The sequence below is a fragment of the Clostridium sp. KLE 1755 genome (genome assembly GCF_000466465.2).
In the GTDB taxonomy this organism is placed as follows: Bacteria; Bacillota; Clostridia; order Lachnospirales; family Lachnospiraceae; genus Eisenbergiella; species Eisenbergiella porci.
The window spans coordinates 77,415-135,085 of sequence record NZ_KE992782.1 but is presented as its reverse complement, the minus strand read 5'-3'; the positions used below and the strand labels follow the sequence as shown (position 1 = coordinate 135,085).

Sequence of the window (57,671 nt, the reverse complement as noted above, 5' to 3'; positions counted from 1 at the left end):
ACAGAGTTCTCACCTGCACATCCATGAGTTCCTTTACGCCGAACAGCTCCACAAAATAATCCCTGTTATAGCGATATTCCTTATCGGAGAGTCCATAAATTTGCCGGAACAGGTGCAGAGTATCCTCCGCAGTCAGTTCAAAAAACAGCTGGCTCTTCTGTCCCATAACCACCGCATACTGCCTTTTGAAGTCGTTTTCCAGTTTATTGGGATAATAGCCTAAAACACTGATTTCACCGGAGGTGGGCGCAATGATTCCGGTAAGCATTTTGACAAGCGTGGTTTTCCCCGCACCGTTTGGACCTATCAGGCCGACGAATTCTCCTCCGCGTACGGAAAGATCCATCTGGCTGACCGCCTGTTTTTCTTCATAATCCCTATGAAACAGCCCCTTGACACTACCCAGAATGCCCTCCTGCTTCCTGAATCGCCTATATGTTTTTGTTAACTGATTTGTTTCAATTACATTCATTCTGATTTAACTCCTTTGTAACTGTCCAGTGTTCCTATAATCACATGACTGCTTCCTTTTCACTGACAGATGCAGCAAATACGTCTCCCGGCTGAACAGTTATGCTCCTTTCTTTTTTTCTCAATACCTGACTGAAACTAAAATAAGCCCCCGAAACATCTGCCCTGATACGGACATACTGCTTCGGGGGCCTGACAGGCAATCCCTGGACTCTGAAATGGAAAAACTGCGGAATTATTCCAGGCAGGCAGAGCCATACAGCAGGACGGACAAATGCGTCCATCCGGGCCGCAGCCTGAGGAAATAAAAAAACATGACCTGCTACGTCATGCTTCTTAAACCGTCTGTTTCCAATAACCAGACTTCTATTAGAAGTGTATGAAGTATTTAGTAAGGCAGATACCGGGTAAATGACCGGTAAAAGGGTACAAAAAGAGCCGGAAAACCAGCCTGCTGTCCCTTTTTCAACTATGCAGTTGCAATCTCCTTACTTAACACACGCATGCACTTACCTCACTTTTTTAATATTAAGCCATCCGGCTATGTACTGTATCTGTGTTCTGATACAACAACTAAATTATAGACAGACAAAAGCGGACTGTCAATGCTTTCTTTAGTTTCCTGTTATGCTCTGTCATCCGAACTGTTACCGCAATCCGATTTTGATTCAGCTTATCCTGTCCCCAGACCATGTACTGCCACTATCCAATGGAATCTGTAGTGAATAAAATCCGGATATTTCCGGAATACTATACAAAAAATACCATAACTTGACTGGAGGAATCATATGAGTAAGGATCCTGTTTTTTTAACCGATAAAAATCATACCGTTATTCTGGAGGCAGTGACCGGCGTTCCCAATGCAGCCGTTCCGGATACCTGCAAGCCTTTTGAACTACTGACCCCTAACACCTCTGAGGGCGCTGCAGAAAAGCATCTGCCTGTGGTGGAAATCGACGGCCGGCACGTTACGGTGAAGGTGGGAAGTATTTTTCATCCCATGACTGAGGAACACAGCATCGGCTGGGTGTGCCTTGTAACAAAAGCCGGATGCACCATGCGGATCTGTCTGACTCCCGATTGCGAACCGGTAGCCCATTTTACACTGGAGGACGGGGACTCGGTGAAGGCGGCTTATGCTTATTGTAATCTGCATGGGTTCTGGAAGACGGAAATCTAAAAATCAAAAGGTCTAATAAACACAGGTATACTTTTCATACACACATGGACAAGTATACCTGTGTTATTATATCTTTTTCGGCCGCCTCAACAGCATTTTCACCAGTTCCCGGATGGTTCCCTTCTTCTCCACATACCGACGGCCGTCCTTCACCAGATATTCCGCGTAAAACTCCCCGATTTCCTCCGGCTCCGCCCGGCAGAAATCCTTTCCTGTGACAAAGAAATCCGCCTTCTTTCCCACCTCCAGCGTTCCGCTTTCCATCTCTTCGCCCAACATTCTCGCCGGCTCCGCCGTATAGGTTCGAAGAGCCTGAAAGGGAGTCAGGGACTGCCCCGGCAGATAAAATTCCACCATCCCCAGCATCTGTTCATAAGGATTCATGGACTGTACCGGAGAATCGCTGGATCCGCAGATACACACGCCGGCTTCTATCAGCTCTCTTAACGGAATCTGCTGCCTCACCTTTTCCTTTGGCAGAAACTGCTCATAGCTCTTCAGATAGCGCTTGTCCATCCAGGAAAATCCCGGCTGAACCGTCAGCGCCACCGGCAGATGCTTGATTTTTTCCACTGCCGAGGAGGAAGGAAATTCAAAATGATCAATACGGGGCATAGGTTTGCTTTTCCTTTTTTCCCCTTCTTCCTCTCCGCCATCCCGGCCGTCACCCAGTCCTAACACCTTCTCATAGCAATCCACAATCTGATCAATGGCCGCCTCCCCAATGGCATGGCTGGACAACTGAATCCCCTTTTCATGCGCCCCCCGCACCTTTCCCAGAATAAAATCATCCTTATAGTAGCAGTGTCCCTTTTCCCCATTATCAATAAACGGCACATAGAAAGCCGCGCTGTGGGAGCCTACGGAACCATCCAGCTCCCAGCTTCCGCAGCCGCCTGCCCGGGGAAACTTTTGCAGCCTGTGATATTTTTCCGCCCTCTCCAGCTCCATATACTGAGGGAATAGTCGCACGTCAATATCCATCCGGGATGCCACAAACGCCAGCAGCCTGGTGAGAAAGTCATGCTTCACATCCCCATTTCCGTCCATGGCGCATACCCGGCTGATTCCGTAATGCGCGCACAGGTTGGAAAAATTGGCAATGCCAGCGGCCAGCACAGAGGGTGTCACCGATGCCGCTATCAGGTTCGTCACCTTCCCCTGCATAAACTCATGGGCTTCGCCGAAAAAACGGCCGTCCGAACCCTGCTCAGGAAGCTTCAGCTTCTTCATCAAGGCCGTGGAAATACTGCTGCTGTGCCCGTCAATATTATAAATAATCATGCACCTTCCGCCGGTCCATTCATCCAGCTCCTGCCGGCTGGGCAGTCTTTTTTCCTTCATTGCGGAAAGGATATACTGATTTGCCACAATTATTTTCTGCTTCGGATGTGCGCTACAGTAGGCGCGTATTTTCTGTTCCACCCCTGCCATGCAGTCCGGCGCAATCCCTTCCGAGGTTATCTCACAGATATTAAAACTGGAGGCCGCCAGGATCATTGTATAAAGCAGATGGACATGGGAATCCGTCAGCGCCGGAAACACATGCATTCCCTCAAGGCTGATATATTGGTCATAGCCCTCTTCCGTTTCCGGGCCGCCGTTTCCCAGATAGCATATCCTGTCCCCGTCCGTTCCCATGGACGTAAAGGTTTCTTCCACATGCAGACGCATGGTATGCACCGTACCGCCGTAATAAAATATCTTCATTCTAAATCGTCACCACATTTCCCACAGCCATTAAAAAATAGGCCAGCATAATCATTATCTGCATCCCGGCGCCGCCCCATTTCCCCAAAAGGGAATTCCCCGGCTCCCGGGACGCCTTTCGGTAGGCCGGAACCACAAGCAGCGCTATCAAAATCGCAATCAGCCCCCCGGCCAGACGCATAAACTCCATAAAACCGCCCAGACCTGCAAAGGTCATCAAAAGCGATGGCAGCGTCGCAATAACCCAGCAGATTCTGCGTGAAAGCTTCAACTGTTCCTCCACAATGTCCGATAGCGCCAGCGAAATGGACCAGTAGGTCGTCAGCATAGCCAGGATGGTAAAAAGAGAACCAACAATCTCTGCCCAGCTGCCAATTCCCTGGCTCCACCCAATCATGGCAACCTCCGTCACCTGCACAGAGGAAAGCAGGGCGCACACGGAAATGACAACAATCAATACAAAGTTATTCATCAACCCTAAAAATACGGCCTTTTTCACCTTTTTCCCATCTCCGCCCAGTCCGGCTACCGCCTGTGGGACCGAAAAAAATGCGGAAAAGGCAAACATCGCCATTCCAAAATAGGCAAGCCCCTCCGTCACCCTTCCCGCTCTTACCGGAAGCGGATTGTTTATATGCGCAAGGGAAAAGAAAGCAAGTACGCCCACCAGCAAAAAAATCACCGTCACTGCAAGCTTTTCGCTGATTCCCACCGCCTTCAGCCCAAAAAGCACCACACTTGCCGCGGCAGCATAAAACAGAAGCCGTGAAAGCCACAGGGAAATCCCCAGAAGCTCGCTGATAATTTCCGCCGCCCCTGAAATATAAGCCGCCAGATTGGTAAACAGCACCAACGCCATAATGACAAAAAAACCTGCAGTCAACACCTTCTGGTATTTTCCCTGAAACAGATACCGGGAAAACACCTCAATAATCTGGGAACCTCCACCGCTTTTTACCGCAAGCTCGGCTATCATCACATGAAGGACAAAGCTGGCTCCGAAGGCCGCCGCCAATATGAGCAGGCTCACCACAACTCCGTTTTTTTGCGCCAGATAAGGCATGGCCATCACGCCTCCGCCGATTCCGTACCCGGTAATGATACAGGCACTCTCTGCTACCGTCAGTTGTTTTTTATTCATCCGTATATCCTTTCCTTACAGCTCCCGGCTGTGTCCGCCCCTGTTTCCAGCATTTCCTGCCGCTGCCCATATCTGTAAATTCGGTTCCGCCCCGCATGCTTGGCACAATACAAAGCTTGATCCGCATAGGATATGATAGTTTCCACCTTGTCAATCTGAGAAAGGTTCCCCTTCCATACACCCAGGCTGACCGTCACCTGTGTCTGTCCATTATCGGATCTGAGAATATTGGCTTCTCTGATTTCTTTTAACAATCTTTCCGCCATATCATCGGAGGCCATATCATTGAAAGCCATGTTATCAGAAGTCCCCGTTTTATTTATTTCTAATGGCTGAGCCTCCATGACATCCTCCACACGCACCAGCAGAAATTCCTCCCCGCCGAACCGGACAGCCTCAGCGCCTTCTGCCCCGGCAAACCGCTCCAGAATATCCGCAATCTTTTTAAGGCAGTCATCCCCCTGCAGGTGTCCGTAAGAATCGTTATACTGTTTGAAGTAGTCAATATCAACCATTACAACTTCCGCCCGACGTTTCTCTCTGTGGTATTTCTCAAAGCTCCCAAATATCCGCTCCATCAGGCTGCGCCTGTTCTGAAGGCCTGTCAGCCGATCTGTAAAAGCCATTTGCTGCAGAAGCTCATTTGCCTTCTGAATTTTTTCATACTGCATGGCAATAATCTCACGATCACGGAACCCTGTTTTCATGCTCAGGTTATAACGAATTGAAATAAAAATTGAAAGCAGCGTTACGAAGCTGCCGTTAATCAGATTGGAAAACAGATTCTCCGCATTCAGCCCGGTAAAAACCAGAAGCAGCACAATAATAAGCCAGCTTACGCCAAACAGAGTTATACTTTCTACCGGGCTCATAAGCATAATTGCCGCTATCGTGGGAATCAGATAACAATACACGCCGATTGTGTTGCCTCCCATCTGATCCAACACCGTAATACCAATACACCATAAGCACAATATCACGACATATAGCATTCTCAGTCCTGCAATGGCTCCGTACTTTTTCTTTTTAACCCATCTGACAAAAATCGCCAGAAACACAAGCGTCACCGCAAGCAGGGCCGTGTACAGGCTGAAATACCCGCTCCTTCTGGGAAAAGCAAAGGGACCTCCCTCCCGAAATAAAAATACCACCATCATACACGCCTGCATCACGGCAATAAATACCGCCACGGCTATTTCCACACGATAAGTTCTGTTAGTGTAATATTCTGCAAAACGCTCCTTCTGTTCCGTTGAAAGTATCGGTTTTAAGGTCTGTTTCAGTCTGTCTATCATCATGGAAGTTCTCCTCATTCTCCTGCTTTACTATAACCTTTACCCACCTGCATTATTTGAATAGTATAACAAATCCCCACTGCCATCACAATAAAAAATGGTGTGTACCTCTTAATTCCCCTAAATTATCGCAGCCCTTCCGGTACAATAGCATTATACACCTTCTGATGGGCTGAGTTTCTGTTAAACTGAGTTTCTGTTAAACTGAGTTACTTCCAAATTAAGCTTCTGTTATTTACTTTCATGACAACGTCTCTGCAATTTGTGATATAATGTGGCCATGAAAAATAAAAACATTACCTTCCGAAAAATAACACTTATATTTTTGCTTGCCTGTATTATCCTGACAGTCTCCTGTTTTTCCCTGGGCTGGCTGGCACACAGCACAGGCCTCTCCCTGCGCGGCTGGCTCAGCACTTCATCTTGGATATTGGCGGCGGCAGGCCTTCCCCTTTCGCTGGAACTGTTCTGCCTCTGCAGGCTGTTTGGCATCCTGGAGTGTGAAACTGTAAACACCCGGAAAATCCTGGCGCGGGCAGGCATAGCCGTATTGCTTCTGGCAGGCGTTATTTATACACTGGCTGCCATGCTCTTTTTTATCCTTTTGAATCCTGAGGGCAGAGAAAAAGAAGTCAGGCTTTCCAGTGATGTAATTCAGGTTACCAGATATTCCTCCGGTTATAATTCTGAAAAAATTATCAGCTATTATAAGCCTATAGGACCGATTTTCAGAAAAGAATATGCCTTTGACGATGAACCTGTGGTTCGTTCTGTTCTGAACACCCGCTATGATACAACATTTATCCTCTCAGAAAAAGCCATTACAAATAAAATAGATTCCACCCGGCCCGTCACGCTGTATCAGGCCGTTCCTGCCGACAATCCTGAGCTTGTATTTCATGCGGCGGCGGAATGGGATGCTCCGCATTCCTACTACGACGATTATACGGAAGTCAGAACATACCTGAAGGCACAAAAATATGCCCTGCAGTATTTCCCACAGCGCACTCTTTTCTCACAGACCGGCCCTGTCATCGGCATGACAGGAGCTCTTACCCTGTCCTGTCGCGGCGATTGGGACATTTCATCATGTGCTATGGATGCTGCCGGAATAATATCAAATCTGCTGGAGGATCCTTTCTATGTACTGCATGAATTCTCCCTTTTTATAGAATATGGGAAATATGGAAGCAGCCTGGAAAACAGCGGCAGCATTGAGCTGACCTTCGGCGGCCCTGACTCTCCTCCTCTCATTCACCAGCAGCAAAGAGCGGAGCTTCCGGAAATCATCGAACACATGCTGAAGGATGCCATGAGACAGTATGACCAGACAGCGCAAGAGAAATGGGAAGATCAGACAGTGCAGGAAACGCAGGAAGAACTTCTAACCCAGAACGGGCAGGAAGAATCGATAACTCAGGACACGCAGGAAGAATCAATGGACCGTAGTGACACCTCTCAGAAACACGTATCAGCTGAAACAGCTTCCACCGAATGGACTGCTTCTTCTGTTGACAGTGACGGTCTGCTCACTCCCGAAGGTGCTTTTGATAAACTCTACGCAGCAGTCTTTGCTCCGGAAGGCTATGCCTACGAATGTACCTATAATGCAAAAGGAAATTTTTATGCAATTCTCAGTGAATGGGAAACGGAAAACGGCGAGCAGAAGCTGCATGTCAGAAAAACTGCGGTTTATGATCGGATTTCGACCAATGGCAAATGTCAGTTATTCGTTTGTTATAATGAATACACCACATTGGACGGCGGTGAATGGAATACGGAAATTGACAACTTTTATGCGGTTGACCGGAAAACCGGTAAAGTAACCGCCGGCAACAAAACCTCCTGGTCACAACCGGCATCAAAGGCCTATCAGGAAGCTACCGGAGACAAGTAGGGCTGGCCGCAAGGCCAGACCTTATTTTTCCAGGAATTCTGTACCATTTTTTCTTTTCCCTACAATTAAATAGAACTATAAACTGACTGCTTGAAATAATCTTATGCTCCATGTATAATCATTCATATATTTATTCAAAAAACGATGAGGTACGCATCTTCTGTTAAAATACTTACCTCATTCGTTCTTCATCCGTCTGCATCGACTTAATATCCACTGAAGCACTGCAGCCATTCCCTTGATAATTTACATCCCTTTTGTTCTGTCTTTGTACGCAGCCATACAGTCTTATCCTTCTTCTCTTATTAACATAATTTCCGAAAGCCCTATACTCATTTCGCCTTCCCTCAAGCTGAACAATACTTCTATTCTCTTCGCCGAATGTGCCGGGAAATCCAAAATAAGCGGTACTGTATCTTCATCGCAGATTACATACTCTTTCGATGATAACTCATTGTCAAGGACAATCTTTAAAGATGAAATGGCTCCGAATCCGGCCTGGCCTGGGAATACTGCAATCCTGTTCAACTCCACCGGTTCCGATGCGGTTAATATGACGGTTACACTTCCTTCTGCCGCCGGTATTTCCTGTTCCATCCCCTCATCATTCCCATATACCGAAATACATCCGTCCACCAGAAACCCGGCATCCCTTCCTGCCGTCTCCGCGCTGAACTTCCCTGTGACATTCACCGTTCCGGCTCCTGAAGGCATCGGCTGGAAAGCTGTCAACGGCCCATTTATGTAAAGCCTTCCCTTTTCTGTAAAACCGGCACGGTCGATATTAACCTTCCTGTTGCCATCAGGCCTGTCGGGAAAGGTATGGGAATGATAGGCTGCCCATAGCTCCGTACCATCCGGCGACCAGGTAAAGCTATGATGACCGGTTCCTGATACATCTTTTCTGTCTTGGGAAGTTAAAACCGGATTTTCCTCCGCTTTTACAAAAGGGCCAAGCGGTTCAGAGGCCACTGCATATCCCACTGAATAGGCAGAACCGGCAAAACAGTTGCCGGAATACGTCAGATAGTAACGGCCACCATGCTTTATCATTTCCGGGCCTTCATTCCAAAGCGGATTCCCTGATTCCAGCTCCCATGCCTGCTCCGGCGTCAAAAGCCGTACCGCTTCACCGTCTGTAGCAAGCATATCCTCCCGCAGCCTGATCCCATATATCTCGCTTCTGCGAATGCCATCCTCGCCCGTATTTTCGGAGCAGTCTCTGGAATAATACAAATATTTGGAACCATCTTCATCTATCAGGACATTGGCGTCAATCGCTGCATAGCCGAAGTCAAAGAAGGGTTCATTCCGTTTATCCAGAAACGGACCATCCGGCCTGTCCGAAATTGCCAGCCCGATTCTAAGGCTTCCCGCCGCATTCCTCGCGGTATAATACATATAATATCTTCCGCCAAAGTATACCACCTCCGGCGCCCAGAAGCTGTCAACACCCCAGCTGCCGCTGCTACGTGTATAACACATTTTCCTGTCTGTCCAATGTACCAGATCCTCTGACCTCCAGCAATAAAATCCGTCCGGTGCTGAGGTACAGTATAAATAATAGCTTCCATCCTGCGTTTTCAGAACAAAGGGGTCTCCGATTCCATGAATCCCCAAATCATTGGAGAAACAGCCTCTGACAGCCTTTCTGAGTGCAAATCCTTCTCCGGCACATCCTTTCATTCCAAATCTCCTCCCCCGTTTCCGCCAGCCTGCTGTTTGTCCTTGGATTCAAGCAGCCTCTCCTGGGTCTTCAGCAGTTCTTTTGCCATAAGAAGAAGATACTGCTGGGTCTCCGGGGCAAGACGGCTGAAAATATCTATAAATTCCTTCTCATACGGTGACGAGAGAAACATCTCGCCCTCACCGGTAATAAACCAGTTTTCATTTACATTAAAGGCTGAACATATTACTTTAACATACTTATCTGCTAAAGGGCGGTTGCCGTTTTCTATCATAGAATAGGCTGTCTGAGTTATTCCCAGATGTTTTGCAAAATCCGTCTGATTGAAGCCCAATTCCTTCCGCACCTCTTTTAAACGGTGAATCATAAAATACCCCCTGTACGCTGACGTAATATTAATTTATCACAAACATCATAAAAAGGCAAGCTATAAAATTCAGGCTGCATTCCGGCTCACCCGCTTGTCTTTATATAATCGCCCCGCAGCGGATTCATATTCCTGTCATTTCCATAATATCCGTTAAGTCATTCTTCTCACTGCCATAAATACGCTCCACTTCTCCAAGAGAATGTATAAAAGCCAGAACCGCCCTTGCTTCCTCCTCGCTCATCTTTTCAATCTGCATAATAACCTTCTGCTTTACTTCTGATCCGCCGCACTTGAGAGTATCATCATTCGCCCAGAAATCAAGAGGAACTCCGAAAAAACCTGACAGCTTCTTCAAAGAAGTCAGCTTCAGCCCCTCATAGCCTTTTTTGTACCAACCGTCGATAGTTGTATACGGAATATTACAGGCTTTCGATAATGTATTTTTATTCAAATGATTCTCTTCCATCAAATAATCCAGTTTTTCCAGGAAATCCAACCCAGGTCACCTCCGTCCACGATGGCATTCTATCATGTCCTGGAGGAAAACGCAAGCAGATAATTACCCTTAATCGTAAATTATAGCTTGCTTAATTACGTTTAAGGGTATATAATAGTATAAAATCTTACCCTTAAGGGTAGAAAGGAGCAGTTCCCATGTTTACAAACCTGAAGACAGTTCTGTATCAAAAAGGAATCTCCCTGAGACAGTACGCACAGTTTCTCGGAGTCAGTGAAAAAACTATTCAGAATAAGCTGAATGGTATCACAGATTTTACATATCCCGAATTCAGAAAAACCTGTATTCTCCTGCTGCCTGAATACAATGCGGATTTTCTGTTTTCGGAAGCATTAAGTCCGCCTCCGGCCTGCTTACCGCAAGACAGAGTAAGCATGAAACGGAAGAGCGGAATCTCTCCCGGAAGTAAAATATCCATCAGACATGTTTCCAGCTCAAATATCACAAAATTAATAAATTAACTTGACTTTATATAAATTTAGTGTTATTCTTTCATCACAAATTTAATAGAGAGGTGATACATATGAACGCAACGATTGTGAAAGAGGCCACAGACATTCTCAAACGCCTGTCACCCGAAAATCAGGCTTACTTCATGACTTTGGTGAGAGTGGCGGAAGCTGCGGAAAAAGGTGCGCGATCCGCTGCTGAAAAACACCTCTGCGAACCGTCCGGCTCCAACGTCGAACCATGATGGAAAGAGGGATAGTTCCCTTATTACTCCATACAACAAAAGTTCCATACATTAAAGGAGGAAACACTATGAAAAAGAAACTTGTAAGCCTGCTTCTTGCCTGTGCTCTCGTTGTTTCAGCGCTGCCCGGATGCGGCAATGCAGACACAACCGCATCTGCAGAAGCAGAAACAGCCGGCACCGACAGCGGAGCGTCCGGCACAGAATCCGCAGACAATTCTGCCGGAACCGAAGGGCAGGAAGATCTCACTTCCCTGCGCGGCAACAAAACACCCACCGAGGACGAAATCCAAAAGGTCAATACCACACTGAATGATACCTATCTCGGAGATGTTTTTGAAGAGGTAATCCCGAATGACTACTCCGCTTATCCCTATAAGGAAGATGTCACTCTGGATATCTGGATGCCCAGCAATTCTATTCTAGCTTCCGTGTGTCCCGACCTGAATGACCAGCGGGTCTTCAAACAGGTAGAAGAACTGACCGGAATCAAGCTCAATTTTATTGTCCCGACTCTGGGAGAAGAAACCACAGATTTTAATCTCATGATTGCCAGCGGTGATTTACCGGACATCATTGTAGATGCCAGCCGTTATACAGGCGGCGTTATGGCCGGAGTAAATGACGGCGCATACCTTGATCTGACAGACCTGATCGACGAATATATGCCCAATTACTCAGCCTGGAGGAATTCAGACGAAGAACGCCGGAAAACCACCGTCTCTGATGAAGGTACCATCGGTGCTGTATATGGTATTGCCCCATATAATGAATGGTGCTGGTTCGGTCTTCTGATTAAGCAGGAAGCCCTTGATAAAACCGGCCTCCCCATTCCTGAAACTGTAGATGAACTGCATGATTTCCTTGTAGCCTGTAAAGATGCCGGTTATTCCCAGCCGCTCAATTACGGTTCCTCTTATGGCCAGATTTTCACCGGAATTATTAACGGTGCCTATGGCGTCTGGGACTGGAATTTTGTAGATGAAAATGGAAAAGTTGGCTGGGGGCCTGCGCAGGAAGGAGCCAAAGAATACCTTACTACCATGCAGAACTGGTATAAAGAAGGTCTGCTCAATACCGACTGGGCCACCGCCGATTTTAATCAGAGGATGGCAGAAGCAATTTCCGACGACTGTGCAGTTATGATGGATTCCCCGGATACCATGTGGGGCTATTGGAAAGAGGACAATGATATTGATTTTGTGGCAGCTCTGAATCCTGTACTGAACAAAGGGGATAAATCTCAGCAGACCTACCGCAACTTTAAGCGTTCCGGCTCCAATGCGGCAATCACAACGCAGTGTAAAAACGTGGAGGCCGCTATGGCCTTTCTGGATTTTGCTTATACAAAAAAAGGCTGGGAAGTTTACAATTTTGGTACCTATGGGGATATACATCTGATTGATGAAAATGGCATGCCCTATTACAATCCTGACGGCCTCATGTATAACGATCCGGATAAACAGCCTCTCAGCAACCTGATTTGGAAATACCGTGTTCATGACTTTGCAGATATTCGTGATGAACATCATTCCAACCCTCTTATGGCTTCTGAGGGAAGCTATTCAGGCGACATCCGCCAGTATTGGACGGAAAATATGGATTCCTCTGTCACTATGCCTCCCGTTACTCTGACCCCGGAGGAAAGTTCACGTGAAGGGGAACTCGGTACCGTCCTTTCCACTATGCGGAACGAATATTTCTCTAAAATTATTATGGGTCAGCTCCCTGTAGACGCTTACGATGAATTTTTGGAAAAGGCCAGGCAGCAGGGTATGGATGAGTTTATCAACATATGGCAGGCAGCGCTGGATCGGTATAATGCAAGATAATAATACTTACCATTAAGCTTCTGCCGCTTTAAGCAGAGAGCACCGCGCTATATAAACCATGCACCTTCGGGTGCATGGCGGCGCTGTTAAACTGAATTTTGATGTGCCGAATATCCGCCGGTCAAAGGCTGTAACTGCTATCAGCCATACTATTTCCGGCTGCTGTTCTGCCAAGCCACAAATGAATTGGAGTCATTTATGAAAACAGTCAAAAACAACCTCTCCGGTTCCACGCGCCCCCGTTTAACCGGAGCTGTATGGAAAAGGGACTTCAGGAAAAACTATTTTGCCTATCTTCTGATCCTTCCTGTCCTTGTCTGGTATCTCGTATTCTGTTACGCTCCCATGTGGGGCATACTGATTTCCTTCAAGGACTATAAGCCGCTTCTGGGCTTTGCCGGCAGCAAATGGGTAGGACTGAAGCATTTCCGGGAATTCCTGACCGGCCCTTACTTCTTCCGTACCGTAAAAAACACTTTTATGCTGAACATATGGGGACTGGGCTTCGGTTTCACAGCTCCTATTCTTCTTTCTCTGCTGCTAAACGAAGTAAAATCCATGAAGTTCAAAAAAGTCGTCCAGACCATAACATATATGCCCCACTTTATTTCCCTTATCGTTATCTGCGGCCTGATACACATTTTTACACAGTCAGGCGGCATCCTGACCCAGCTTGTCAACTGGATTACCGGTACAGAGCATTCATCCCTTCTCGGCTATGCCCAGATGTTCCGGCCGATTTATACTTTTTCCGGCATCTGGCAGAATATTGGCTGGGACAGCATTATATACCTGTCCGCCATGAGTTCCATTGATCCCGGGCTCTATGAAGCTGCAGAAATAGACGGTGCCGGACGTCTTCGGAAAATGTGGCATATCACCCTGCCTCAAATCAGCCCGACCATCATTATATTGTTTATATTTGCTGTTGGAGGCTTGATGGCATCCGGTCATGAGAAAATAATTCTGCTGTACAATTCACTGACGTATGAAACCTCCGACGTCATAGCATCCTATATTTACAGAAGAGGACTCCAGGAAGCCAGCTACAGCTTTGCAACAGCAGTAGGCTTAATCAGTTCTGTCGTTAACTTTATCCTTCTGTGGATGACCAATAAAATTGCCGCTAAATACTCGGAAATCAGCATCTTTTAGGAGGTTTGCAAAGTGAAAACAAAAGAACAAAAGCGTTCGGTGGGTAAATGGACACCATCGAACATCCTGTTTAATATTCTGAATTATGCCTTTCTTACCTTCCTGACCATTATCTGCCTTTATCCTATGCTGCATGTTCTTTTTGCATCAGTAAGCAATCCTACGGAACTGATTGCACATCAGGGGCTGCTTCTGAAGCCAATCGGCTTTACATTAAGCGGATATCAGCTTGTGTTTAAGGATAACAGCATATTAATTGGTTTTCGGAATACTTTTGTATACGTCGGGCTGGGTACTTTGCTGAATATGGCTTTTACTATTATGGGAGCATATACTCTGTCCAGAAAGGGATTACTGTTGAAGCGTCCCATTATGATTTTTATTACCATCACTATGTTTTTCGGCGGAGGACTGATTCCCTGGTTTCTTATGATGAAAAACCTGGGGCTTTACAACAATGTCCTTGCTATGGTCCTGCCTACCGCCCTTAATACATGGAACATGATTATATTAAGGACCGGCTTCCAGTCACTTCCCTATGATTTGGAAGAGGCTGCTGTTATCGATGGAGCATCTCAGGCCAAGATACTGACTAATGTCATTCTGCCGCTGTCCAAACCGGTTCTTGCAGTTATATTCCTATATTATATGGTAGGCAACTGGAATTCCTGGTTCAATGCGATGGTGCTTCTCAAGGACAGGGATCTGTACCCTCTCCAGCTGCTATTGAAGGAAATCCTGGTAATGAACGATTCCACCATGTCTTCCGTAGGCAGTGCCGGAGGCGTTTCCATCAACAGTGTCCAGGGTGCTACCGCTTATCGTGAACTGGTAAAATATTGTGTTACGGTTATCGTAACCGCACCCATTTTATGTATCTATCCGTTCCTCCAGAAATACTTTGTCAAAGGTGTATTTGTCGGTTCAATCAAAGGTTAAAGACATACAAAAAGCCCCTGTAATAAAACAGGAAAAGTAACTGTTGCATAATTATCTGCACAGCTACCGGGAAGCATTCCAATCTTCCTCCTGTTTCTATTACAAGGGCATTATCTCAGAAATCGCCGGCCACTTTTTATCTGAACACTTTCTTACATTTTAATTATTCACATCTTCTCTTTAACTTTTCGCCATATTCTCTGACACATTCACAGGTCTGCTCAATCATTCCTTCCGTATGTGCAGCAGAGACAAACATCGCCTCAAACTGAGACGGCGCTACATATATTCCATGCTCCAGCATCCAGCTGAAATATTCAGCAAAGGCCGCCGTATCAGCAGTAAGCACACTCTTATAGTCCCGTACTTTTTCTTCTGTAAAAAAAGGAGACAGCAGAGAACCAACACGGTTTACCATAAGCCCAATGTCTCGGTATGCCTTTTCCAGCCGGGCCGCAGCTCTGTCGATCTCATTGTAAATTTCAGGATGCGCCATTAATATCTTCAAAGTTTCGATTCCGGCAGTTACCGCAATCGGATTCCCTGATAATGTGCCCGCCTGATATACACTGCCGCAGGGTGCAACGCAGGACATAACATCCCTGCGCCCGCCATAGGCAGCCAGCGGCATGCCTCCGCCTACTATTTTCCCAAAGGTAGAAAGATCCGGACGCACTCCATAATATCCCTGCGCACCATCCAGCCCCAAACGGAACCCGGTAATCACCTCGTCAAAAATAAGAAGCGAACCATTCTCATCAGCGATATCTCTCAAAAATTCCAGGAATCCATCCTCCGGAGGAACTACCCCCATATTGGCCGCAACCGGCTCCACCACTATGCAGGCAACCTCTCCACTATTCTCTTCCATCAGTCTTCGCACGGATTCCCTGTCATTATAATCCGCCAATAACGTAGCCGCTGCATAACCCGCAGGAACTCCTGCGCTATCCGGTATGGATCCGGTCATCAGTCCTGAGCCGGCTTTGACAAGCAGCCCATCCGAATGTCCATGATAGCAGCCGATAAATTTTATTATTTTTTCACGTCCGGTGAATCCCCTGGCCACACGGACAGCGCTCATAACCGCTTCCGTTCCGGAATTGACAAGTCTCATCATTTCCATGGATGGGACACACTTCTGAACCAGTTCGGCAAGCAGTACTTCTTTTTCCGTAGGTGCTCCAAATGTAAGTCCGTTTTCACACGCCTTCTGTACTGCTTCAATAACAGACGGATAAGCATGTCCCAGAATTCCCGGCCCCCAGGAACATACATAGTCCAGATAACGGTTTCCATCTGCATCGTACAAGTAGGCGCCCTTGGCTTTCTCTACAAAAAAGGGCGTCCTCCCAACACTGCGGAAAGCCCGCACCGGGCTGTTAACACCTCCAGGCATCAGCTTTGATGCACGCTCAAACAATTCCTGTGATCTTGTCACTTTTATTTCCGCCTTTCCTCTTCCAGCCATCCTGCCATATCCAAAGCATGGTAGGTGATAATAACTTTAGCCCCGGCCCGTTTCATTGCCGTAAGGTTCTCAGTCACAATGCGTCTTTCGTCAATCCAGCCGTTTGCCGCAGCCGCCTTTACCATAGAATATTCCCCGCTTACATTGTATACCGCCAGGGGCATGTCAAAGGTCAGCGCCGCTTCCTTCAATACATCCAGATAGGCCAGACCAGGTTTGACCATTACTATGTCGGCACCTTCCTCAATGTCGGAAGCGATTTCCCTGACAGCCTCCTGACCATTGGCAAAATCCATCTGGTAGCTCTTCCTGTCCCCAAAGCCTGGCGCTGAATGAGCCGCATCCCTGAACGGACCATAATAAGCAGATGCAAACTTGGCGCTGTATGCCATAATCGGAATCCCTTCAAAACCATTCAGATCCAAAGCATCCCTGATTGCTTCAACACGACCGTCCATCATATCCGAAGGCGCTATCATATCCGCTCCGGCTTCTGCAAGGCTCACAGACATCCGACATAACAACGGAAGTGTTTCGTCATTGATTATCTGCCCATCCCTGACCACGCCGCAATGGCCATGGGAGGTATATTCACACAGACATACATCAACGATGCAATAGATTTCAGGATAATTTTTCTTGATATAGGAAACAGCACGCTGGGTAATACCATCCTTTGCATAAGCCTGTGTCCCCATCTCGTCTTTACAGGCCGGTATTCCAAACAAAAGGACGCCGGAAATTCCGCTCTCCTTCACTTTGTCCATAATTTCATTCAGCCGATCTATAGAGTACTGATAAACACCCGGCATAGAGTCTACCGGATTTTTAATGTTTTCTCCCTCAATTACAAATATCGGATAAATTAAGTCCGCCGGATGCAGCCTTGTTTCCCGCATCATGGAACGTATTGTCTCATTTTTACGAAGTCTTCTGAATCTTTGCATACCCTGCTCCATTCCGCCGCCCTGATCGGCGGCAATCTTTCCTTTCTATTGTCAGGCTGACTGGCTAAACCTGACCTTTATCTAACAGAAGCTTTTACGGATTTCGACCGCCCGCTGCAGATTTCAATACACAGCGAACCAGTCCCTCTATTGTAAACTCCTCTGCAACGAGTGTATCACCTGTAGTCCGATTCTGCAATTCCATTTCTTTGAGCCTGGCTGCGCATCTTTCCCCAATACAGGCAAGCTTTACACGTTCAGGGAGCAAAACCCCCTCTTCACGCAGCCCTTCAAAAAATGTTTCAACACCGGATGCGCTGCCAAACAGCAGATAATCCGTTTCCGCCGCCATCCTGACCGCATTTTTCCGTTTCTCCGGATCAATCCTTAGGGAATATAAAGCGAAATCAGTAAATTCCCGCCCCGCTTGTAACAACCGCTCAGTCAGGGCAGGACTTCCTTTTTCCGCCCGGCACAAAAGTATACGTTCAGAGGGAGCTGTTTTCTCCGCAAGCGCAATTCCCAGGTGTTCCGCATCAAAAATCTCCGGACAAATATCCGGATAAAAACCATATTCCTCCAGCTTCTTTCCCGTCCCGGGCCCGATAACGGCAATCCTCATTCCCATAAGCGTACGCAAATCCCTTTGTTCCTGCCGCAGCTTATCAAAAAAATGCATCACACCGTTCGGACTTGTAAAACAAAGCCAGTCAAATTCAGCAAAATCCGGCAATTCCTTTTCCGTTGACACCGCCTTCAGAAAACCGCAGTCTGTTACACAGGCGCCTTTCTCCCGCAGGGCAGCCGCCAATCGGCCGGAAAAGCCTTCCGTACCCGTAACACCGATATGCAGTCCCTGCAATTCTCCTGATGAGAATGAGGGTTCTTGCGGCATAAGATCCAGCGCTGCCACTTCTCCTATCACAATAACTGCGGGAGGTTTCAGTCCGGCCTCTGCGGCTGTCTTTGCTATCGTACCCAAAGTGGCTCTGACGCTCCTCTGCCTTATGGTAGCCCCTTCCATAATTACGGCAGCCGGAGTCTCCGGACTTTTTCCTGCTTCCATCAGCTTTAATGCCAGTTCCTCCAGATGGTGCATCCCCATCAGAACCACCAGCGTTCCCTGAAGCTGTGCCAGCGCTTTGTAATCCACCTGTGTCAGCGCTTCTTTTTTTCCTTCACTGTTTATGGCTGATGCGGTAAGAATGGTCACCATTCTGCTGCACTGCCTGTGCGTAACAGGAATTCCCGCTGCTGCAGGAGCAGCAATCGCGGATGTAATACCTGGTATCTCCTCACATGGGATCCCCTCATCCTTGAGAACCAGCATTTCCTCTCCGCCTCTTCCAAATACATAAGGATCGCCGCCCTTGAGCCGCACCACATATTTTCCTTCCCTGGCCTTTTCCACAAGAAGTTCATTTATATCCTCCTGCGGCATGGCTTTTCCGCCGTAACGCTTTCCTACATTTATCTTTTCACAGCCGACAGGAGTCAGCTCCAGAAGCTCCTGTGCGGCAAGACTGTCATAAAGAACCGCGTCACACTGCCGCAGACAATTCAGACCTTTTAAGGTAAGCAGCTCCGGATCGCCGCATCCGGCGCCCACCAGGCTTACCTTCCCTGTTTTTCTATCCGCCGGCACATTATCTGCCAATTCCTTATCCTTTGTTTTTTTTTCTATTGATTTTTTTTCTATTGATTTCTTTTCTATTGTTTTTTTCCCCATTGGTTTCTTTTCCATCAGACATTCCCCCGCGCCTGGGCAGAAAGAACATCGGCCAGGGCATACCGCTCTTCCACTCCCCATTCTCCCCGGCTTTCTTTCCCTCCGTACATTACAGTGAGAAGAATCTTTTCTTTTTCTATCCCGGCCGGTTCAATTACGCTGTATGCCGCCGCAGGCTGGCTGCAGTCCGCCTGCAGCACTTCCAGTACCTTCCTTTCCGTTTCAAAGGACAGGAGTGTTTTCCTGTGGCTGAGCTTCTCCACCATTTCCCGATACTCCCAGTCCGCCCTGCCTTCTACGGCAATAATTCCCTGACACGCCGCAGGAAGAAATACTTCCGGATCAAGAGGCTGAAAAACAAAATGTTCTTTTTCCCGTTCTATAATTCCTAACCGGTCCAAACCGGCTTTAGCCAGTATAATTCCGTCATACTCTCCCTTCGCCAGTTTGGCAAGCCTCGTTTCCACGTTTCCTCGGATCAGCTTCACCTGTGCACCCGGCCACAGTTTTTCCACATACAGTCTGCGTCTGAGACTTCCAGTTCCAATGACAGGCGCCTTCGGAAGCTTATTTTTAACCTGCACCAGGACATCTCTGGCATCCGCCCGTTCCGGCACAGCCAGAATTTCAAGTCCCTCTGCCAGGCGCTGAGGCAAATCTTTAGCGCTATGTACTGCCAGATCTATCCGTTTTTCCAACAGAGCGGTTTCGAATTCAGAAACAAATAATCCCTTATCACCAATTTCACCCAGCGGTTTGTCAAGAATCTTATCTCCCCTGGTTTTTATAATTACCGTTTCCGTCTCCACTCCCGGCCAGCAGGCGCGCAGGGCCTCTGCCACAAGCGTGGTCTGCACCAGAGCAAGCTTACTTCCCCGCGTACCGATTCTTATTTTTGTCATTCCTTTTCCTCCGCCCAATATCCGCGCCGCTCCGCCAGAAGCTGATCCATATATGCTTCTACTTGTTCTTCCTTCACCTGAAATGCCTTTTCCCTGCAGAAAACAAACAGCTTTTCCAGACACGCCGCACGTTCCTTTTGATCCACAACCTCCGAAAGTACCCGTTCCCTCAGGCCTCCCAGTATTTCTATGGTATTCCCCAGTCCCTCCGGTAATTCCTTCTCCACTTTTTTTCTTATAAAAGAAGCGGCGGCTGGACATTTCCCGTCTGAAGAAATACCTACGGTAAGCGCTCCTTCCTGAACAAGCGCAGGAAAAAAGAAGGTACATTTTTCCCTGTCATCCACCACATTTACAGGTATCTGCCTTTCCCTGCACCACTGCGCCGCCCAGGCATTTACGTCTTCCCGGTCTGTTGCCGCAATAACAAAGCATGCCCCTTCCATATCCTCCCTGCAAGCTTCCCTGTATATGAGCGTAAGCTGATCCGACCCCTGCGCCAGACTCTCAATACGCCCACAGATCACCGGAGCGATGCAGATCAGGCGTGGGCCAAAGGGAAGCAGCTTTTCCACTTTCCTTGCTGCCACCTGTCCGCCTCCAAGTACAACGCCTTTTTTATCTTCAATCTCCATAAAAAACGGAAAATACCCCATCGCTCCCTCCTTCTGCCGTCAGTACCGACATCAATTCCGCCCTTCCTGCGCTTTTCCAAAGGCCTCCAGCACTGCCTGAAAGGAATCGGAATCAAGATTATCTCTCAGGAAAAAAAGTATTTTGTCCAGACCGCAGCCTGCAAAGCTTTCCTTCCATTTATTCAGCTGCCCTGCCGCTTCATGGAACGCCAGTGTCTTGTATAGCGTTTCCAGTTCTTCACTCATAAGTTCTCCGGCATCCGCAATCGCCTGCTGCTTGCGCAGGTTATTCCGGCCTGCCAGTTCCCTGAAATCATCAATAGCAATCAAACGGCAGCCCGGAAGCGCACTTATTTCCCGGTCAATGTCCGCAGGCACCGCAATATCTATAAAAAGCCGTTCACGGCCATCCTTCAGTAATTCTGCGGCCTTTCCTGCGGTAATCGTGTAATGCGGGCTTTCCGTAGAGGATATAACCACATCCGCCTGCTCCAGAAAACGGTACCTATCCCCATAATCCACCACAGTAAGATTGCTGCGTTCCCTGTCCGTTACACTGTGATTCCTTTTTGTGGCATAAACATGGATACTCCCTCTGTCAAGCAGATTTTTGAGGATGATACTTCCCATTTTCCCGCTACCGCCTATTAACAGAACCCGAAGCCCTTCTTCCCGGCCGCTCTGTGCGCCTTCTTCCCTCATTATTGCATTTTCCGTCCGAAATACTTCATTGGAAACCAAAGTTGCAATGGATACAGAGGATTTGGAGATGTCCGTTTCTGTTTTTATTTTTTTTGCACAGGCCAAAGCCCCCTGAAAAGCCGTATTCAGCTCATATCCTGTCCTGTGTTCCTCACAGGAAAAAAGATAGGCCTGCCTGACCTGACCTAAAATTTCATCCTCCCCCAGCACCATGGAATCCATACCGCAGGTAACTCTGTACAGATGCTCCAACGCCTTCTTCCCCTGAAAACGTTTTGCTATCCGGCGAAGCTCTGTCTCCTCCATACCGCTTTTCTCCGCCAGCAGCCTTTCCAATACCGGAAAAAGCGATTCTTTTCCGGTGGCATAAATCTCCGTCCGATTACAGGTTGCAAGCAGTACCGCCTGCTCAGCCTGCTCCAGAAGCTGTTTCTTTTCCTCCTGGGTAAATACGAAAATCCGGCGTATCTCCTCCGGCGCAGATTTAAAGCTGATACTGATACATTCCATTTCCTTCTCCGTTTCGCCGAATATACGGCCAAGTATTTTTTCTCAAAAAGGAGCGGAATATTCCGCCCCTTCCCAGTTTTTTCTTCAGCTCCTGTTTTAGCAGGTAGCTCCGCCCTTTAAATGCAGCTGAGCTCCGATTATTTCATCCTTCCTGGAAAGGATTTCATCTCCCAGCAGCTGGGCCTCTACTTCAGCAAAGCCGATTCTGTTTACCGTATCCGCAAAGCGTTCCCCGGTCTTTCCCTGCTCCCTGAAAAGCAGGATTGCCTTTTCCAGTACGGCCAAAACCTCTTCCTCACCTGTGAATACCTTCGACAATGCCTTGCCATGCGCAGTTTTCTTTCCCCAGCGTCCGCCGATATATACCTTATAACCATAGATACCATCGTCCACTGCCTTGAATGGACATTTTCCAACACAGCGTCCGCAGTTGTTACATTTTTCTTTGTCTATAATCAGCTTGCCGTCCACAACTCTGGCCGCTTCCATAGGACAAATATCCTCCACCTGGCATTTCCCGCATCCGCGGCAGATATCTACATTATAAGAGGGAATCCGCTGTCCTACAATACCAAAATCGTTCAAATCAGGTTTTACACAATTATTCGGGCATCCTCCGACAGCAATTTTAAATTTATGGGGCAGCTTTACCTCATGATAGCCATGGTAAAAGCGCTCATGTATTTTCTCTGACAATGAATAGGAATCCAGCTGTCCATACTGGCAGGTGGTGCCTTTGCAGGATACAACGGGACGTACCTTTGAGCCTGTTCCGCCCGTTTCCAGACCGCCTTCCGCCAGGAAATCCCGAAGCTCATCCAGCTTATCATAAGGCACTCCGACAATTTCCATGGTAAGTCTGGTAGTCATAACTACATCTCCGCTGCCGTACCTGGCTGCCGCATCCGCAATTCTTCGGTTTTCCTCTGCGGTAACTTTACCATTTCTGGTAATCACACGCACATTGAAATTATCGGTTCCTTTGTTATGCAGACACCCCAGGGCTTTCACGCGGGTGATTTCTTCCGGAGAAACCGTTACCTGTCCCGCCGCATTTCCTGTCCTGATTACATTAAAGAAGGATGAGCCTTCCAGCACCCTGGTATTGGTATAGCCATAGTGCTTCATCCTGTTCTGAAGCAGGTAGGCACGTTTGCCCTTTGCACATACAAGCAGAAGCTTTTCATCTTTTCCTAATCCCGGGATTTCTCCCCGAGGGTTGGCAAGCACCTGAGCATCAACAGCAGTCAGGTCCACATAGGTCACTCCGGGTATGGTGGGACCGGCGGGATTTACATCTATGATCCTGTAATCATCCGCCGCACCGGCCATATATTCAGCAGGCGTAAAGCTGTCCATAACACCATTCATTTTATTCAGCAGGATCTGTACCGCCGCCGTAAAGGGATGGATAGCTGTGGAGAACGGAGGTGCGTAGGCCAAATCCAGAGAGGTCATCTGCTCCAGCGTTCCTCCAAAGGTGATCGCCATGACAGCGATATCCGTCATCTTATCCACCGCTCCCGGCCCCAATACCTGAAGTCCCAGCAGTCTGCGGCTCTTCCTGTCCGCAATCAGCTTAACTGCAAAAAATGAGGAATCCGGATAATAGTGAGCCTTATCATCTGTCACTGACAGCACGGTCTCCACATCATAACCGGCCGCCTTAGCCGCTTCCTCCGTCAGGCCGGTACGTCCACCGTTCAGCCCGGGAAGCTTGACTACGCCTGTTCCCAAAACCCCGGGATAGCTTACCTCTTCACCATTTAACGCAAGCGCCAGCGTACGCCCCTCCATATTGGCGGAGGAACCCATAGGAGACCACTGCCTTGCGCCGGTCAGCCGGTTTGTCACCATAGCACAGTCCCCTGCCGCATATACATCCGGGACATTAGTGCGCAGCTTTTCGTCTACCAGAATCGTTCCCTTGAACATTTCAATTCCGGTATCCTGCAAAAATCCGGTATTAGGCCGGATGCCAATGGAAAGTATCACCATATCGGCAGGCAGATGCCCTTTATCGGTCTGAACGCCTTCTGCTTTCAGCGTTCCGGTGATTCCTTCCAGTTTAGTGGAGGTAAGCACCCTGATTCCTTTTTTGGCAAGGTGGCGCACCGCATAATCCGCCATTTCAGGATCAAAACCCGGCATAATCTGGGGCGCCATATCCATTACCGTCACGCTTACTCCCTGCGCGAGAAGGTTTTCCGCAACCTCCAGACCGATAAATCCGCCGCCTACAACCACTGCCTTTTTTACCTGATTGGCCTTCATATATTCTCTGGATTCAATTGCATCATCCGGTGTACGCATGGTAAATACTCCCGGAAGATTTACTCCTATGAACGGAGGTACTATGGAAGAAGCGCCTGAAGCAATAACGCATGCATCATATGTATAAATTTCCTCGCCGCCTGTACGTAGATTCCGGACCACCGCCTTCTTTTCTTTTACATCCAGCCTTGTTACTTCCCGCTCTGTCTGTACAAGCGCGCCTGTGAGTGCTGAAAATTTTGCCGGTGTATTAACAATAAGCTGATCCTTTCCTTCAATCAGCTCTCCGACATAATAAGGCAGACCACAGCCTGCATAAGAAATATCCTTTCCTTTGGTAACAATCGTAACTTTCGCATCCGGCATTACTCTTTTTGCCTTTGCCGCCACTTTGGTTCCGGCAGCAACTCCGCCGATAACTAGTAAATTCATGCTGATTTTCTCCCCGTTGTATCTTTTTTATGTATTCTCAGTTATGAGTTTATGCGGCGAATTATGCCATCGGTTTTCGGCCGCACTATTTTAATAATAAAGGATTGACTGGATAATGTAAAATAATATATTTATTGGTATTCATAATAATTTTTTATCAATTATCCCTGCTGTTCACTCTTTCTGCATCTTATTTAAATTGGATGTTGAATAAGGCTGTCCGGAATAGTAAACTAACGTTAGGAGTTTTAAATTACAAAATTGTACGACAGGAGAAAAAGAAAATGAAATACGATTTTACTTCAATTATTGACAGGCAGGGGAAGGATTCCATCGCCGTAGACATTATTCCGTTCCCGGATGCCAAAGTACAGGAGGGCTTTTCCAAAATCCCCATGTGGGTGGCCGATATGAATTATGCCACAGTCCCCACCATCCAGGATGCAATTATTGAGCGTACAAAGCACCCTGCCTTCGGTTATTTTGATCCAAGAGAAGAATATTATGAAAGAATTATAGAATGGCAAAACAAAAGAAATGGCGTGGAAGGCCTTACAAAAGACGCTATTGGCTATGAAAACGGCGTCCTTGGCTGCGTTTGTGCAGCCGCACAGGCATTTACGGCTCCCGGTGAAGCAGTGCTGCTCCATGCGCCCACATATGTCGGCTTTACCGGCGCCCTGGAAAGCAACGGCCGCAAAATCATCCACAGTGACCTCGTCCGTGACGAAGAAGGCATCTGGCGTATGGATTATGAAGACATGGATAAAAAGCTGAAGCAGTATCATATTCATTTTGCCGTATTCTGCTCTCCCCATAATCCCTGCGGACGTGTATGGACCCGTGAGGAAATTGAAAAAGCAATGGACGTTTATGCAAGAAATAACTGCGTTGTTGTCTCCGATGAAATATGGTCTGATTTGACCCTGGAGGGATATCAGCATATTCCAACACAATCTGTATCCGAGGATGCAAGAAACAGAACCATTGCTGTATATGCTCCTTCCAAAACCTTCAACCTTGCCGGGCTGATCGGCTCCTACCATATTATTTATAATCCATACCTGCGCGATCGGGTCAAAAAGCAATCGGAGCTGTCCCACTACAACAGCATGAATGTTCTCTCCATGCACGCCCTAATCGGCGCTTACCAGCCGGAAGGGTATGAATGGGTGGACGAACTGCGTCAGGTACTCACTGAAAATGTGGATTATGCTTACCATTATATATGTGAACATTTTAAAGGTGTCGAACTCGCCAGGCCGCAGGGAACCTATATGTTATATCTGGATTGTGAAAAATGGTGTGAAGAGCATCATAAATCCATGGATGAGCTTATCAGAGCGGGTATCAGCGTCGGCGTTATCTGGCAGGACGGACGGCCCTTTCACAGGCCTTATGCAATCCGTATAAATCTTGCAGTCCCGCATTCTCTTGTTGTGGAAGCTATGGATCGGCTGGATAAGTATGTATTTAACAAAGGCTGAGTCCCTAAAAGGCACAGGCCGGCGCATTTCTGCTGCCGGCCTGTACTGACAATCCATTTATTCTTCAATCCAAATCACATTTACGGAATGCGCTTTCAAGGCAATCTCCATTCCCATTCTGAACGCTCCGGCCTCTGATTCTTCAATCCGTACCTCTTCGTGCCCCATATCATTGTAGGATTCCGTACTGTTTCCGCTGATGGTAAACAGCTTCACGTTTCCTTTGGCAGAATGAAAATTCAAAGATAACGTAAGCGATTCTTCCGGTTCCTTATTCACAGCCGCAATCGCAAGCCCTGGCCTGTCGGACCATTTTGTTGCCACAATATCCAGAGCATCAACCGAAAGCTCACGGCCATCCTTGGCTTTTACTTTCATGGACGGCGTTTCCTTCGACCAGGTATCCAGGACAATATCTCCCAGATAGTTCACATACAAATCAAACACATGATAAGTTGAACGAAGGACAATACCCTCAGGACAGGTATATATACAGCCTCTGGTATTTACCACCGGAGCAAAATTAGCCATTCCCACAATATCGCAGTTCCGGTTCAGTTCATTTAAGAAACAGGCTGTAAATACGGCATCCGCCATGGTATATTTCGTATTATCATCGTTTTTATCCCTGGGATACAGATATTCTTCCCTGGTTACCCCCTGTTTGATGGTATGGACATTTGGGTGATACCAGCCTCTTAAGTTCCACTCATCAAAAGCGATCTTAATCTTCTTATCCAGCTTCATCGCCGTCAACAGGCCGCGGACCTCATCAATGGAATGTCCGAGCCGGTCCGTGTAAGCCATTACCTGTTCATAATTGGCATAATCGTTCGTCTGATGGATACCGTCCCAGTATTCATGAATGGAAATCCAATCCAGAAATTCACCGCAGTTTTCAAGAAGCTCAATATTCCAGTGAATATCAGTCAAAGCCGCTGCCGTCAGTTCGGTAGTGGGATCTACATGCTTGATCATTTTTGCAGCTTCTTTTACAAGCCTTCCCCATTCGGAAGCTGTTTTCGCACCGATTTCCCAGAAACCGTAATTCTCGTTGCCGATACTCCAGTATTTAACCTTATGAGGCTGCTCATAGCCGTTTTCAATACGCCATTTCGCATATTTCCCCTCATTTTCCAGATTGCAGTACTCCACCCAGTCGCTCATTTCCTCTGCGGTGCCCGTGCCTGCATTTGTACAAATGTAAGGTTCACAGCCTGTTTTCCGGCACAGCTTTATGTATTCATCCGTACCGAAGGAGTTCGGATCCTCCACACGCCAGGCTTTGTCAAAAAAAGGCTGCCTTTCTTTTCCCACCGCGTCCTTCCAGTGGTAGGAGGATACAAAACAGCCTCCCGGCCAGCGCAGAATGGGCATTTTAATCCGCCGCATTGCCTCCAGCACATCTGTCCTGAAGCCATCTTCATCCGCGAACGGAGACTGGGGATCATAGACACCGCCGTAAATCTGGCGATGGAAATGTTCAATAAACTGTCCGTAAAGCATGGGGCTTCGCCGGCCTATTTCACGGTCGGGATTCAGAAATACCTTCATAAAATTCTCTCCTTCCTGCTGTGTGCGTCAGCCCGGCATCCGATTTTCCAGTGAGGACGAAATGTCTCTCCGCAACAGTTCCAGCGCCTTATCCAGGTCTTTATCCTGCAGCGCCCTGTAAATTCCCACATGCGGCTCTTCATCAAAGCAGTCATCCATACTCTGCTTTTTATTCCAGGAAAACTGGGCATAAATCCTTTTCTGGATGCCAAGGCTTTCCTTCAGGAATTTCATCAGAAGCTGATTGTCCGCATAGGATGCCAGAAGCAAATGGAATTGTTCATTATCCTCCCAAACCCTCCATACATCCACAGGCTCCAGCTGCATCCGCGCCGTATTATCTATATGGGCCTTGATATCAGGCAGATGATACTGGATAATATTGTCGAAACCGGCCTTCAGGGCTTCCGTTTCCAAAATACAGCGTAGCTTCGTAATATCTCTGGCGTCCTTTTCCTTCATTTTTACTACCACGTAGCCGTAGCGGGGAACATTGCGCAGCACTCCTTCGCTGCACAATTTAATCAGCGCCTCCCTTACCGGCGCCTTGCTGACGCCAAACAGCTCAACGAGCCTCTTTTCATTCAGCACCTGCTCCTCTTCCGACGCATTTTTAATAATGAGTTCAAGAATTTCATCATGGATTTTTTCGGATAAAAGTTCTTTCTTCTCCGTTGTAAAATTTATGTCTTCTGCCAGCTGCATAGTCATCTTCCTTTCCTTATATTAATCATATCAGTAATATTTCTAACATTATCATATCTGCTTTTTCATAATTTTTCAAGTTCTTTCAACAATTTTTCTGCGGAATTAAGCATATATGATGGCCGCAGCTAACCAACCGGAGAAGAAGCAGCGGCAGAAGCCCTGGTTGGAAATGCCTGTAGCTTATATGCTGCACCAGCATAAAAATTGCCGGCTCTCCTGAAATGGAATGCCGGCAGCTGTAATAAGATATATTTTTTCAGCTGTGATAGAACCGAACAGCTACATAGTACCAGTGTAATGGATTTCGATGGGAGAATTTCGATGAGCAATCTTCCATGAGGGATTATCCATGAACGGTTTTCTGCTGGAATCACTGGCTGGATATTATGTGCCTCAAATGGCGCCGTCTGCTCCTGGGGTTGCGTCAGTTTTCTCCAAACGCCTCCTGCTGATTTCCAGGTACTCCTCCCTCATCTCCAGCCCGATGAATTTTCTGCCCAGCCTTTTGGCTGCCACTCCTGTGGTTCCGGAGCCGCAGAAGGGATCCATAACAAGCATTCCTTCCGCCGTGGATGCGAGCACAATTCTTTCAAGCAGGTATTCAGGCTTCTGGGTGGGATGCTTTCCTTCTTTTTTTTCCGTGGATTTGGTCAGGCTCCCGGTCCAGACATCCTTCATCTGCTTGCCGCCGTTTACCTCCTTCATCAGCTCATAATTGAAAAGGTGATGGGATTTCCGATCCGCCTTCTGCGCCCAGAGAATGGTTTCCGTGGAATGAGTGAAGCAGCGGCAGGCCAGATTCGGCGGCGGATTGGTTTTCTGCCAGGTGATGTTGTTGATGATTTTATAACCCTCCTGCTCCAGGGCCATGCCGATGGAATAAATATTATGGAGCGTTCCTGAAATCCAGATGGTACCGTCCGGCTTCAGCACCTTTTTGCACAGGCGCAGCCACCTGCGGTTAAAGGCATGCTTGGAGCCGCAGTCCATTCCCTGATCCCATTCCCCCTTATTCACCGAAACCATTTTCCCGCCCTGACAGGTAACACCGTCGTTGCTTAAAAAATACGGGGGATCAGCAAAAATCATATCCACGCTTTCCGGTTCCATTTTCAGCAGCAGCCGGAAGCTGTCTCCCAGATAGAGCTGTTCATTTTCTGTTTCATAATATGGCTTTTGCCTGGTATGCAGTAATTTTTCCATGTACCTGTCCTAATAGTTTGTTATAATAATCTCTTCTCCCACACGTTTGCTTGCATCGGAGTTGATGTTGCGTTTCACCTGTACCACTTCCTTTGTAAATCCCTCGTACAATTCATTGATAAAAACCGTGTTGTGATTCGTCAGCATGCAGCTGCAGCCTCTTTCCGTAAGTTCACGGAACAGCCGGGCCAGCCTTTCATGGCTCTCCACGTCAAAACCTTCCTTGGTATAGGATTCAAAGGAGGATGGATTCAGCGGCGCATAGGGACTGTCAAAGAACACAAAATCCCCCTGCTCTGCATCCCTGCAGGACTCCTCAAAATCTCCCTGTAAAATCGTGACATTCTGCAGGTATTCTGAAACCTCCCGTATATTTTCCGGGCTGCAGGATTTCGCCTTGCTGTTATTGAAGGGGACGTTGAACAGGCCTTTTTCATTGACACGGTAAAGGCCGTTAAAGCAGTGTTTGTTTATATAGAGAAACAGGGCGGCAAGCTCCACATCATATTCACCCTTCATCATTTTTTCATTATATGCGGCCCTCTTTGCGTAATAAAAAACCTTCCGGTCCGTCTCCGCTTCCCCGTCCAGCTGTTCCACCGCATCAATTATGGCTTCAGGGCTTAGCTTAATCTGTCTGTATAAATTCACAAGAGAACCGTTGATATCATTAATGACAGCACATTCAGGGCAAAGAGCGAACAAAACCGCTCCTCCCCCTACAAAAGGCTCATAATAGGTATGATAATTTTCTGGCAGCCTTGCGCTGATCTGCGGCAGCAGCTGCCGTTTACCGCCCGCCCATTTGATGAACGGCGCGATGGGTGATATATTCATGCTGTATTCCTTCGCTTCTCCTGCGTACCTTCTGTTTTCCGGCGCGTTCCGGGCAGATGCCGTTTGCGCGCCTTTTTATTATAGAAGAAAGCCGGAAAAATAACAACCCAAATCATAACGTTTGCTTCATCGTTTGCTTCCGCTCCCAAGTCATAGCATATGCTACATCGTTTGCTTGGATGTTTGCTTCCTGTAACGGTTCGCTGTAATGGTTCACTGTAACGGTTCAGGCAATGGAACGGTTACCGCCTCTTCCTTATGTGTATTCTTTGGGTTTCTTCCATATCGCTTCACAGCCTGCGCAGCCGTTCCATCCAGTAAAAATAGCTGCATGCCAGAATTAAATCAGCTCCTATCCAGGCACAGACCTCTCCATAAAAAACTCCCGACTGCCCGATCAGCGGCGGCAGCAGCAGGGCGCAGCCGGTACGCATCACCAGCTGGGCAATGCTGGATACCATAGGCAGCACCGAATTTCCCAGCCCCTGGATACAGGAACGGATTATATATAAAATGTAAAGTAGAGGGAAAAACAGGGCCAGCACCTGAAGAAAGTGATATCCGATTTCCATCGCCGCCGCTGCCGCCGCACCGTCCCCGGTCAGGAAACAGCCAAGAACCGGCCTGCCGAAAAGGATCATAACTGCCGACATAATAAGCGCTGTCGCCGTCCCGATGAGGCCGGCTGCCTTAAGACCCCTGCCGATTCTGTCAAATCTGGCGGCTCCCAGATTCTGTCCCGCATAAGTGGACATGGCATATCCGTAGGAGGAGGCCGCAATCTCCAGCAGCCCGTACAGCTTATTGGCAGCCGTATAGCCTGCGATGAAAACAACACCAAAGCCATTGATAACTGACTGGACAATTAATCCGCCCAATGCCGTTATCATATTCTGAAGCCCCATGGGAAGTCCCAGTTTCAGCTGTTCCTTCAGCATAGTGCGGTCAGGCCGGCATGTTTCCTGTTTCAGGGAAAGCAGGCTTTGCTCTCCGGAGAGCAGACCGCTTCCCTGCAGCTTTATAAAGCAAAAGAGGGCCGCAAGGACCTGAGACAGCACCGTTGCAAAGGCTGCACCGGGGATTCCCAGATGAAATCCAAATACGAAAAGAATGTCCAGCACTATATTGCAGAAGGAGGAAACGGTCATCGCCTGCAGTGGTGTTTTGCTGTTTCCCACCGCACGTAGTATGGCAGCGAGAAGATTATAGGCAAAGGCTACCGGCAGGCTTCCATAAAGAATCCTCAGGTAGCCAAGAGACAGTCCCATGATTTCCTCAGGCGTATGCAGCAGCACCAGAACAGGCCTGAGCATCAGCTGCCCCAGTACAGTAAACGCAGCCGCCATCCCCAATGACAGAAACATGGCACCTGACACCGCTTTTTTCATGCCCTCTTCATCATTTGCCCCAAAACGTTGGGCTATTACAACAGAAAAGCCCTGTACCACTCCCTGTACAAGCCCGAACATAAGGAAGGTCAGCCATTCCGAAGCTCCCAGTGCGGCAAGGGCGCCGACTCCCAGCGCCTGTCCCACCACCATGGTGTCTACAAAGGTATAAAACTGTTGAAATACGTTTCCCAGCATCAAAGGAAGGGCGAACTGAAGTATCAGCCGGGCCGGCGGGCCGGAAGTCATATCTCTGGTCTGCATTGTTTTTCTCCATGTGATTCTGATTATTCATTGTCTTCTGACAGTTTATCATATCCAGGGGGGATTGCCCAGACTATTTTCTTGTACCAGGTAACTAAGAGCGTAATCCAAAGCTAATTCCAATAATATGTAAAAAGGGCGTACGGTGATGATCCGTACGCCCGGGGGCAGGATAAGCTTAAGTATTTGCTTTATCCGATTTTCTTTTCTGTGTGGCCTATATGTTCCGGCTCAAGCATTGTATCTTTCTCAATTGCTTTAATGGCATTTACCTTCGGTGTCGAACTTCCATCTACAAATTCCAGGCTCAGCCATTTTCCCACCATTTTTTTAGCCAGTTCCTTTCCAATTACACGCTCTCCCATACACATGACTGAGCAATTATTACTGAGAACCGATCTTTCCGTGGAAAAGATGTCATGACATACGGCTGCTCTGATTCCGGGAAACTTGTTTGCGGATATTGCCATTCCGATACCTGTGCCGCAGATCAGGATACCCCTGTCCTGATAACCACTGTCCATTATCTTTTCGCATACCCGCCTGGCAATCTCCGGATAAACCGTAGGATCCTCCTGCGAATCACACCCCATATCTTCATAGGGAACCCTGTTTTTATCAAGAAATTCCTTCACAACTTCCTTTAATTCAACCGCTGCATTATCACAGCCGATAATGACTTTAAAGCTTTTCATTTCAGCAACCGCCTTTCTTATGGATTTCAGAACCACCAGTTATTGCAGACCAATGTCATTGTATTCGCGCAGGCAATGACTGCAAACATAATGGTGTTAATCAGTGCACCTATGTACACCTTTCCTGTCTTTTTGTAGAAGATTCTGCTTACGATCGTGCAGATACACAGGTTGATAAAAAGAGGCCAGCTCAGCATAACTCTCGTACCATTCAGTTTCAGTACACCTGTGCTGATAAATACGGAGTACTGGATAATCCAGATAACTGCAAGACCAATAATATTTGCCACACAGCAGATAAGGATGTTCAGCCATTCCTTACGTCCGGCTACCATATTGCTCAGATTCTGGCACAGCGCATTTGCGAAGAAGAAAATAGCAAACAGCGGCATAAATCTCAGCGCAACCAGGAAATCATCACTGGTAGGCACTTTTATGACATAGCTCATCAGCCGGAAATCCACCTGGAAAAAGTATTTTGCAAGCAGTGTGATAGCATAGCCCATTCCTACCGCTGCAGCTGCAAGAAGTACAGTCTTTCCAACCCCTGCAAGGCTGATCTTCAGGTTCCATTGTTCCGGTTTCACCCCGTTTTTCTTTCCGATAAGCCAATATCCAAGGAAGAACAATGCCAGCCCAACCAGGCCAGCACTGGCCGTCCACATCCCCTGTTCCAAGGTCAGGCCCTGAGGCCATATTTTTGTTCCGAACAGACATCTGGAAATTCCCATTTCCCCAAGATGACCACCAATCCAGGATTCCAGCTTCAACATAAATGACGCCGGTATTGCTGCCCCTGCTATCAGAAGTATCCAGTAAAGAGTCACATTTCCTGCCCCCTTCGGAGCTGCCGGAATATATATTTCATCCTCCTTTTTCACTGTAAGCGTGCTGAAATAATCAGTAGTCAGCAGAATACAGCCAAAGGAAACCACTGCCATAAAAAATCCTATTACGCCAAGTGTATTAAACATCCATTTAAACTGAATTGTTAAATTTGAGTTATTAATCGGATTAGGTGCTGTAAAAGCATTCTGGAAAAAGTCAACAAGATTCGCCGTGGTTGCCAGGGAATAATGATTCAGAATATGTGTCTCAGAAGGCGTATATAATACACGGATATATTCCTCATCACTGTTCTGAACGGTTCCTTTATAAATCTTTCCTACCTCTACTGATTCTCCGTCTCCCAGATTATAATTATCAAGTTCATTTATCAAAGTTCTAGCATTAGCAGATCTGTAAAAATTTTTAGGTGCACCGGCATCCGGCGTAGAGTAATTATTTTCGTCGTATTTACCGGCATTTACCCCATAATCAACATCATAATACAACGGGATTTCATCTCCGCTGTCCGGCGTATCATCCGGATCGTAATTCAGATGATCAAGCCACACTCCATCTACGGCTAACTGCTGGTTCCCCATCAGAAATACTGCTGCTACCTGATTGACTCCGCCCTGATATTCCTGAATTTTATTGTATGCCAGGCAGGCATTGGCCATTTTAGCCCCCAGTGAGTGTCCGGTAATTCCAATCTGTGAATTATCAACAAATGACAGACTGTTATATACATAATTTACCACATCACACATGCCAGACCCCGGACTTGTTGTAATATCTTCAAAATTGCTGCCAGGATTTGCTGTTACCATAAAAAATGCATCCATCGGATTAGTCTTATAATTGGCTGAATCACCATGCCCATCGCAGTCCATAGTAATTGCCACAATCCCTCTTCTCGCCAGCTCAAGGCACGTATAATCCTGAGTTTCCTTGCTGTCATAGCTTCCGTGAAGCGTAACAACGCAGGGCGCCGGATTTTCTGAAGTCGCTGTTTTAGGACGGTATATTGTGCAGGCAATGTTATTTCCGTTGCTGTCGTCAATATTTAAATCAGTAACTTCAATAGAACCAAAATTTGTATTTACAACGTGAGCTCCTACCATACTGATAAGGCAGATAAGAACCGCTACCGCAAATACGCGTACATAAAGCTTTCTGTTTAATTTCGCCATTCCTGAACCCTCTCTTTTTGATGAAAAATGTTTTTGCCGCATAGTTAATGTTAAAATCAATTTCTGTCTTTAATTCACTGTAATGTTACCTTTCTGTCATCTATCCTTTTCCCATGATGTTCCCCCTCAGCCCTCCTTCACTTTTGATCTCACTTTTGCCTGATTTTCCCAAAACATATGCATGAACACAGCTATACATTAACTCGGCATGTTATTTTGGGGATAAAAATGTTTTTTCTCAAATGTTACATCTAACATTTCTATCATTTTTATACATCACGGCTTTGTCTTAACTGTAAATTACCACAAATATGTTTTCCGCGCAACTTGGTGAAATTCTATTTTTGTTAATAAAGTTAACATTTTTGATATTTTTTGTTACTTCATCATTATTGTTTGTTGTTTTTCCAAATTCAATTTACTTATTAATTTTGACCAAAAATATTATATATTTTCTTCATATTTGCATTTTTATCACCATATTTTTATACAAAGCATACAGAATGTTACTTTTTCTAACAAAATAGTGCTCACATTTTACATTTTATGTTTCTTGTTATTATCAACAATTTTGTTTATTATTTTTGTTAGTTTGTAACAAAAAATAACATTTTTATAGACATTTTGTGATAGCGTAGTATAATAAAATCAAACGACAGAGGCTTCATTCGTTTTATTTTTTCTTACCAACTGCAGAATTAAGTTGTTACTGTGCACATTTTAGAAATTACTTATAATAATCAATGACCTGCCGGATGAACTGCAGCGTCTGGCAAAGGGGTGTCTGCGGAAAGCAGAAACAGGAGGTTACCATATGAAAAAAATTATGAATGCTGATTCGGATGTCGTGGAGGAAATGCTCTCAGGCTACCTTTCCGCGTATTCCAGGTACTATGAAAGCCTGCCGGATAACCGGCATGGAATTCTGCTTAAAAACAGAAGAAAGGATAAGGTTTCCTTGTTAATCGGAGGCGGCAGCGGCCATGAACCTCTCTTTGCCGGATTTGTTGGGGAAGGACTTGCTGATGCAGCCGCCTGCGGAAATATCTTTGCTTCACCGAATCCTCAGCTGATATATGAAACAGCACAGGCAGTAAACCAGGGTAAGGGCGTCCTTTTCATTTATGGATGCTATGCCGGAGACAATATGAATTTCGATATGGCAGAAGAATTGTGTGAATTCGATGATATCCCCACAGCGCATATCAGGGTATGGGATGACTGTGCTTCTGCGCCTAAAGAAAGAATTGAAGATCGCCGTGGCATTGCCGGTGACGTCTATGTCATAAAAATAGCCGGTGCCGCCTGTGACGCAGGGCTTTCATTAGAGGAAGTAACACGGATCACCGAAAAGGCAAGAGATAATATTAACACAATAGGGCTTGCGCTCTCGCCAGGTTCCATTCCAGGCCTTGACAAACCTACCTTTGAATTGGGGGAAACAGAAATTGAATTTGGCATGGGCCTCCATGGCGAACCGGGGATTGAACGGACACAAATGCAGACCGCAAGCCAGCTTGTCCAAAGATTATATTCTGAAATCAAAGCTGAAATGGCTCTTCAAAGCGGCGATGAAGTGGCTGTGCTTGTAAATGGCCTTGGCTCCACTACACTGCTGGAATTGAACATTGCCTATTACGAATTGGCACAGTTGATGGCAAAGGATGGCCTACAGGTTTATGATTCAGAGATAAAGTCATGGTGCACCTGCCAGGAAATGGGTGGCTTTTCCATCACTTTGCTTCGTCTGGATGATGAGCTGAAAAAATATTACAGCGCACCTTGTTTTTCACCTTATTATGCGAGAGGAGAAATTAAATAAATGAAGGAAATCACAACAGAGCAGACAACAGATATGATTCTTGCAGCCTGCCGGGCAATTATAGAAAGCAAGCCATATCTCACGGAAGTAGACAGTAAAATTGGTGACGGCGACCATGGTATCGGTATGGCTGGAGGCATGGAAAAAGCGGCCGCCGCACTGCGCGAAAAACGCCCCTTCCCGGATGTTAACACGGTTTTCAAAACTACAGGAATGTCAATGCTCAATTCCATGGGCGGGGCCTCCGGCGTGATTTTTGGTTCCATGTTTCTTGGTGGAGTAAAAGGGCTTTCTCCCATATATACACTGGATTGCAGCAACTTTACCAGAATCTTCCGCGGGTCGCTTGAAGCAATTAAGACTCGAGGGAAGGCCGCCGTAGGTGATAAGACCATGGTAGATGCCCTTGAGCCTGCCGTAATAGCCATGGAAAACGCACAGCAGGAGGATTTGATCTCCCTGCTTAATATTGCTGCAAATGCTGCCGCCGAAGGGGTAGAAAACACCAAAAAGTATATGGCTAAATTCGGACGCGCCAAGTCTCTCATGGAGAGGGCCATTGGCTACCAGGATGCCGGCGCTACTTCTGTTTCAATTATTTTCACAGCTATGCATGACTATCTGCTGACGCTGTAGAAGGGACCGGATATGTCATTTAAAAAAGTATATTTCGGGACAAATTTAAAAATGTACAAGGGAGTCGCAGATACTGTTTCCTACCTGAAGGAACTCGAACAGCTGACATCTGACATCGATCGAAATTGTGCAGAACTGTTTGTCATTCCTTCTTACACTGCACTTTCTGAAGCGGTATGCTCCGTCAGCCAGGCGCAAATCCTTCTAGGTGCCCAGAATATGTGCTGGGAAGAGCAGGGGCAGTTCACAGGGGAAATTTCCCCGTTAATGCTCCGTGAGCTGGGACTGAGTATCGTTGAATTAGGACACTCGGAACGTCGCCATATATTTGGCGAAAGCAATGAAATGATTAACCGCAAAGTCTGTACCGCTTTAAAAAACGGTTTTAAAACACTCCTGTGTATAGGAGAAACCGGCGAAGATAAGCAATATGGCATTAGTGATGAAGTATTAAGAATACAACTCAAAACCGGTTTTTATGGGGTTTCTGATAAAATGTGCGGACAAATTATGGTTGCTTATGAACCTGTCTGGGCTATCGGTGCAGACGGCAAGCCTGCTTCTGCCGAATATGCCAAAGAGAAACATGCCGTAATCCGAAAAACTCTTTGTGAAATTTTTGGAGATAACGGATATGCAATCCCTCTTCTTTATGGAGGAAGTGTAAACCCGTCCAATGCGGACAACTTAATACTGCAACCCGATATAGACGGACTGTTTGTAGGAAGAAGCGCCTGGAATGCAGCTGATTTTAACTCTCTTATCAGAAGCGCAATAGATAAGGTCCTGTTACTTCGTTGAATAATTATCATAACTTTACACAATTTTCCGTATTTGGTATAATGAGGAAAATCAAGTTAAACAAAGGAAAAAAACAGCATGAATAAAAAAGAGCGTCGTCTGAACGAACTGCTCGGATTGCTGAATGAACAGCCAAACCTTTCCGTCAAAAACCTGGCAAGCATTCTGAATGTATCCGAAATGACAATCCGCAGGGATTTGAGTTGTATCAAAAGCAATAACCGTTTGGACAACATCAATAATATTGAGCATGAATATAAGCTTTCTGAGGAACGCGCCAAATATTCCGCAGAAAAAAACCGGATTGGCAAGTTCGCAGTTTCCCTCATCTCCCCAGGTGATATTCTTATTATTGACAATGGTACCACTACCGGTGAGATGTCCAAATATATCCCGGAAAACATGGGACTGACTATACTCTGCTATAATTACTATATTTTATCCCAGCTGGTCCAGAAAAATGATGTATCCATTATATTCCCTGGCGGATATTATCATCCGAAGGATCAGATGTTTGAATCCCCTGAGGCCAATAATTTAATTAAAAGCCACAGGGCTACAAAGCTGTTCCTTTCCGCTTCCGGCGTTCATGAAAAGCTTGGAATCACCTGTGCTCATAATTATGAGGTTTTAACAAAAAGAGCTGTCATCAGTTCTTCCCTTACAAAAATCCTGCTGGTAGATTCCAGCAAACTGGGACTGATACGTACGGCTTTCTTCGCCTCAATGTCCGAAATAGATATAATCATCACAGATTCAGGAATCTCCGAAGAATGGATTCATTTAATTGAAGATGCCGGCATTGAACTGCATATTGTATAAAATAAGAACCTGCGGCCACGCCGCAGGTTCTTATTTTATTTGTAGAACTCAAACCACTCTACAGTAATTCCCGGCATCTTGGTAGGTGTCAGGCACAGATCATAATATCCTTTTTCCAGGCTTACGTCGCCCATTTCCCGGACAATAGAAACACCGTTCGTGCCGTTGAGCTGAGGCGTCATGAAACGGATGCCGTTCAGGCTGGCATTGCAGGCAGACTGTGCGCGGAAATCCGGATTATCCGTCTTCATCTGTATCCGTACGTGATATACGCCGGCTTCTTCCACGGCAAACAGGACATGCTCGTTCATGGGGGTGGCAAGCCTGCAGGAATCCTTCAGAAGCGCGGCTTTTCCGGAAGCTTCGCCATTTTCTGTACGTGCCGGAATCAGTTCTGGTTCTTCCTCAGGAAGCAGGGCTCTTTCCATGACGGGGGCCTTCATCAGGAAGCGGCAGATATTTGCCGCGCAGCGCTGAAGCTCACCCAGCGTCAATTCGCCTTTTCCCAGGGCTTTCAGGGTATTGTCACCCATGGGATTATTTTCCGCAGCCAGATTGTCCACAACCATGTACAGATCGTTCTGAGAACGCACCATGGCCGCCGTATTTTCCCTGCTTTCCGCTCCTCCGAGGATGCAGTCGTTCATCGTTGACCACCAGTCGGTCATTACAATCCCCTCAAAGCCCCATTCTTTACGGAGGATTGTGGTGTTCAGATCATAATTGGAGGCGCTCCAGTGACCGTTAACCGGATTGTATGAGGTCATCACGGAATTGGCTCCGCCTTCCCTGACAGCAATTTCAAAGGCCTTCAGATAAATTTCACGCAGCGCTCTTTCTGAAACCACAGCATTTACCTTGCTCCGTTCCTTTTCCTGGCTGTTGCAGGCGTAGTGCTTCATGGTGGCGTTGGAACCGCCGCGCATAATGCCGCGGATATTGGCTGCCGCCATTTTTCCCGTAAGAAGGGGATCCTCTGAAAAATACTCAAAGTTCCGGCCGTTGAGCGGATTGCGGTGAATATTGATGCCAGGCCCCAGGAGGGTGTCGATCTCGTTGCGCAGAAGCTCTTTCCCTTCCATTACATAGAGTTCTTCCACCAGCTTTGTGTCAAAGGTACAGGCAAGCAGTGTTCCGATAGGCACCTGAGTTGCCTGTGCGCCCACATCCATACGGATACCGGAGGGGCCGTCCGCAGCGGCGGCAATCGGGATTCCATAGGTTTCACGCAGAGAATTGCTCAGGCCGCCGAAGCAGGAGGCCACGCCGGGCGTTACCCTGGGGCTGCACATTCCTTCCCCGCGTACCAGTGTTGCCAGCTCCTCGGGTGTCAGCTGGGCAATGAAGGCTTCCATGGACTCCGCTTTATCCAGTACGTCTTTAAGCTGAATTCCCCGGCTGCCGGTCCTGGTAAGCGTGGGAGGCATATTGGCACGGATGCGTTCTGCCAGGGAAACTGTTACCGTAGGTACTTTTTGTCCTGTTTTTTCATAGATGCCGCCCTGACATGCTCCCGGTTTCAGGCGGATAAATTCTTTTTCAGGAGCGCAGGCCTCTTCCAGGCGTTGTGTTACCGTAAGTCCGGCAACCTCATAGCCTTCCGCGCCGTCTACCATAACCGGCGCCACGTCGCGGACGCTGGTGCCGACATAAATCCGGTAGCAGCCTTCTTCCAGCACATAGCAGGCTTTGTTTCCGGTATAACCGCCGTCATCATAGGCCGCCATGGACGCGATGGGGAATGTAAGAAGCAGCTCCTCCTCTTCTCCCGAAGCCAGCAGTCCCGTCTTGGCAAATGCCGCCAGTTCCCTGGCGGGACGTCCCAGCTTTCCCTGGGGAGCGCTGAAGTAAACCTGTACCACTTCCCGGCCGGAATAACGGCTGCCCGTATTTTTTACATTGGCTTTCACGGTAATATTTCCGTTTTTCACATGCGCTTCCTGCAGCATCACGGAAAAATCGGTATAAGAAAGCCCGAAGCCGAAAGGATAGCGGACACGGTCCGGCGCGAAGGTTTCAAAATAGCGGTAGCCTACGTAAATATCTTCCTGGTAAATGTTTTCAAGCGCTCCGCCGTGATTGGCTGTGGAAGGGTAATCCGCCAGGCTGTAACAAATGGTATCCGCCAGCTTTCCGCTGGGGGTAACTCTGCCGGAAATCACATCGGCGGCCGCATTTCCGCCCTCCTGTCCGCCGTGCCATACATAAAGAATGGCTGTGACCGGATTTTCACAGGCTTCCTCCAGAAAACTCATGTCAATGACACAGGTTACGTTGAGAATGACGGCGGTCTTTTTAAAATGTCTGGTCACCATGGCGAGCAGTTCTTTTTCCGCGGCGTCCAGGCGGTAGCCGCCTTCCGTATCCTCATAGTCCTTGCCTTCGCCAGCTGTCCTGCCCAGGACTACCAGCGCTTTGTCGGATTTCTGTGCAGCTTTTTTTACAAGCTCCTCTGTTACCGGCATTTCCTTCTGGCTCCAGGGCTCCGCTGTCCAACCTCCGCCTCCGTCATCAAAAGGATTTTCCTGAATCCATTGTTCATAAATGCCCGCCAGTTCCTCATTTATCTTCAAATTGTCACACTGGCGCAGGCTGTCCAGCAGGTTCGTGGCATAGGGTACGTTTACCGCGCCTCCTGATCCTGTGCCGCTCCGGTAATAGTCCTTCTGGATTCTGCCGAAAACGGATACGCATTCTCCATCGGTAACCGGCAGTGTATGGTCCTCATTTTTCAGCAGGACCGCTCCCTGGGCCGCCGCCTCGCGGCAAAGCTGTGCAAATCCCTCAAGGGGAACGCCAATTAATTTCTTACTCATGAAGTTTCTACCTACTTTCTTTTGTCGTTGGTGCTTTTAGTATATCATATCCTGCTTTCGGTTGAATACCTTAAAATCTTTACGTGTTATGTGTATCTTTTTGACATGGGAGGGGAGGGATAAATCCGGTACAGCTTCTTTCTTCTGCGACGGGGCCTGGCTTTATTTCTGCGTGAAGGAAAGGCTGACAGGTATGTCAAATCCCCCGCGGCATGCCGGCATAGTGTCGGAGGATTGACGCGGGGGATTGGGGATTTACATTATACTGTTTTGTCTGGTTATGCCTCGGGCTGCATGGATTCGATGATTCCGTCTGCGAGGGTATCGAGTTCTACAGCTTTATCGGGGTGGAGGGTGGAAGCAAGGGACAGTCTTTCGTTGATGACTGTCATATTTTTCATTTCCTCTTCGATGAATTTCTGCATCAGGTCTCCTGATTTGCAGGCCCAGGATCCATTTTCGATGAGGGCGAAGGTACGTTTCTGGAGGTTGAGGGCTTTCATATCGGAAAGGAAATTATGCATTACAGGATAAATTCCCAGGTTGTAGGTTACGCTGGCCAGCACGATGTGGCTTAAGCGGAAGGCCTCGGAAATGAGCTGGGATACGTGGGTATTGGAAACATCGTAAACAACTACATTTGTCATGCCTTTTTCACAGAGTTTCGCTGCCAGCGCCTGTGCGGCGACTTCTGTATTGCCGTACATGGAAGCGTAGGCGATCATTACGCCTTTTTCTTCCGGCTCGTAGCGGCTCCAGCGGTCATATTTTTCGATAAAATATGCTACATTGGAACGCCATACGGGACCGTGAAGGGGGCAGATCATTTTGATATCCAGGCCGGAGGCCTTCTTGAGGAGGGCCTGGACGGGAGCGCCGTATTTGCCTACAATATTGGTGTAGTAGCGTCTTGCGTCGTCGATCCAGTCTCTTTCAAAGTCCACTTCATCATTGAACAGCTTGCCGTCCAGGGCGCCGAAGGAGCCGAAAGCATCTGCGGAGAAGAGGACTCCGGTTGTCACATCAAAGGTGACCATGGCTTCGGGCCAATGCACCATGGGGGCATTGACAAAGGTTACCGTATGTCTGCCAAAGCTCTGGGTATCGCCCTCGTTTACTTCAATCTGTTCATAATTATCAATGTCAAAGCCGAACTGACGCATCAGCATGAAGGCCTTGGGGGTGCTGATAATTTTTACTTTGGGGTAGCGGAGCAGGATTTCTTCGATGGATGCGCCGTGATCCGGTTCCATATGGTTGATTACCAGGTAATCCAGCTCTTTTCCCTGAAGCAGATAGTCCATGTTTTCCAGCAGCTGTCTGCAGGCGGACCAGTCTACAGTATCGAACAGCACCGTTTTTTCATCCAAAAGCAGATAAGCATTATAGGAAACGCCTCTGGGAATGGGATGAATATTTTCAAAAAGGGTAAGTCTGTGGTCATTGGCGCCCACCCAGTATAGATCTTCCGTTACATTTCTGACACAATACATTTTCTATTTCCTCCTTCTGGCCGTAGCCTACATAAACATATCCTTACTTTCCGCACATTCCGGACAAACCCAGTCAGCGGGCAGTTTTTCAAATAGTGTGCCCGGAGCGATGTCCGAGTCCGGATCTCCTGCCGCAGGATCGTATTCATAGCCGCAGCCGCCGCACACATAGGTTTTTCCGATTGCCGCCGGTTTGGGAGGCAGCGGCCGTTTCATTTTAACCATGGGCGGTGCCGGCTTCTTGGTTTCTCCATTATTAAGCGCTTCCGAAAGAAGCGGCAAAATCTCATTGACATCCCCGATGATTCCGTAATCACAGTTCTTGAAAATGGGCGCGTTGGCATTCTTGTTAATCGCCACAATGGTGGAGGCGTCCCGGATGCCCTTCAGGTGCTGTACGGCCCCCGAAATGCCGCAGGCAATATAGAGGTTGCCTGTGAATTTCTGGCCGGACATGCCCACATAGCGGTTCAGGGGCACGTATTTCAGGGTTTCGGCTACCGGCCTGGAGGAGCCGATGGCCGCGCCTGCCTGTTTTGCCAGTTCTTCGATAAGCTTCATATTTTCCCTGGAGCCGATGCCTTTTCCGGCGGAAACCACTCTTTCTGCCAGCGGTATCGGGGTGTCCGCGGGAATTCCCACGCTGAAATCGTAACCGTCTTTTACAAGGGCCGCAACAAGGGCTGCAACTCTTTCCTGGGCGCTGCCTTCCTTTAAAATCATTTTTTTGCGGTAACCGGTAACCGGGGCCGGTTTCTTCATGATTTTCGCAGGACCGCCCGCTTCCCGGGGCATCTTTCCGATCAGATGGGAGGCGATGACAACGCGCTGGATTTCATTGGTTCCTTCATATATGGTAGTGATTTTCGCATCCCTGTAGGCGCGCTCCACTTCCATTCCCTTCAGATAGCCGCTTCCTCCGAATATCTGCAGGGCGTCATTGGTCACCTCCAGGGATATATCGGAAGCATACTGCTTCGCCATTGCCGCTTCCATACCATAGGGTTCGTGGTGTTCCTTCAGTTCTGCCGCGCTGTAGATAAGGAAACGGGCGCAGCGCAGCTTGGTTGCCATATCCGCCAGCTTAAAGGATACGATCTGCTGCTGGCAGATGGGCTTTCCGAACTGTACGCGTTCTTTGGAATATTCCAGCGCATGTTCAAATGCACCCTGTGCAATCCCCAGCGCCTGGGAGGCGATTCCGATGCGTCCGCCGTCCAGCGTAGCCATGGCGATTTTGAAGCCCTGTCCTTCCTTTCCAAGAAGGTTTTCCCTGGGAACCTTTACATCGTTGAATATCAATTCTGCAGTGGATGAGGACCGAATACCCATTTTATCATAATGATCTCCGAATTCAAAGCCTTCCCAGCCTTTTTCTACGATAAATGCAGAAATTCCTCTGGTTCCGATATCCGGGGTGGTCACGGCGAATACTACGTACGTGTATGCTTTCGGCGCATTCGTTATGAATATCTTTCCACCATTCAGCAGGTAATAATCACCCTTCAGTATGGCAGTTGTCTCGGTTCCGCCCGCATCAGAGCCTGCGTTGGGTTCGGTGAGGCCGAATGCGCCTATTTTCTCCCCCTTTGCCAGAGGCGTCAGATACTTCCGCTTCTGTTCCTCCGTGCCGAAGGCGAAAATAGGCCAGGAACCAAGGGATACATGTGCGGAAAGAATGACTCCTGTCCCGCCGTCCACTCTGGACAGCTCCTCCACCGCGATTGCATAGCTGAGCACATCCAGCCCGGCGCCGCCGTATTCCTTGGGATATGGAATCCCCATCAGTCCCATTTCCCCCAGCTTCTTTACCGCTTCCGTTGGAAATTCATTATTCTGATCCATCAGAAACGCTATTGGTTTTACTTCGCTTTCCGCGAACTCCCTCATTTTTTGTCTGAACGCTTCATGCTCCTGTGTTGTTTGATAAAGCATACTTAGTTCCCCCTTTATGTGTTTGGATGGCAAGGAACTGTCTGTATAAATATAATTCTGTACAGTTCCCAAGTGATTCGTGACTGTCAGGTCACAGTGTCTTTATATATTTACTGCCAAAGGTACGGCAGATATGTTTCCGATTGCCGTGCTTTTCCCCATTTTTACAGCGGCAATACTTGACTTTTTTTATCCACTTTTATATCCAAAAAAATTATTCCTTTTCCCCAAATAATATCCAGTAAAGACTCCGGGATCTGAATTCCCGGTCAATTGCCTGCTGTACCCTGGCAAGCTGTGCGTGGACGTTGCAGGGCGTCCCGCTTTTGTCACGCCATTCGCACTGGTAATCCGCATTCATGCAGGCCGCAAGGCGGGCATTCGTCTCCACTGCGCCGACCAGATCGTACAGGCTGACCTCATGCAGGTCCGCTTCCAGCTGGCAGCCGCCGTTTACGCCCCGGATAATCCGGATGATTCCTGCTTTTTCCAGCTTTTTTATGATTTTGTAGGTAAATTTCAGCGGCAGCGTCTCCTTTTCCGCCAGCTCCCCTACTGTCAGGCAGGAGCCCTGGGCAAGTGAACGGAGGATGCGGAGCGCGTAGTCCGTTTCCCGTGTGATTAACAAGCAATCGGCCTCCTTTTCTTCTATAGTTTAACTATAGTAAAGTGGAGTAATTTTGTCAAGATTAGATTTGCGGGAATCCATAGATTTTTTAAGTGGTATCAGGTAAAATGAGGAAATAAGAAAAAACAGAGTTTCATAGCCTCCAGAAGGAAGGCGGGGGTACGCCAGGAACTCCTGGCAACAGGGAGGGAATACCATGAAGGATTACGTCCGACAGAACAAATCGGCCTGGGAATTCAACGCCTATGAATTCTGGGTGGAGCACGATGGCACTCCTGAGGAGCGCGCCCGAAGGGATCTGGAAGATCCTGTGGGGATGTTGAAGAAATATGCGGTGTATTTTGATACCTTTGAAGGAATCAGGGTTGCCAATATCTGCGGCTCCTGCGGTAAAAAGGCCATTCCGCTGGCGGTTCTCGGCGCGGAGGTGACCATATTCGACATCTCGGAGAGAAACATGCGGTATGCCCTGGAAACGGCGGAGGCGGCCGGCGTTTCCGTCGATTTTGTCCTGGGTGACGTACTGGAAGCCGATATGGAAAAATACGGAGGCTTTTTTGATGTGGTGTTCATGGAAGGCGGCATCCTTCATTATTTTCATGACATCGGGAAATTCATGGAGGTCATGCATTCCTTTCTCCGTCCGGGCGGCCGCATGATTGCAAGCGATTTTCATCCTTTCCAGAAGGTGATGGATATTATGGACTTTGAGCAGCCGGTGACCGATTATTTTTCTACAGAAATTGTCCGCGGGGAAATGGCGCATGCCAGGTTTTATCCTGAGGAAATCCGGAAGCAGTTTCCGATGTGTGAATATAGGAAATATACGATGAGTGAAATCATAAATGCCGTTATCGAAAGCGGCTTTCTACTGAAGCGCTTTGACGAGCATCCGGCCTGGACCGATAAGCGGTACCCGGGAGAATTTACAATCCTCGCAGTCAGGGATGCTAATGTCCAAAATGCTACCGGCGAATGACACGGATAAATGGGATAAGGAGGTTTTGTATGCGCACTGAAAAGGAAATGCTGGATATGATTCTTGAAACTGCCGATGCAGATGCGCGGATCCGCGCTGTAACCATGGAAGGCTCCCGGGCAAATCCCAATGCTGTCCATGATGAATATTCTGACTTTGATATCACCTTTTTTGTTACTGATGTGCGGGAGTTTACCCGGGATAAGGAATGGATTCACCGGCTGGGTGATATTCTGATTGTTCAGTGTCCCACGGACTGGTATTCCCACCCTTATGATTACAGCAGCCGAGATCCCTTCGCTTTTCTTATACAGTTTGCTGACGGGAACCGGATTGACCTTACCCTGCGGGATGTGGGCCTGATTTCAGGGGAGGCTGAAAATAAGGAACCGCGGATCGTCCTGCTGAATAAGGACAATTTTCCTTCCCTGCTGCCGATTGGGTCGGAAGAAGCCTTTTTTTTTCAGCCGCCCGGAGAAATGGAGTTTTACAATACCTGCAACGAATTCCGCTGGCTGTGTCTGTATGTGGCCAAGGGAGTGTGCCGGAAGGAGCTGTACTACTCCAAGCATGCCTACGATGTGCTGGCTATGCCCATGTTTCTTAAAATGCTGAACTGGAAGGTGGGGATAGACCATAATTTTCAGGTCAGCACCGGCAGCTCCTGCAAATATCTGAAGCGCTTTCTGACAGAGGAAGAGATGGCGCGGTTCCAGGGCATTTTCCCCGGCGGGGATTATGAGGATATCAGCAGGCGCCTTTTTCTTATGTATGATTATTTTGATGAACTGGCAGGATTTGTGGCGGAGCATTTTGGCTTTGTCCATGATGTGCGGGAAACATGCAGAGTTAGACGCTTTCTTGAAGAAAGGCTATGTGGGACGTGACCGGTTCCAAAGAAGGAAAGAAAATAAGAGCCCGGGAAGTTCCGCCAAACCAATGCTTCATGCAGTGCCGCAGGCAAGCCTGCGATATAGGGGGTATAAAAATGTATCGTGTAAATGGTTCAAATCCTTTACTGGACAATTTGCTTACGGAAAAGGACAGGTACTGCTTTAATTTGTTTTACCGCATACGAGAGGATGCCGGAGCCTTTATTGCCACGGATGGAAGTACCTGTATTCTTGCGCAGAGCAATCCCCATACGCCGGTCTGGATATGGCTGAAAAATTCACCAGATGAAAAAAGCCGCGTTGAAATTTCGTCCATCCTCCGGGAACGTTTTTCCGCCTGCGGCCGGATTGCCGTAAATGCGTATGAGCCATATACGGAAGCGCTGCTGCGAAGCTTTGCAAACAGCGAGCACGCCGAATACCGGATAAATAAACGGTTGAATGTTTATGCCTGTCCCAGCGTCCATCCGGTGCAAAAACGCGGAAGAATGCTGCCGGCTGCGCCCTGTTATCAGGAAGAAATCGCACAGCTTATCACTGTTATGATGCGGGATGCGGATCTGCAGGAGCCTGATCGGGAGGAAGCCCGACAGTATGCGGAGGGAAAGTCTGTGTCGGGCAGCTTGTTTTTGTGGGAGAATGAAGAGGGGAAAATTGTTTCCATGACAGATATTACTCATAGGACGGAACGGTATGCCAGGCTCAATGCCGTTGTTACAGCAAGGGAGCACCGGGGACAGGGATATGCTGAAATGCTGGTATCCTCAGTGACACAGCTGCTGCTGCAGGACGGCCTGACCCCCATGCTTTATGCCGATGCCGGGTATCCGCCGTCCAATGCAGTCTACAGGAAAATCGGGTATGTGAGGCAGGGGGAAATTACGGAACAGGAGATTTTCAGGAAAGGATAAGGCCGCGATTATTTCTCTTCAGTGCAGTATTTCCTGCTTTATCTCCTATTCCGCCGTATCCCATCCGCCGTCTTACTTATAGAATTCCTTCACAGCCTCTCCGATATACTCCGCCGCCCCTTCCCCATACCGGGCGTCCATTGTCTCCTTCATGGACTCGTCGTTAAGATACAGCTCCGCCATTTCCAGCATAAGTTTTTTTACATCCGGCATCTGATACAGCTGTTTGGAGACAAAATCAAGTTCCCCAATCAGCGATTTTATTTCAAAGGACGCGGTATCTGCGCCTTTTTTATCAGCTATTTTACGGTAAATGCCGTCTATTCTGTTCTGGTAAGCCTGCACCACCTCGGCGCCTTTTGGATTTTTTACCGCATTCATCGCGGCATCCTTATTTCCATACCATTCCACTACTTTTTTGAAATTCTCCTGTACCGAAGGGTCGGATGCATTTTCCACAAAATGCTTCTGAAAATTCTCCAGATTTCCATACTCGCCGGTAATGCCCGCAAGCTCCTCTTCCTTTAAATTTTCTACGATTGCATGGCACATTTCCTCTATTTCAGCTTTGTCAAACATTGCAAAATCCATCTCATTTTCTCCTTTCAGGATATCATCGATGCTGCTTATTAACCGGTTCAGCCGATCCTTTTTCAGCTGCAGCATTTTCTTCTGGCTTCTCAGGATCGTGTCTCTGTCAAGGGCAGGATTTTCCATAACCGCTTTGATTTCCAGAAGCGGCATATCAAATTCCCGGAAAAACAGTATCTGCTGCAAACGTTCCAGGGCTTTATCGTCATAAAGCCGGTATCCCGCCGCACTGCATGACGTGGGCTTCAGCAGTCCGATTTCGTCGTAATAGTGCAGCGTGCGTACGCTGATACCGGTCAGTTTGGATACATCCTTTACTGTTCTCATCTGGGTACCTCCTGTTCTTGATAAAATCACATTAATCCCTGCCGGTCCGTGAGGGTCAATACCTGAATTGAGAAAATTGAGAAAATTTTAATATTTTTTGCAATCCTGATATCTGGACTTGTTATGGCTTTATTCTGGTTTTGTTCTGTCTATATTTTAAATTTATTATGAATATATTCTGTTTTTTACCGTGATGTACGGCTGAGATTATATTTGAGAATGTCCGCGGTCAGCCAGTCAATGGCATCCTGCCAGCCGGAGAAAATCTGCTTTCCCCTTCTTCTCATCAGTTGTGAAAAATAGGTGCTTACCACGGCTGCCTGGCCATGGCTTCCCTTTTCTGTCATTCTCGCCCTGACCGGATAGGCGGCCAGTATCCCGGCGTATGTTTCGGACTGGTAAATAGCATTTCTGCTGGACAGGAGTGAGATTTCGCAGGTGTTTCCCTCTCTTAAGCAGAAAAAATTCTCCAGGGCTTTTCCTACAAGCTCAGGAGAACGGTATACACCAAAGGAATAGGCATCTACTGTTCTGCTTTCCGAATTCAGCAGGACACATAGATATATCTCGCCATCCTCCGAGGTTTTATAGGTGCCTATCCCAACACAATATGCATTATTCGGGTAATACGCTTTTTCCGGACGATGGGCTTTTTCTGGTGTTCCTTCCGTTTGCAGCCGGATAATCCCATCTGCCGCCGGATGCAGCTCCTCATCCTGTTTCCACAGGTAAATATCTTCAGGGAGCGTTTTATATTCCTCCAGATACAGGATCGGATTGAGGGACAGCAGCCGCATCTGTCTGTCCCATTCCTCCGTATCCTTATATGTGAAAGCCTGTTCCTGCAATGTATATGTGAAATCCATAGATTCTCCTTCTGCTTCTTGTGGATATTTCTTTTATAAAACAGATCATATCAGTATGGGAAAATGCCTATCCACAGTCTCTTCCAGGGATTCATTCGAACTATCTATGATACTTCCTGGCATTTTTGCACCAAGCCATACCTGCTGTTCATACCATTTATCGATAAATTCTGGTCCGGCAGTCCACCCCTTCCGTAAAATATCCCGGTCAATACAGACCTTTCTCTCCGGAAGCAGAATTCTAAAAACAGGCTGCAGCCCTGACTTTTTCAATGGTAACAGATAGTCTTCTAAAACTTCCCATTCAATAATATATGTCACTATAACGGAATATCCAAGCCCCAGCACAACCTTCATCGTTTCAATTACTTCCCTGTGTACCAGATAACCGCTGCGATTTTTTATCCTTTGATTTCTTATTTCCCAGTTCACTCTTTTGCTTACTGCATTCCCTGAAAATATGGGTATGCTCCAGGAAATAAATTTCCCGAATTCCTCTCTCCTGGGCATAGAAAATGAACTCCTGAAGCCATTCCCTTGTGTAAGGCCCTTTTTCCAAATGTACATGGGCATCAATCATGGGAAAACTCCTTTCCATATTCTATAATTTCCTCCAGGATAGCCTCCCGGTCTACAAGTGAAAAATCAGTGGTATCCACAACAATACGGGGACCGTCTGCACAAAAGCTGTCCATTCCACGCTCCCTAATTCCCTCACAGAAATTTTCATACGACAGGACCGGCGCAGGACAGGATTTCCCTTCTTTTTCCGGATAGCAGTCATTGACTACATGGCCGCGGTGTCTGTCGGGGCTTTCATTTCTTGCCAGGAAACGCTGATAAATAATCTCGTAATTTCCGGTCAGAACCACCGTAACTGCATGATAGGAATATTTTTGCAATAAGAACAGAATACCCTCCCGGGAAATATTCTCAAAATTATTTTCCAGGATAAACGGCCGGCCGCATTTCATCAGCTGCCGAGCGGTATAATACAGGATGTTCATAGCGGAGATCCCCAAAGCTACTTTCTCACTGCGGGAGGCAAAGCCCACATCATCGAACAGGATTTCTTTTATTTTATCCTTTGAGAGCATCGGAAGCCGGAGTCTTTCCGCCAGGAACTCCGCCATGGTGCTCTTGCCTGACGCCGGGATGCCTGTCACTAAAATACAATACATATTCTTTCCTCACCATATTTAAAACATATAAAAAGGAAACATGGAGCATATTTTGACATCTTCACCTATCTTTCCAACCTGAATATATCAATGTAAATCTGCAAGTTCGATGGCAATTCCCTTTTCCTTCGCCTGCTGCAAAAAATCTTCTGCTATTCCTGTATCCGTTATCAGCAAATCGTAATCTTCCGCTGAACATACGGAATGAACCGCATTTTTCCCTATTTTTGCTGAGGGGTACAATCCAATATTCATGGAACTGCTCTCCATTACCGCCCTGCCAAATTCAACGCCGGCGCTATTGTGTATGGATGCACCAAATTCCAGAGAAAATGCGTCATGTGACAGGAATGCCTTGTCTATGCGTATATTTCTGACCATCTGCACCGTATAGTAATCATGGCAGTGACCCCGGTGGGACATTTCTCCACCCAGAAGAATGACTGAAATATTCTCCTTCTTCCGCAGTACCTGGGCAATTGTAACAGAATTAGTCAGTATTGTAATCTGCAGATTACCGGGAATATACAGCGCCATGTAATAACCTACGGAGGAGGTTGTAATATAGATCACATCATTATCTTTAATGTGTTCCAGTGCTTTTCGTGCAACAGCCAGATAATCTGCCTTCACCTCAGTTAAATCCTCCGGGTTATAAGTTTCCTCCGGCATGATTCCTTTGGGTTGTGCGGCTATCGCCCCGCCATGTGTCCTCTGGAGAAGCCCTCGGCTCTCCAGGAAGCGAAGATCCCTTCTGGCACAGTCGGCGGATATATTGTATAACTCCTGGATCTGTGCAACCTGGATTCTCCCGGTTTCGTTTACTCTTTTTAAGATGTCTTTTTGTCTTTCTTCCATGAACATGGCGTTGGTTCTCCTTATGATTTATGGAATGTCTTATGATGTATTCATATAACGTTTTCTTATTTATATTTGTTTATATTTATTTATTCTTATTTTAATTTGATTATACTTTATAAAATATTCTTCTGCAAGGTGTTCTTGCTTTTTTCTTATTTTAGAATATACACACATAACTTTTCAGATAACTGAACCAATATCATTTAGATACCTTCAGTAAAAAGGAAACATTTTAACAAAGTTTAAGAGTTCGAATTAAATTTCCATAAATATGCAAGTAAAAAATCTCAATATGCCGTTTGTTCAGTTGTAATTGCTTTAAATAACGACAAATAAGCAGATTTTCATCTGCTTAAAAATTACTATAACCATGAATGGCTATGGAATTATTTAAACCTTTCCCATAACAACCTTACATTTTCCCTTAGCTCATCTGAAAATTCGTCCAAATCATCAAAAATAATCACTCCGTCCTGTAAAAAACGGACCAAATCAAATATCATGTTTCCTTTATTAAGTTCTATACATACACCCGGTGTTTTCTTATCCGCTTTGATACGCTTTTCCATTTTCCAAAACTTTGTTGAGGCACGCTCATCACTGCTTAAATAAGTGATATAATCCTTAATAAGCCTTTCCATATAATTTTCCTGCCAGCCGGAAACTTTTTCCCTATAAAGCCTCCAATCACTTTTTGATGGTTCCATAAAAGAACTCCTCCTCTTCTATTTTCCACTTCGATTCAGCTTCATACAGTTCTCACAATGTGTTGCGGCTGTGAAAAAGATTCCCGAAAGGCACAGTTTGATTTTGGCAGAGCCATTATAATTCTCCGTTATAAACGCTTACTCAATCACTTTCCAATAACCAGTCTTTTTAGAACCAACTCTTTCTACATATCCATTTTTCTTCAAGAATGTAAGATTATTTTCCACCGCTGTTTCACTAATCCCCAGTATATGATGCAATTCATTGGTAGTAATATTCGGATTATCTCTCATTTCTGTTACGATTCTTTGTCTTCTTGAATTTAATCCTTTTTTATCCCCAACTTTTTTCCCAACCTTATTCCCAGCTTTTTTTATTCGCTGAAGCGGGATTGTAACAACAATCGAGTTTTCTCTAAAAGTAAATGCTCCCTTAACGTATGTTTCAATAATCTTAGGCACACCACGACCTGATTTTTCACTAATATGAAGCTGCAGAAAGATTTCTGATAACTTTTCATTTACAGGAATCGATTCCCCTAAGAAAAAGCCTTCCATAGTCTGTGCCGGCGCCAAAGTTCCACTTGATAAGATTTCAATCCTATCTGAGAATACAGAAATCATTGGCTCATTTTCACTTATCCAAAGATTATGCAAAATGGCATTTATGATTGCCTCTCTAAAGGCTTTGCTATCGAACAGTGGTGTTTCCGAACGTTCTACTACACGCTCACTCTCATCTGTCTGAATCAAATTCAATACATCGCATACCTTAAAACATCCTCTAAACTATAGAGCACATAATCCTCCCCAACATATATCCACAGAATTCCACCGCGGCATTCTCCTCTATCCACATTTTTTTCTCCCCGGAATAGCATTCCAGGGCTTCCAGAATCAGGCCGGTATATTTTTCATCCACATTCCTTACTCCCCATTCCCCTCCAGTCTTCTTGGAGAGGACCAATCCTTCCTCCGCATACCCCAGCACACGGCACAGATTGAGGATTACATAAATCGGATTTTCACGGATGTCCTCTCTGGCGGATGCAATATCATTCATGATGTTCTCGAAATACATCTCTCTTGGCACCTCACCGAAAACCTCCGAAACGGCCGCTCCCCACAGGCATATTCCATAATGGCGGATAATCATGAAATGCCCGGCCAGATCCGGATCTGTCCCCTTCATATTCCGAACATAATCCCCGGGATTTTCCTGAAACCATTTTAAATGCATGGGAGAAAAATGCAGTTCAAAGGGAATCGGATGCACCACCTTTTCACAGCAGCTGCGTTTCACTACGCTCATTTCAATCCCTTTTTCCGGCGCCAGCTCATTCAGCCTGACCGTCTGTTCCATAAGCTGTAGCTTCTGTTCTTCTGTCGGCGCTTCCTCCGTTACGATAATCAGATCAATATCGCTCTTATCCGGATTAAAGCATCCCATAGCAAGGGAGCCGTGCAGATATACTCCCGTCAGATTCTCCCCAAATATTTTCCGGCTTTCCTCTGTAAGCCTGTCCGTTATCAATTGATAATCCATTTTAACTCCTGTCCGCATGCTCCGCACGCCTGCTGTCTTTTCCGGGCCTTCAGAAATACCCGCTTATTTTGCTTCCTCTTTCCCATTCCCATAGATTCCATAAAGCTTATCCACATACCTGCTCACATTCCTGTCATACTCCGGATAGGAATACCCCCACACTGCCGCACATTCCAGCGCCGTTTTCCGGAACAAAGCATGGCAGGTGAAGAGAGCCTTCCACATATTTTCATAGGAATCCTCCCTGTAAGTGCTCATCAGCATGTCCCATGTTTCCTCCGCCAGATACCGGCTGATAAATTTATAATTCTTTCCCACGCTGAAACCAAAACCATATTCCATGCCCACCTTCCAGGAAAGCATTCGCAGCAGTTCATTCCGCAACAGATGCAGATGGTCAATAGCGTATAAAATTTCTCCCCGGCACAGACCCTTGGCAACATAAATTGTCAGGTTCCAGAACTCATTGCAGCAATCGTCAAAGCTGCGCGGACCTGGTTTTTTCAGCCAGTACTCCCGATCGGAAGGAACTATTTTTTCAGGCACCCTGCCGTCCTTATCAAGCAGGATGGTCCGAAGCCCGTCCCCCTGCAGATAATCATGAATTTGCTTCGTCTCCAGCAGCGTCAGATCCATTTTATTATAATCGTCAAACAGAATCAGATAGGAATAACCTTCCTCCTCTGCCGGGAAAAGCTCCATGTCCTCTGGCTTCTGCATCATGATGATATCCCCGAAAAAAGAAAGCCAGCTGTCATTTTCTGTAAATGCACTGATATCGTCCACAAAATATGTAATGTCAAAGTCCTGAAAGGAATCAACGGGGATATTTTTGTTCACCCTTGAACCTTCCATGCCCACCATGCGGATATGCTCGTTTTCCCGGGCAAATGTTAAAACCAAATCCATAAATTCTTCCGGCGTCCTCATATTTTCTTCCTTTCTTCCATGCTAGTTTTTTTATATCCTGCAGGCAGCGCTAGGTTTTCCGTTTTCCTTCCCGGACTCCGGGGCCTGCTCTTTTTCCCGGGCGAAGCTACCGTATTCCCACCTTCCAGTCTTCCCCGTCCACAATGTATTGAAATTCCGTCAGCTTATCATCCTCCATCACATTCAGCAGCTGGTCAAAATCCTCCACCGTTTGACAGGCGGCCAGCTTTTCCCTGTCCACCCATTCCATATTCCCTTCTTCGGAAGAAACGACCTCTCCCTCAAATTGATCCGTTTTAAACAAAAAAACAAGATAACGGCCGTTTTCTATGGGAAACTGCTTCACTCCGCACAGCTGCGGCCGCAGGACGGTAAGCCCTGTCTCCTCCTTCATTTCACGGATAACGGCATCCACAATGGATTCCCCTTCCTCCACATGGCCTCCCGGCAGCGTATAGCCCTTCCAGTCCTCTTTAACCCGGTTCTGCAGTAAAATCCTGTTTCCCCGGTATATCAGACAAATAACTGTCAGCTCTATATTTTCAGTCCTTGCCATATTTGAATCCTCCTGTAAATATCAAACACACTTTCCTTTAGAATAGCACGGCCATTTTCCCTGTGCAAACGAATTAGTATATTCGTTGTAACTGTTCAGCAGGTCTGTGCAGTAAACGCGTTTATCCTGGTAAATGCGCAGACCTGCTGAACAGTTACTATTCGTTTTCCAAAAAATCTGGTATACTGAATTTATTCTGAAGATCCTGGCTGCCCGGGCTGATGCCGGATGCATTTTTCTGCGTTATTCCGCCCTTTACCGGATTTTTTCCAGCTAAACCAACGGTAGAATTGCAGATTCGCCTGTAAATCGGTTTCTTTCAGCCTTCAGATATATTATCCTGTAAGCAAAGGTACGTCGGTACAACAGAAAGGGCACACGCTGAAATGAATAATGAAAAAATGGGGAAGTTCATATGTGATATGAGAAAGTCGCAAAAACTGACACAAAAGGATCTTGCGGAGAAACTGAAAATAACGGATAAGGCAGTCTCCAAATGGGAGCGGGGAATCAGCTGCCCTGATATTTCACTTCTGGTTCCGCTGGCGCAGGCCCTGGGAGTAACCACCAGCGAATTATTAAATGGGGAAAAGGGAGTACAGCCGGAAAAAACAAAGGATGCCATCGTGGAGGAAACGCTGCTCTATTCCAGCAAAAGCACTACCCAGAAGCTTGAACGGGTAAAAAATATTGCTTTTTCCTTATTATCCTCGGCAATCATACTGACTGCGGTGATATGCATGATCTGCGATTTCTGCATTGCAGGACGCCTGAAGTGGTCCCTTATCGTATTAGCTTCGCTTTTGTTCAGCTGGCTTCTGCTGCTGCCGCTGTTGAAAGCCCGCGGCAGGATTATTGTTAAATTTCTCGCCCTGCTGAGCGTTGCGGTTTTTCCTTATCTGTTCATACTGAGCCGACTTGTGGAGGCGCCGATGCTGTTTCGTATGGGCGCTGTCATTTCCCTGATTTCCCTTATTGGTATCTGGTGTATTTATGCATCCTTTGTAAAAATATCCAGCCGGAAAATCCGGGCGGCCGGAATCGTGCTTCTGATCATTATCCCGATGATGTGGGGGATTAATTCCAGCGTGGCTTACTTTCTCCGGCAGCCGCTGGACAGCTCTACGAAATTTGTTGACAGTCTGATAACCGTACTGCTGATAATTTCCGCAGGAATCTGCTTTTGGAAGGGCTTCTCAGAGCAGGACGGGGAATAAAAACACATACATAACTTTTGAGCGGGCACGCCGGTATCCACCGACGCTGCCCGCTCAATTAATTCCCGTAAGCAACGAGCCATGCAGCCATGCCCGGCATGGACATCTGGCGACTGCCGCGAGGTCAAAGACCCCGTTGCCTGCGGCAGGGTCTTTGATTTCCCTGATAGCTTACTGCCTTTATCAAAGCATCAGCTGATACGCTTCTGCATTCACTTACTTAAGCCCGTTCACATCCAGATTCTGAAGCACTTGATCTCAAACGGCCCGAAGTCAGCGCAGATTGCACTGCCGTCCGTTTTTTCCTCATATTCCTCCAGCAGATTGCAGGCTGCATACGCTTTCACGGAATAATCGGAGGTCAGCTCCATATGCGCCCTGCCGCCGGCACATTCATGCATGTGAACCACATAGCCATCCCCGTCCTCCGCCAGCTTGACGGCATCGATAAGCACGGTGTCGCAGTTTTTCTTAAGGAACTGCCCCGCCTGTTTTTTTACGGCTCCCG

General features: G+C 47.1%; 51 protein-coding genes (1 of these 51 only partly in view). 15 read left to right on the top strand and 36 right to left on the bottom strand.

Going from position 1 to position 57,671, the window contains the following annotated elements:
• Positions 1 to 472, bottom strand: the 5' portion of a protein-coding gene (locus tag HMPREF1548_RS28320) for an ATP-binding cassette domain-containing protein (protein ID WP_021640338.1). It extends 134 nt beyond the left edge of the window; the window shows 472 of its 606 coding nt (coding positions 1-472); it begins with the start codon at positions 470 to 472; the stop codon falls past the left edge of the window.
• A 787-nt stretch (positions 473 to 1,259) separates the two neighbouring features.
• Between HMPREF1548_RS28320 and HMPREF1548_RS28310 the strand changes: the two genes are divergently transcribed.
• The gene (locus HMPREF1548_RS28310; RefSeq protein WP_021640335.1) at positions 1,260 to 1,652 is read left to right on the top strand and encodes a desulfoferrodoxin family protein; all 393 of its coding nucleotides are present in this window, start codon (positions 1,260 to 1,262) and stop codon (positions 1,650 to 1,652) included.
• Positions 1,653 to 1,718: 66 nt separating this feature from the next.
• Here HMPREF1548_RS28310 and HMPREF1548_RS28305 read toward each other — a convergent pair whose 3' ends face one another.
• The 3 genes from HMPREF1548_RS28305 to HMPREF1548_RS28295 are packed head-to-tail and all read right to left on the bottom strand — an operon-like array spanning position 1,719 to position 5,801.
• Positions 1,719 to 3,362 (bottom strand): amidohydrolase, encoded by a 1,644-nt coding sequence (locus HMPREF1548_RS28305; RefSeq protein WP_021640334.1) that lies wholly within the window; start codon positions 3,360 to 3,362, stop codon positions 1,719 to 1,721.
• A 1-nt stretch (position 3,363) separates the two neighbouring features.
• Positions 3,364 to 4,503 carry an aromatic amino acid transport family protein gene (locus HMPREF1548_RS28300; RefSeq protein ID WP_021640333.1) on the bottom strand — a complete coding sequence of 380 codons (1,140 nt, stop codon included), beginning with the start codon at positions 4,501 to 4,503 and terminating at the stop codon, positions 3,364 to 3,366.
• On the bottom strand, positions 4,500 to 5,801 hold the full coding sequence (locus HMPREF1548_RS28295) for a GGDEF domain-containing protein (protein WP_021640332.1): 1,302 nt from the start codon (positions 5,799 to 5,801) through the stop codon (positions 4,500 to 4,502). The genes HMPREF1548_RS28300 and HMPREF1548_RS28295 overlap by 4 nt, the downstream gene beginning before the upstream one ends.
• Before the next feature lie 277 nt (positions 5,802 to 6,078).
• Between HMPREF1548_RS28295 and HMPREF1548_RS28290 the strand changes: the two genes are divergently transcribed.
• Positions 6,079 to 7,695: an APC family permease gene (locus HMPREF1548_RS28290; RefSeq protein ID WP_021640331.1), complete on the top strand. Its 1,617-nt coding sequence runs from the start codon at positions 6,079 to 6,081 to the stop codon at positions 7,693 to 7,695.
• Positions 7,696 to 7,983: 288 nt separating this feature from the next.
• Here HMPREF1548_RS28290 and HMPREF1548_RS28285 read toward each other — a convergent pair whose 3' ends face one another.
• From HMPREF1548_RS28285 to HMPREF1548_RS28275, 3 genes are all read right to left on the bottom strand, one after another.
• A complete protein-coding gene (locus HMPREF1548_RS28285) occupies positions 7,984 to 9,381 on the bottom strand; it encodes a glycoside hydrolase family 43 protein (protein WP_021640330.1) in 1,398 nt (465 codons plus the stop codon).
• Positions 9,378 to 9,749, bottom strand: a complete 372-nt coding sequence (locus HMPREF1548_RS28280; RefSeq protein ID WP_021640329.1) for a helix-turn-helix domain-containing protein — start codon at positions 9,747 to 9,749, stop codon at positions 9,378 to 9,380. The genes HMPREF1548_RS28285 and HMPREF1548_RS28280 overlap by 4 nt, the downstream gene beginning before the upstream one ends.
• A 124-nt stretch (positions 9,750 to 9,873) precedes the next feature.
• Complete coding sequence (locus HMPREF1548_RS28275) at positions 9,874 to 10,248, bottom strand: helix-turn-helix domain-containing protein (RefSeq protein WP_021640328.1); 375 nt, start codon at positions 10,246 to 10,248, stop codon at positions 9,874 to 9,876.
• Between the two features lie 544 nt (positions 10,249 to 10,792).
• Between HMPREF1548_RS28275 and HMPREF1548_RS29755 the strand changes: the two genes are divergently transcribed.
• The 4 genes from HMPREF1548_RS29755 (at position 10,793) to HMPREF1548_RS28255 (ending at position 14,889) form a co-directional block, all read left to right on the top strand.
• Positions 10,793 to 10,963, top strand: a complete 171-nt coding sequence (locus tag HMPREF1548_RS29755) for a hypothetical protein (protein ID WP_021640326.1) — start codon at positions 10,793 to 10,795, stop codon at positions 10,961 to 10,963.
• 68 nt (positions 10,964 to 11,031) lie between these two features.
• On the top strand, positions 11,032 to 12,795 hold the full coding sequence (locus HMPREF1548_RS28265) for an extracellular solute-binding protein (RefSeq protein WP_035324379.1): 1,764 nt from the start codon (positions 11,032 to 11,034) through the stop codon (positions 12,793 to 12,795).
• A gap of 198 nt (positions 12,796 to 12,993) precedes the next feature.
• A complete protein-coding gene (locus HMPREF1548_RS28260; protein ID WP_021640323.1) occupies positions 12,994 to 13,950 on the top strand; it encodes an ABC transporter permease in 957 nt (318 codons plus the stop codon).
• Between the two features lie 12 nt (positions 13,951 to 13,962).
• Positions 13,963 to 14,889 (top strand): carbohydrate ABC transporter permease, encoded by a 927-nt coding sequence (locus HMPREF1548_RS28255; RefSeq protein WP_021640322.1) that lies wholly within the window; start codon positions 13,963 to 13,965, stop codon positions 14,887 to 14,889.
• A 163-nt stretch (positions 14,890 to 15,052) separates the two neighbouring features.
• Here HMPREF1548_RS28255 and hemL read toward each other — a convergent pair whose 3' ends face one another.
• From hemL to HMPREF1548_RS28220, 7 genes are all read right to left on the bottom strand, one after another.
• Positions 15,053 to 16,360, bottom strand: a complete 1,308-nt coding sequence (gene hemL, locus HMPREF1548_RS28250; RefSeq protein ID WP_021640320.1) for a glutamate-1-semialdehyde 2,1-aminomutase — start codon at positions 16,358 to 16,360, stop codon at positions 15,053 to 15,055.
• Positions 16,333 to 17,307, bottom strand: a complete 975-nt coding sequence (gene hemB, locus HMPREF1548_RS28245; protein ID WP_025487495.1) for a porphobilinogen synthase — start codon at positions 17,305 to 17,307, stop codon at positions 16,333 to 16,335. Before hemB ends, hemL begins: the two co-directional genes overlap by 28 nt.
• Positions 17,308 to 17,401: 94 nt before the next feature.
• Positions 17,402 to 19,051, bottom strand: a complete 1,650-nt coding sequence (gene cobA, locus HMPREF1548_RS28240; RefSeq protein WP_021640318.1) for a uroporphyrinogen-III C-methyltransferase — start codon at positions 19,049 to 19,051, stop codon at positions 17,402 to 17,404.
• Positions 19,051 to 19,938, bottom strand: a complete 888-nt coding sequence (gene hemC / locus HMPREF1548_RS28235; protein ID WP_021640317.1) for a hydroxymethylbilane synthase — start codon at positions 19,936 to 19,938, stop codon at positions 19,051 to 19,053. The genes cobA and hemC overlap by 1 nt, the downstream gene beginning before the upstream one ends.
• Complete coding sequence (locus HMPREF1548_RS28230) at positions 19,935 to 20,594, bottom strand: precorrin-2 dehydrogenase/sirohydrochlorin ferrochelatase family protein (protein WP_021640316.1); 660 nt, start codon at positions 20,592 to 20,594, stop codon at positions 19,935 to 19,937. Before HMPREF1548_RS28230 ends, hemC begins: the two co-directional genes overlap by 4 nt.
• 30 nt (positions 20,595 to 20,624) lie before the next feature.
• Positions 20,625 to 21,785: a glutamyl-tRNA reductase gene (hemA, locus tag HMPREF1548_RS28225; protein ID WP_021640315.1), complete on the bottom strand. Its 1,161-nt coding sequence runs from the start codon at positions 21,783 to 21,785 to the stop codon at positions 20,625 to 20,627.
• A gap of 96 nt (positions 21,786 to 21,881) precedes the next feature.
• Positions 21,882 to 24,491: an FAD-dependent oxidoreductase gene (locus tag HMPREF1548_RS28220; RefSeq protein WP_021640314.1), complete on the bottom strand. Its 2,610-nt coding sequence runs from the start codon at positions 24,489 to 24,491 to the stop codon at positions 21,882 to 21,884.
• 284 nt (positions 24,492 to 24,775) lie between these two features.
• Between HMPREF1548_RS28220 and HMPREF1548_RS28215 the strand changes: the two genes are divergently transcribed.
• Entirely contained in the window at positions 24,776 to 25,978 is a 1,203-nt protein-coding gene (locus HMPREF1548_RS28215; protein WP_035324378.1) for a MalY/PatB family protein, read from the top strand.
• A gap of 57 nt (positions 25,979 to 26,035) precedes the next feature.
• On the opposite strand, the gene HMPREF1548_RS28210 is transcribed toward HMPREF1548_RS28215, so the two are convergent.
• The 7 genes from HMPREF1548_RS28210 to HMPREF1548_RS28180 form a co-directional block, all read right to left on the bottom strand.
• Complete coding sequence (locus HMPREF1548_RS28210; RefSeq protein ID WP_021640312.1) at positions 26,036 to 27,532, bottom strand: alpha-L-arabinofuranosidase C-terminal domain-containing protein; 1,497 nt, start codon at positions 27,530 to 27,532, stop codon at positions 26,036 to 26,038.
• Between the two features lie 27 nt (positions 27,533 to 27,559).
• On the bottom strand, positions 27,560 to 28,237 hold the full coding sequence (locus tag HMPREF1548_RS28205) for a GntR family transcriptional regulator (protein WP_025487502.1): 678 nt from the start codon (positions 28,235 to 28,237) through the stop codon (positions 27,560 to 27,562).
• A 396-nt stretch (positions 28,238 to 28,633) separates the two neighbouring features.
• Positions 28,634 to 29,443 carry a DNA-methyltransferase gene (locus tag HMPREF1548_RS28200; RefSeq protein WP_021640310.1) on the bottom strand — a complete coding sequence of 270 codons (810 nt, stop codon included), beginning with the start codon at positions 29,441 to 29,443 and terminating at the stop codon, positions 28,634 to 28,636.
• Between the two features lie 9 nt (positions 29,444 to 29,452).
• On the bottom strand, positions 29,453 to 30,280 hold the full coding sequence (locus HMPREF1548_RS28195; RefSeq protein WP_021640309.1) for a DNA adenine methylase: 828 nt from the start codon (positions 30,278 to 30,280) through the stop codon (positions 29,453 to 29,455).
• A gap of 290 nt (positions 30,281 to 30,570) precedes the next feature.
• The gene (locus tag HMPREF1548_RS28190) at positions 30,571 to 31,932 is read right to left on the bottom strand and encodes an MATE family efflux transporter (protein WP_021640307.1); all 1,362 of its coding nucleotides are present in this window, start codon (positions 31,930 to 31,932) and stop codon (positions 30,571 to 30,573) included.
• Positions 31,933 to 32,123: 191 nt separating this feature from the next.
• The gene (rpiB, locus tag HMPREF1548_RS28185; RefSeq protein WP_051358502.1) at positions 32,124 to 32,627 is read right to left on the bottom strand and encodes a ribose 5-phosphate isomerase B; all 504 of its coding nucleotides are present in this window, start codon (positions 32,625 to 32,627) and stop codon (positions 32,124 to 32,126) included.
• 26 nt (positions 32,628 to 32,653) lie between these two features.
• Positions 32,654 to 34,645 carry an alpha/beta hydrolase family protein gene (locus HMPREF1548_RS28180; RefSeq protein ID WP_021640305.1) on the bottom strand — a complete coding sequence of 664 codons (1,992 nt, stop codon included), beginning with the start codon at positions 34,643 to 34,645 and terminating at the stop codon, positions 32,654 to 32,656.
• A gap of 814 nt (positions 34,646 to 35,459) precedes the next feature.
• Between HMPREF1548_RS28180 and HMPREF1548_RS30765 the strand changes: the two genes are divergently transcribed.
• The 4 genes from HMPREF1548_RS30765 to HMPREF1548_RS28160 all read left to right on the top strand — a co-directional run bounded on the left by HMPREF1548_RS30765 (position 35,460) and on the right by HMPREF1548_RS28160 (position 38,726).
• Entirely contained in the window at positions 35,460 to 36,467 is a 1,008-nt protein-coding gene (locus tag HMPREF1548_RS30765) for a dihydroxyacetone kinase subunit DhaK (protein ID WP_021640303.1), read from the top strand.
• Entirely contained in the window at positions 36,468 to 37,103 is a 636-nt protein-coding gene (gene dhaL / locus HMPREF1548_RS30760; RefSeq protein WP_021640302.1) for a dihydroxyacetone kinase subunit DhaL, read from the top strand.
• 12 nt (positions 37,104 to 37,115) lie between these two features.
• A complete protein-coding gene (locus HMPREF1548_RS28165; protein WP_021640301.1) occupies positions 37,116 to 37,904 on the top strand; it encodes a triose-phosphate isomerase in 789 nt (262 codons plus the stop codon).
• Between the two features lie 78 nt (positions 37,905 to 37,982).
• Entirely contained in the window at positions 37,983 to 38,726 is a 744-nt protein-coding gene (locus tag HMPREF1548_RS28160; protein ID WP_021640300.1) for a DeoR/GlpR family DNA-binding transcription regulator, read from the top strand.
• Between the two features lie 35 nt (positions 38,727 to 38,761).
• Here HMPREF1548_RS28160 and HMPREF1548_RS28155 read toward each other — a convergent pair whose 3' ends face one another.
• The 4 genes from HMPREF1548_RS28155 to HMPREF1548_RS28140 form a co-directional block, all read right to left on the bottom strand.
• A complete protein-coding gene (locus HMPREF1548_RS28155; protein WP_021640299.1) occupies positions 38,762 to 41,542 on the bottom strand; it encodes a glycoside hydrolase family 3 protein in 2,781 nt (926 codons plus the stop codon).
• A gap of 278 nt (positions 41,543 to 41,820) precedes the next feature.
• Entirely contained in the window at positions 41,821 to 43,035 is a 1,215-nt protein-coding gene (locus HMPREF1548_RS28150; protein WP_021640297.1) for an FprA family A-type flavoprotein, read from the bottom strand.
• A 27-nt stretch (positions 43,036 to 43,062) separates the two neighbouring features.
• Entirely contained in the window at positions 43,063 to 44,970 is a 1,908-nt protein-coding gene (locus HMPREF1548_RS29280; protein WP_021640296.1) for an acyl-CoA dehydrogenase family protein, read from the bottom strand.
• A 214-nt stretch (positions 44,971 to 45,184) separates the two neighbouring features.
• Positions 45,185 to 45,598 carry an RrF2 family transcriptional regulator gene (locus HMPREF1548_RS28140; RefSeq protein WP_021640294.1) on the bottom strand — a complete coding sequence of 138 codons (414 nt, stop codon included), beginning with the start codon at positions 45,596 to 45,598 and terminating at the stop codon, positions 45,185 to 45,187.
• A 196-nt stretch (positions 45,599 to 45,794) separates the two neighbouring features.
• Here HMPREF1548_RS28140 and HMPREF1548_RS28135 point away from each other — a divergent pair, with 196 nt between their 5' ends.
• From HMPREF1548_RS28135 to HMPREF1548_RS28125, 3 genes are all read left to right on the top strand, one after another.
• A complete protein-coding gene (locus HMPREF1548_RS28135) occupies positions 45,795 to 46,577 on the top strand; it encodes a class I SAM-dependent methyltransferase (protein WP_021640292.1) in 783 nt (260 codons plus the stop codon).
• 29 nt (positions 46,578 to 46,606) lie between these two features.
• Positions 46,607 to 47,464: an aminoglycoside 6-adenylyltransferase gene (locus HMPREF1548_RS28130; protein ID WP_035324377.1), complete on the top strand. Its 858-nt coding sequence runs from the start codon at positions 46,607 to 46,609 to the stop codon at positions 47,462 to 47,464.
• A gap of 101 nt (positions 47,465 to 47,565) precedes the next feature.
• Positions 47,566 to 48,381 (top strand): GNAT family N-acetyltransferase, encoded by an 816-nt coding sequence (locus tag HMPREF1548_RS28125; RefSeq protein ID WP_198168695.1) that lies wholly within the window; start codon positions 47,566 to 47,568, stop codon positions 48,379 to 48,381.
• 72 nt (positions 48,382 to 48,453) lie between these two features.
• On the opposite strand, the gene HMPREF1548_RS28120 is transcribed toward HMPREF1548_RS28125, so the two are convergent.
• The 10 genes from HMPREF1548_RS28120 to HMPREF1548_RS28070 all read right to left on the bottom strand — a co-directional run bounded on the left by HMPREF1548_RS28120 (position 48,454) and on the right by HMPREF1548_RS28070 (position 55,946).
• A complete protein-coding gene (locus HMPREF1548_RS28120) occupies positions 48,454 to 49,299 on the bottom strand; it encodes a MerR family transcriptional regulator (RefSeq protein WP_021640289.1) in 846 nt (281 codons plus the stop codon).
• Between the two features lie 185 nt (positions 49,300 to 49,484).
• The gene (locus tag HMPREF1548_RS28115; protein ID WP_021640288.1) at positions 49,485 to 50,165 is read right to left on the bottom strand and encodes a hypothetical protein; all 681 of its coding nucleotides are present in this window, start codon (positions 50,163 to 50,165) and stop codon (positions 49,485 to 49,487) included.
• A 45-nt stretch (positions 50,166 to 50,210) separates the two neighbouring features.
• Positions 50,211 to 50,741 (bottom strand): hypothetical protein, encoded by a 531-nt coding sequence (locus tag HMPREF1548_RS29750; RefSeq protein WP_157065748.1) that lies wholly within the window; start codon positions 50,739 to 50,741, stop codon positions 50,211 to 50,213.
• Positions 50,738 to 51,346, bottom strand: coding sequence for a P-loop nucleotide/nucleoside kinase family protein (locus HMPREF1548_RS28100; RefSeq protein ID WP_021640286.1), 609 nt, complete (start codon positions 51,344 to 51,346; stop codon positions 50,738 to 50,740). Before HMPREF1548_RS28100 ends, HMPREF1548_RS29750 begins: the two co-directional genes overlap by 4 nt.
• 87 nt (positions 51,347 to 51,433) lie before the next feature.
• Complete coding sequence (locus HMPREF1548_RS28095; RefSeq protein WP_021640285.1) at positions 51,434 to 52,210, bottom strand: DeoR/GlpR family DNA-binding transcription regulator; 777 nt, start codon at positions 52,208 to 52,210, stop codon at positions 51,434 to 51,436.
• A gap of 383 nt (positions 52,211 to 52,593) precedes the next feature.
• The gene (locus HMPREF1548_RS28090) at positions 52,594 to 52,914 is read right to left on the bottom strand and encodes a hypothetical protein (protein WP_021640283.1); all 321 of its coding nucleotides are present in this window, start codon (positions 52,912 to 52,914) and stop codon (positions 52,594 to 52,596) included.
• Positions 52,915 to 53,052: 138 nt separating this feature from the next.
• Positions 53,053 to 53,667: an ATP-binding protein gene (locus tag HMPREF1548_RS29275; protein WP_286138218.1), complete on the bottom strand. Its 615-nt coding sequence runs from the start codon at positions 53,665 to 53,667 to the stop codon at positions 53,053 to 53,055.
• Between the two features lie 31 nt (positions 53,668 to 53,698).
• Positions 53,699 to 54,460 (bottom strand): aminoglycoside adenylyltransferase domain-containing protein, encoded by a 762-nt coding sequence (locus tag HMPREF1548_RS28080; protein ID WP_035324374.1) that lies wholly within the window; start codon positions 54,458 to 54,460, stop codon positions 53,699 to 53,701.
• A gap of 63 nt (positions 54,461 to 54,523) precedes the next feature.
• Complete coding sequence (ant(6), locus tag HMPREF1548_RS28075) at positions 54,524 to 55,390, bottom strand: aminoglycoside 6-adenylyltransferase (RefSeq protein ID WP_021640280.1); 867 nt, start codon at positions 55,388 to 55,390, stop codon at positions 54,524 to 54,526.
• Between the two features lie 106 nt (positions 55,391 to 55,496).
• Positions 55,497 to 55,946, bottom strand: a complete 450-nt coding sequence (locus tag HMPREF1548_RS28070; RefSeq protein ID WP_021640279.1) for an 8-oxo-dGTP diphosphatase — start codon at positions 55,944 to 55,946, stop codon at positions 55,497 to 55,499.
• A 386-nt stretch (positions 55,947 to 56,332) separates the two neighbouring features.
• Here HMPREF1548_RS28070 and HMPREF1548_RS28065 point away from each other — a divergent pair, with 386 nt between their 5' ends.
• The gene (locus tag HMPREF1548_RS28065; RefSeq protein WP_021640277.1) at positions 56,333 to 57,163 is read left to right on the top strand and encodes a helix-turn-helix domain-containing protein; all 831 of its coding nucleotides are present in this window, start codon (positions 56,333 to 56,335) and stop codon (positions 57,161 to 57,163) included.
• 230 nt (positions 57,164 to 57,393) lie between these two features.
• On the opposite strand, the gene HMPREF1548_RS28060 is transcribed toward HMPREF1548_RS28065, so the two are convergent.
• Positions 57,394 to 57,671, bottom strand: a 278-nt coding sequence (locus HMPREF1548_RS28060) for a glycosyl hydrolase-related protein (protein ID WP_021640276.1), incomplete at its 5' end; no start/stop codon positions are given.

What these genes read in the sequence shown, in the direction of transcription:
- HMPREF1548_RS28310 (WP_021640335.1), top strand. Translation starts at nt 1,260, where the DNA reads ATGAGTAAGGATCCTGTTTTTTTAACCGATAAAAATCATACCGTTATT.
- HMPREF1548_RS28305 (WP_021640334.1), bottom strand. Translation starts at nt 3,362, where the DNA reads ATGAAGATATTTTATTACGGCGGTACGGTGCATACCATGCGTCTGCAT.
- HMPREF1548_RS28300 (WP_021640333.1), bottom strand. Translation starts at nt 4,503, where the DNA reads ATGAATAAAAAACAACTGACGGTAGCAGAGAGTGCCTGTATCATTACC.
- HMPREF1548_RS28295 (WP_021640332.1), bottom strand. Translation starts at nt 5,801, where the DNA reads ATGATGATAGACAGACTGAAACAGACCTTAAAACCGATACTTTCAACG.
- HMPREF1548_RS28290 (WP_021640331.1), top strand. Translation starts at nt 6,079, where the DNA reads ATGAAAAATAAAAACATTACCTTCCGAAAAATAACACTTATATTTTTG.
- HMPREF1548_RS28285 (WP_021640330.1), bottom strand. Translation starts at nt 9,381, where the DNA reads ATGAAAGGATGTGCCGGAGAAGGATTTGCACTCAGAAAGGCTGTCAGA.
- HMPREF1548_RS28280 (WP_021640329.1), bottom strand. Translation starts at nt 9,749, where the DNA reads ATGATTCACCGTTTAAAAGAGGTGCGGAAGGAATTGGGCTTCAATCAG.
- HMPREF1548_RS29755 (WP_021640326.1), top strand. Translation starts at nt 10,793, where the DNA reads ATGAACGCAACGATTGTGAAAGAGGCCACAGACATTCTCAAACGCCTG.
- HMPREF1548_RS28265 (WP_035324379.1), top strand. Translation starts at nt 11,032, where the DNA reads ATGAAAAAGAAACTTGTAAGCCTGCTTCTTGCCTGTGCTCTCGTTGTT.
- HMPREF1548_RS28260 (WP_021640323.1), top strand. Translation starts at nt 12,994, where the DNA reads ATGAAAACAGTCAAAAACAACCTCTCCGGTTCCACGCGCCCCCGTTTA.
- hemL (WP_021640320.1), bottom strand. Translation starts at nt 16,360, where the DNA reads ATGGCTGGAAGAGGAAAGGCGGAAATAAAAGTGACAAGATCACAGGAA.
- hemB (WP_025487495.1), bottom strand. Translation starts at nt 17,307, where the DNA reads ATGCAAAGATTCAGAAGACTTCGTAAAAATGAGACAATACGTTCCATG.
- cobA (WP_021640318.1), bottom strand. Translation starts at nt 19,051, where the DNA reads ATGGAAAAGAAACCAATGGGGAAAAAAACAATAGAAAAGAAATCAATA.
- hemC (WP_021640317.1), bottom strand. Translation starts at nt 19,938, where the DNA reads ATGACAAAAATAAGAATCGGTACGCGGGGAAGTAAGCTTGCTCTGGTG.
- HMPREF1548_RS28230 (WP_021640316.1), bottom strand. Translation starts at nt 20,594, where the DNA reads ATGGGGTATTTTCCGTTTTTTATGGAGATTGAAGATAAAAAAGGCGTT.
- hemA (WP_021640315.1), bottom strand. Translation starts at nt 21,785, where the DNA reads ATGGAATGTATCAGTATCAGCTTTAAATCTGCGCCGGAGGAGATACGC.
- HMPREF1548_RS28220 (WP_021640314.1), bottom strand. Translation starts at nt 24,491, where the DNA reads ATGAATTTACTAGTTATCGGCGGAGTTGCTGCCGGAACCAAAGTGGCG.
- HMPREF1548_RS28215 (WP_035324378.1), top strand. Translation starts at nt 24,776, where the DNA reads ATGAAATACGATTTTACTTCAATTATTGACAGGCAGGGGAAGGATTCC.
- HMPREF1548_RS28210 (WP_021640312.1), bottom strand. Translation starts at nt 27,532, where the DNA reads ATGAAGGTATTTCTGAATCCCGACCGTGAAATAGGCCGGCGAAGCCCC.
- HMPREF1548_RS28205 (WP_025487502.1), bottom strand. Translation starts at nt 28,237, where the DNA reads ATGCAGCTGGCAGAAGACATAAATTTTACAACGGAGAAGAAAGAACTT.
- HMPREF1548_RS28200 (WP_021640310.1), bottom strand. Translation starts at nt 29,443, where the DNA reads ATGGAAAAATTACTGCATACCAGGCAAAAGCCATATTATGAAACAGAA.
- HMPREF1548_RS28195 (WP_021640309.1), bottom strand. Translation starts at nt 30,280, where the DNA reads ATGAATATATCACCCATCGCGCCGTTCATCAAATGGGCGGGCGGTAAA.
- HMPREF1548_RS28190 (WP_021640307.1), bottom strand. Translation starts at nt 31,932, where the DNA reads ATGCAGACCAGAGATATGACTTCCGGCCCGCCGGCCCGGCTGATACTT.
- rpiB (WP_051358502.1), bottom strand. Translation starts at nt 32,627, where the DNA reads ATGAAAAGCTTTAAAGTCATTATCGGCTGTGATAATGCAGCGGTTGAA.
- HMPREF1548_RS28180 (WP_021640305.1), bottom strand. Translation starts at nt 34,645, where the DNA reads ATGGCGAAATTAAACAGAAAGCTTTATGTACGCGTATTTGCGGTAGCG.
- HMPREF1548_RS30765 (WP_021640303.1), top strand. Translation starts at nt 35,460, where the DNA reads ATGAAAAAAATTATGAATGCTGATTCGGATGTCGTGGAGGAAATGCTC.
- dhaL (WP_021640302.1), top strand. Translation starts at nt 36,468, where the DNA reads ATGAAGGAAATCACAACAGAGCAGACAACAGATATGATTCTTGCAGCC.
- HMPREF1548_RS28165 (WP_021640301.1), top strand. Translation starts at nt 37,116, where the DNA reads ATGTCATTTAAAAAAGTATATTTCGGGACAAATTTAAAAATGTACAAG.
- HMPREF1548_RS28160 (WP_021640300.1), top strand. Translation starts at nt 37,983, where the DNA reads ATGAATAAAAAAGAGCGTCGTCTGAACGAACTGCTCGGATTGCTGAAT.
- HMPREF1548_RS28155 (WP_021640299.1), bottom strand. Translation starts at nt 41,542, where the DNA reads ATGAGTAAGAAATTAATTGGCGTTCCCCTTGAGGGATTTGCACAGCTT.
- HMPREF1548_RS28150 (WP_021640297.1), bottom strand. Translation starts at nt 43,035, where the DNA reads ATGTATTGTGTCAGAAATGTAACGGAAGATCTATACTGGGTGGGCGCC.
- HMPREF1548_RS29280 (WP_021640296.1), bottom strand. Translation starts at nt 44,970, where the DNA reads ATGCTTTATCAAACAACACAGGAGCATGAAGCGTTCAGACAAAAAATG.
- HMPREF1548_RS28135 (WP_021640292.1), top strand. Translation starts at nt 45,795, where the DNA reads ATGAAGGATTACGTCCGACAGAACAAATCGGCCTGGGAATTCAACGCC.
- HMPREF1548_RS28130 (WP_035324377.1), top strand. Translation starts at nt 46,607, where the DNA reads ATGCGCACTGAAAAGGAAATGCTGGATATGATTCTTGAAACTGCCGAT.
- HMPREF1548_RS28125 (WP_198168695.1), top strand. Translation starts at nt 47,566, where the DNA reads ATGTATCGTGTAAATGGTTCAAATCCTTTACTGGACAATTTGCTTACG.
- HMPREF1548_RS28120 (WP_021640289.1), bottom strand. Translation starts at nt 49,299, where the DNA reads ATGAGAACAGTAAAGGATGTATCCAAACTGACCGGTATCAGCGTACGC.
- HMPREF1548_RS28115 (WP_021640288.1), bottom strand. Translation starts at nt 50,165, where the DNA reads ATGGATTTCACATATACATTGCAGGAACAGGCTTTCACATATAAGGAT.
- HMPREF1548_RS28100 (WP_021640286.1), bottom strand. Translation starts at nt 51,346, where the DNA reads ATGTATTGTATTTTAGTGACAGGCATCCCGGCGTCAGGCAAGAGCACC.
- HMPREF1548_RS28095 (WP_021640285.1), bottom strand. Translation starts at nt 52,210, where the DNA reads ATGTTCATGGAAGAAAGACAAAAAGACATCTTAAAAAGAGTAAACGAA.
- HMPREF1548_RS28090 (WP_021640283.1), bottom strand. Translation starts at nt 52,914, where the DNA reads ATGGAACCATCAAAAAGTGATTGGAGGCTTTATAGGGAAAAAGTTTCC.
- HMPREF1548_RS28080 (WP_035324374.1), bottom strand. Translation starts at nt 54,460, where the DNA reads ATGGATTATCAATTGATAACGGACAGGCTTACAGAGGAAAGCCGGAAA.
- HMPREF1548_RS28070 (WP_021640279.1), bottom strand. Translation starts at nt 55,946, where the DNA reads ATGGCAAGGACTGAAAATATAGAGCTGACAGTTATTTGTCTGATATAC.
- HMPREF1548_RS28065 (WP_021640277.1), top strand. Translation starts at nt 56,333, where the DNA reads ATGAATAATGAAAAAATGGGGAAGTTCATATGTGATATGAGAAAGTCG.